This is a genomic window from Haemophilus sp. HMSC068C11, from assembly GCF_001815355.1.
Taxonomy (GTDB): Bacteria; Pseudomonadota; Gammaproteobacteria; order Enterobacterales; family Pasteurellaceae; genus Haemophilus_D.
Window position 1 is genome coordinate 1 of the sequence record NZ_KV820351.1, and the last position, 50,461, is coordinate 50,461.

Sequence of the window (50,461 nt, forward strand, 5' to 3'; positions counted from 1 at the left end):
CCTAATAAGATGTGCTCACGAGTTTGTGGCATAGGACCATCTGTCGCTGCTACTACTAAGATTGCACCATCCATTTGTGCCGCACCGGTGATCATGTTTTTAACATAGTCCGCGTGTCCTGGGCAGTCAACGTGTGCATAGTGACGAGTTGGAGTATCGTATTCAACGTGTGAGGTGTTGATGGTGATACCACGCGCTTTTTCTTCTGGCGCGTTATCGATTTGGTCGAATGCACGAGCTGCACCACCGTAGTGTTTTGCTAATACGGTTGTGATTGCTGCTGTTAAAGTTGTTTTACCGTGGTCAACGTGGCCGATTGTACCCACGTTTACGTGCGGTTTTGTACGTTCAAATTTTTCTTTAGACATTTAAAGAGTCCCTCTAAATAGACACGGTTATCGATGGGTAAATTAAACCACATTAACCAATAAAATCATTACTATTTAATAAGGAGAGAGGAATTTGGAAGGCTGGTGCTGATAGGCGGATTTGAACCGCCGACCTCACCCTTACCAAGGGTGCGCTCTACCAACTGAGCTATATCAGCGTTTGGAGCGGGCAGCGGGAATCGAACCCGCATCATTAGCTTGGAAGGCTAAGGTAATAGCCATTATACGATGCCCGCAGTCCTAAATTCATCTGTCCCATCAGAATTCATTTAGAAAATGGTGGAGGGAGAAGGATTCGAACCTTCGAAGGCTGAGCCAACAGATTTACAGTCTGCCCCCTTTGGCCGCTCGGGAACCCCTCCACGCTAAATGAATACTTGTTTACTAAAGGATGGTGCCGACTACCGGAATCGAACTGGTGACCTACTGATTACAAGTCAGTTGCTCTACCTACTGAGCTAAGTCGGCGTGTTGTAAGCAAGTGAGGCGTATTATATGGAAAATTTTATGCCTGACAAGTTTTTTTTATGAAAAATGCGTTTTTTTTAACTATTCGTCTAATTTACAAGCAAAAAGCCACATTCTTGCTTTAAAACTCATCACTTTTAATAAAAAACGATGATCACAACTCATTTATAGGGTATATTTTGTCCAATTTTTTCACTCTAGATATAAAGCACCGTGGAAATTACCGAACAACTAACACCCTTTCTGAACTTTAGTCGTCAACAATGGGCTGAATTAAGAAAATCTGTTCCGCTAAAATTAACGGAGCAAGATCTCAAACCGCTTTTAGGTTTCAATGAAGAGCTTTCTCTTGATGAAGTGAGCACTATTTACCTGCCACTTGCACGTCTCATCAACTACTATATTGATGAAAACCTTCGTCGCCAAACCGTTTTAAATCGTTTTCTTGGTGGACAAAGCCCTAAAGTCCCTTACATCATTAGTATCGCGGGTAGTGTTGCTGTTGGGAAAAGTACATCGGCACGTATTTTGCAATCTTTGCTAACCCACTGGCCTACCGAACGAAAAGTTGATCTGATTACTACTGATGGTTTTCTTTATCCATTAGAGAAACTTAAAAAAGATGATTTGCTACAAAAAAAAGGCTTCCCTATTTCTTATGATACGGCCAAATTAATTCGTTTTTTAGCTGATATCAAATCAGGCAAGCCATCTGTAAAATCGCCTATTTACTCTCATCTGACTTACGATATTGTTCCTGATAAATTTGATATTGTTGACCAACCGGATATTTTAATTTTAGAAGGACTAAATGTTCTCCAAACAGGTTCAAATAAAGCCAATCAAACCTTCGTGTCTGATTTTGTGGATTTCTCCATTTACGTTGATGCTGACGAGAACTTACTCAAAGAATGGTACATCAAGCGATTCTTAAAATTCCGTCAAAGTGCTTTCACCAATCCGGATTCCTATTTTAAACATTATGCGAACCTCTCGGAGCAAGAAGCCATTGAAACGGCCAGCAACATTTGGGATAACATTAACGGATTGAATTTAAAACAAAACATTCTGCCGACTCGTGAGCGCGCCAATCTGATTCTTAGAAAAGGTGAAAATCATGAAGTCGAGTTAGTGAAATTAAGAAAATAAAAAAGAGCGGTCAATTTGACCGCTCTTTTTCTCACTACCTTACGACATTCTTCCATTCTCAATGCCAATCACCTGATCGCAAATAGCCATGGTAGACTGGCGGTGACTCACGAGAATAATCAATTTTTCTGCCTTCACGTTCAACAATGATTTCAAAATCATCGCTTCGTTTAAGCTATCCAAATTACTGGTTGGTTCATCAAGCAAAATAATTGGTGCATTGTGTAGGAATGCACGAGCAATACCGATACGTTGTTTTTCACCATCAGAGAGGTTGCCGCCCAATTCCGTCATTTTCGTTTGATAACCTTCTGGCAAGCTTAAAATGAAATCATGAATTGACGCTTTCTTCGCGGCTTCCATAATTTCTTCTAATGTTGCATCACGGCGTGCAAGGCGAATATTTTCCTCGATGGTTTCGTTGAAAATGTAGGTTTGCTGGGTAATGTACGCCATATTGTCACGCAAACTACGGGTGTTGATATTCGGTAAGCTTTCGCCATTAATTTTAATGCTACCCGATTTAGGGTCGTAAAAACGCATCAGCAGTTTTAACAGGGTACTTTTACCGCTGCCGCTTCTGCCATGAATACCTAAAATTTCACCCTTTTTCACAGACAAGCTAACATCCGATAAAATTTGTTCTTCACCATAAGCAAAACTTACGTTCTCAACATCAATGCGAGAAACCTCTTTCAAATCGACCGCACTTTCTACGTCTTTTAATTCGGGCTCTTCTGCTAGCAAGCTCAATACTCGCTCACCAGAAGCCAAGGTTTGTAACAAGTTGCTTGAAAGGTTACTTAACGCAATAACTGGGCCATAGCTCGACATCAATAAAATCACGCCGATTAAAAAGGCAGAAAAATCAATCTTATCTAGACTAAACAAAATTAAGCCGGTGAATAACATAATGATGTTAAACGCTGATACTGCCACTTCAGTGTAAACGCGCACTTTCGCTTCTTGGTCTTTAATACGTTCAAAAGCTGTATCGATTTTTTGGCTGCGTTGTTGGATTTCTGCTAAACGTTGTTGTGCATAGCCGAAAAGTTGAATTTCTTTCATACCACGCACGCTGTCGAGGAAGAAGTCATTCATTTCGCCTACTAATTCACGATAGCGTCTGCCATCTTCACGCGCCAATTTGGTGGTAATAATGGGTAGAATCACGCCCACTGTTAAATAAGCGGCTAATGCCACAACCACAAACCAACCTGAAAGATGTGCAAAGACCAGCAATAAAATCGCAGAAGTAAAGAACGCGATCATAATTGGTGCAATGGTGTGCGCATAAAACACTTCGAGCAATTCGATATCGTTAGTTACTAAAGACACTAATTGTCCCGCTTGTTTATCTTGCAACTTCACAAAAGCCAAACGACGTAAAGAAGAAAACACTTTATCGCGCAATAATGCCAACAATTTAAAGGCGATATAATGCCCAGACATCTGCTCTAAATAACGCAACGCACCGCGAGCCACCGCTAACACGATAAGTGCGGTCAAAATTCCAGAGAAACTTAAATGGGTGTCAAAGTTAAGAAGATTCACTAACCCCATCGCCCCAAGCACCATAATAAAGATAGCGGCAAGAAAACCGAGCGTTCCCATGGTGATAGTAAACGCCATAATATGCGCCAGTGGGGTCACTAATTTCAACAAATGCCCCATCACAACAAAACCATTTTTACGCATTTGCCACCTCTCTAATTTGTTCTAAATCTTTTTGTTGTTGGAACATTTCAGCATACGCACCTTGTTTTTCCATGAGGTCTTTATGTGTGCCTTGCTCAATCAATTTGCCTTGTTCAAGCACATTAATGCAGTCGGCATTCACGGCATTGGCCAATCGGTGGGAAATCATCACAATGGTTTTTTGTTGTTTAAATTGCTGAATGAACTGCAAAATAATTTCTTCGCTTTCCACATCAATATTACTGGTCGCTTCATCAAAAATATAAAGTTCGGCATTGTGTAATAAAGCACGCGCTAAAGCTAAACGTTGAATTTGACCGCCAGATAAATTCGCGCCGCGGCTTAATAGCGGCATATCTAATCCACCATTATCTCGTACGAATTGCGCCAGATTGACTTGTTCTAAACACGCATAAATTTGTTCATCTGTAGCATCGATTTTCGCCATCTTCATGTTTTCACGCAGCGTACCTTTAAACACATAACTGCTATGGCTAACCAATGAGACTTTTTCATAAAACGAATGACGATCAATCTCTTGAATTTCTTGACCGTTGAATAGAATTTTGCCTTGTTGCGCTTGATTAAAGCCCATTAGCAATGAAACCAAGGTTGATTTACCACAACCACTTTTACCCACAAATACCGTAAGCTGATTTGGTAAGATGCTTAAATCCAAACCAACAATCGCAGGTTTTTCTTCACTATAAGAAAAATATAGCTCTTGGATATCCACCTGAATAGCATTTTTCGCCGCAAAATCGACCGCTTGCGTTTGGGTTTCAACTGGCGTATCTAACAACGTAAAGATCTTATCGGATGCCGCTTTACCATTCATCGCCACATGGAAGAAAGAACCCAATAAACGAAGTGGAATAAAGAATTCAGAAGAAAGCAAAATAAACAAAATCACACCTAATACGGTTAATTGATTAGCTTGGAATTGCAATAAAGCCGTTAAAATCCCGATTGCCGCACCACCGTAAGCAAGTAAATCCATCAGTGATACCGAGTTAAGCTGCATGGTAAGCACTTTCATGGTAATTTTGCGGAAATGTTCCGCTTCTTCATCCATTGCTTTCGCTTTATAAGCATCATCTTGATAGATTTTCAGCGTAATTAAACCCTGTAGGTTATCTAAGAAACTGCTTCCTAAACCCACATAAATGGACCAATATTTTGCTAAGAGTTTTTTCGCAATTTTATTCACTGCAATGATCGACATAGGAATCAGCGGCACGCAAATCAGCAAAATCACGGCTGTTTTAAAGCTGAAAAAGATCAGAAAAGCGAAGAGTGTGAGCGGGGCAAGCAAGCTATAAAAAAGCTGAGGCAAATAACGCCCAAAGTAGATTTCAAGTTGTTCCACACCTTCTGAAGCCACTTGAATAATGCTTGAAGTAGATTGTTGATTCACTTGGTTAAGCGGCATTGAAGCCAATTTGCGATAGATGAGGCTACGCAGCTCATGTTTGACTTTCGTACTGGCAAAATAAGAGGCCTGCACCGATTTTTTACCTGCAAAGGCGCGCAACGCCAAAGCAGCAATTAAAACGATCCCCAAAATGACCGCACTTATTGGCCCCAATTCATTAAAATAAGCCGCCTGTAAAATATAAGAGAACACGACGGCACTAATAATCCCACCAATTAACGCTACCCAATTCCATAACACCGTGATGCCAATCCATTTTTTACTGTCGGCTACCGTGTTAATTAGGCGTTTATCTATCATCATAATGATTGCTCCTAAAAACAAAAAAGAAGTACGCACATTACTATGCGTACTTTGCTACCAATCTAACAACCAAAAAACGAGTCTATTTCGTATTATTGTCTTTAAGCGATATAAGTCGTAAAAATTATAGTCAAGAATATAAACAAATAATAGATCTAATTGAAAATTATTTTTATTTATATTCCAGATAAAAAAATACCGCACTTGGTTTCCCTAAGTGCGGTTATTTTTAGTGATATTTTTGAGTGTTAGACTAAACGTCTAGATTTGCTCTCAACGCATTCATTTCAATGAATTCACGACGAGGCTCAACTTCATCACCCATCAATGTGGTGAAGAGTTGATCTGCAGCGACAGCATCTTTTATTGATACTTTTAACATACGGCGAGCATTTGGATCCATAGTGGTTTCCCAAAGTTGCTCAGCGTTCATTTCACCTAACCCTTTGTAACGCTGGATTTCTAAACCACGGCGAGATTCTTTCATCAACCATTCAACAGCTTGTTCAAATGACTGAACAGGTTGCGTTTTTTCACCACGAGTAACATAAGCGCCCTCTTCTAGTAAGCCATTCACTTGCTGACCGAAGGCGGTAATCTTCGCAAACTCATTGCCCGTTACAAAATCAAAGTTGATGAAGTAATCGGTATCAATACCGTGTTTACGAACGGTAATGACGGCTTCATATACTTGGCGTTCGCTGTTAAATTGCGTTCTTGCTGAATATAAATGTGCTTCTGTTTCTTTTTCAGTTAAGTAGGCAACAAAAGCATTCGCCCAATTTTCGACCGCACTTTCACTACGCATTAACTCAACGATTAATTGTGGTTGGTAAACCAAACCTTGCAATAATGGCTCTGGATAATAACGACTTAAGCGAGTAATTAATTTCTGAACATTGTTATATTCACTCACTAATTTCTCAAACACTAAATCATTCATTGCTGGCGCATTAGCACTGATGTGCAATGCTGCGCCATCAAGTGCAAGCATTAATTCATATTGCACCATTTCGTCGTTATCTTTGATGTAACGCTCTTGCTTACCTTTTTTCACTTTATAAAGTGGCGGCTGAGCAATATACACGTAACCACGCTCAATTAATTCCGGCATTTGACGATAGAAGAAGGTCAACAATAACGTACGAATGTGTGAACCATCCACGTCCGCATCGGTCATGATAATGATGTGGTGGTAACGTAATTTATCTGGATTATATTCATCGCGGCCAATACCACAGCCTAGCGCTGTAATTAATGTGCCCACTTCTTGAGAAGAAAGCATTTTGTCAAAACGTGCTTTTTCAACGTTAAGAATTTTACCTTTTAATGGCAGAATTGCTTGGGTTTTACGATCACGACCTGATTTTGCCGACCCCCCCGCAGAATCCCCCTCCACGAGGTAAAGTTCTGAAAGTGCTGGATCTTTTTCTTGGCAGTCCGCTAATTTACCCGGAAGGCCCGCAATATCTAATGCACCTTTACGACGGGTCATTTCGCGGGCTTTACGAGCCGCTTCACGCGCACGTGCAGCTGTAATAATTTGATTTACAATGATTTTTGCATCCGCTGGATTTTCTAATAAATATTCCTGCATACGCTCATTCATGGCAGATTCAACCGCACTTTTCACTTCAGAAGACACTAATTTGTCTTTTGTTTGTGAAGAGAATTTAGGATCGGGCACTTTCACTGAGATAATCGCTACCAAACCTTCACGCGCGTCGTCACCTGATGTGCTCACTTTCTCTTTTTTCAGTAACCCTTCGCTTTCCATATAGTTATTTAAGCTACGGGTTAATGCGCCACGGAAACCGGCTAAGTGAGTACCACCATCACGTTGTGGAATGTTATTAGTAAAGCAATAAACGTTTTCGTTTACGCCATCATTCCATTGCAATGCGACTTCCACACCAATACCGTCTTTTTCAGCTGAAAAATAGAATGGTTTTGGGTGAATTGGATTTTTATTTTTATTTAAATATTCAACGAACGCTTGAATACCACCTTCGTAATGGAAGTGATCTTCTGTGCCATCACGTTTATCGATTAAACGAATTGATACACCAGAGTTTAAGAATGAAAGCTCACGTAAGCGTTTTGCTAAAATTTTGTAATCGAAAGTTGTAATTGCAAAGATTTCTGGACTTGGCCAGAAACGCACCGTTGTACCCGTCGTTTGAGTTTCACCGATAATAGTTAAAGGCCCTTGAGGCTCACCCAAGTGATAGAATTGCTCGTACACATGACCTTGGCGACGAATAGTTAATTGCAATTTATCAGAAAGTGCATTTACTACCGAAACACCCACTCCGTGCAAGCCACCTGATACTTTATAAGAGTTATCATCGAATTTACCGCCCGCATGAAGCACGGTCATAATAACTTCTGCCGCAGAAACCCCTTCCTCTGGGTGGATATCTACTGGAATACCACGGCCGTCATCTTGCACGGAAACAGAATTGTCATCATGAATAGTAACGATAATATCGGAACAATAGCCAGCAAGTGCTTCATCGATCGCGTTATCCACTACCTCAAACACCATATGGTGTAGGCCTGTTCCATCATCGGTATCCCCAATATACATGCCCGGACGTTTCCGAACCGCATCAAGCCCTTTTAAGACTTTAATACTTGATGCACCATAAGCATTTTCTGTAACCGGTGTTTCTGACATAGTTTTTCTCTATTTTGTAATGAAAATTGTGCGGAATTATAGCAAAAAACTGACTATTTTGCGAAATAAAAGTGCGGTCAAAATTTTCGGTGTTAAAAAAATAAAATTACATAGCATATAAAACAAAAAGACGAGTTTATTATTTAAACTCGTCTTTTTTATTACATTAACACTTATTTCCAAATATGGTTATTTAACCCGAGTTCTTTCACCATATCTGTAAAGCCTTTGATACTCGAAATATAATCACGAATCGTATTGTCTTCTAACAATGACTTTTCAAAGGACGGTTCAAAACTATTCTTTCCTAAATTAAGTGCAATAATCACTTCTCGGTTACGAAGTACCATCGAAATAGGGCAATTAAATTTCTCTTTCAATCCACAAAAACGTTCCATTAACTTAGGCGATAAAGCATATCTGGCTAAGATTTGATCTTCAGTAAACACATCAAAGTAACGATTAAAAGACGGATTATCCATCAAGGCAATTTCACCTTCTTTTCTTAAACCTGCTTCTTTCTTATCACAAACATAAACCCAATGAGCCAGCTCTTTAGGAAAAGTGGCTTTAAATAAAATGCCTTGGAAATTCTGAGCACCTAATGCTTTAACGGATTTCTCTTTCAAAGACATGTTAAATGCTGAAAAATCACAGATTTCAACTTCAGTTTGATTAAACTCACCAAAGATTAAATCCTCACTACGGAATGTCGCGGGACCACTATTATAAACGGAGAGGAAATCACTAATATTCAGTCCTCTATCTGCGCTAAAGTGGAAACCAAATTCCTGGACAATCGTATTAATCACGCGCGTTTTAAATTCTGCGATAAAACGCTTATATTTAAAAAATAAATGACGAAAAGAATAAATGAGCACACCAAGGATTAAAGCTGTACTTAATATATACCCATTCCCTATCGTTCCAATGAGGAAAAATAACCCAACGCATAGCATAATAATCCATTTATTGATGAGGGATTTTATGGCTAAACGTTCCTCATCTAACTTTTCTAATCCCAGAAAACGAATCCCTTCAATCTCTTTTGGTGTATTCATGGTTTTTCCACTTATTGTTTAAATAAATTACCCACATTAGGGACTTCAGCTTCATTTTGAGGAATATCGAAAAATGTTCCTTTCTGGAAATTAAACAAATTTGCAATTAAATTTGACGGGAACATTTCCACTGCATTGTTATACTCTTCAACTGCTGAATTATAAGTACGTCTTGCTGCAGAGATTTGCTCTTCCACATCACTAAGTGTGGTCTGAATTTGCAAAAGATTTTGATTGGCTTTGAGATCCGGATAATTTTCTAGACGAACCTGTAAATTACGTAATAAACCCGAAATCTCATTATTGAGTTGGAATTTCTCACTTGTAGAATGGGCTGATTTAGCACTTTCACGTAACGTCACAATACGCTCAAGCAGGCTATGCTCATGCGACATATATTCCTTTGCGGTGGCGACAAGGTTTGGCAACAAATCATAACGACGCTTTAACTGAACATCCACACTGGCTTCAACACTACTCACCTGATTACGTTTTCTAATCAGTTTGTTATACATTGAAATAGTGAAAGCTAAACCGAGAAGGACAATACCCACAACTATATTCATCATTGTTTCTCCATAGAAAATTTTCCCTACTCAGTATAGGGAAAAGCACAATAAAATCTATTCACTTAGACAATATTTTGTTGATAAAAATCAATAAAACCAAGAATTTAGTTTTATCCATCTTCCCCATTCACATCAGCCAGAAGTGCGGTCAATATTCACGAAATTTTTCTGAGCCCAAATCCTTACTTTATTATTATGATTTAGTGTACAAAAAATGGACTCCAAGTGAATGTGGCGCAAATAAATAACAATCATTCTCAATAACCAAGTAAAAACAATCACTTACCCACTTATTTTGTAAGGAAAATAAGGGTATTTTTGATTACGATCAAATAAATTTCCCGCATCAAGGCATATCATAGTTAGATTAACCATACAAGTAACGTGCCAATTGGAGTGATTATATGCAACGAAGTGATGGATTATTTTCTGCTTTAGCAGAAGTTTCCCGTCGGGATTTTATGAAGTTATGTACCGCGCTTGCGGCGACTATGGGGTTAAGTTCAAAAGCGGGTGCAGAAATGACCGCTGCTTTAACCGAACCTAAACGTCCACCAGTATTATGGATTGGTGCGCAAGAATGTACGGGTTGTACTGAATCCTTGCTACGCGCCACCCACCCAACAGTAGAAAACTTGGTATTGGAAATGATTTCCTTAGAATACCACGAAACCCTTTCTGCAGCCTTCGGGGAACAAGCTGAAGATAACAAACACAATGCAATTAAACAGTATTATGGAAAATATGTTTTAGTCGTAGATGGATCTATTCCGGTGAAAGACGGCGGCGTCTATTGTATGGTAGCAGGTAAACCGATTGTAGAACACATCCAAGAGGCCGCTAAAGGGGCGGCCGCGATTATTGCGATCGGTTCTTGTGCGGCATGGGGGGGCGTACCTTCTAGCGGTGGTAACCCAACTGGCGCAAGCAGCTTATCTGAAGTCTTACCAAAAGGCACGCCAGTAATCAATATTCCTGGCTGTCCACCAAATCCACACAACTTCCTTGCAACTGTCGCTTATATTCTTACTTATAAGAAACTACCTGCAATGGACAAATTAAATCGTCCATTATTCGCTTACGATCGCTTAATTCACGAAAACTGCTATCGTCGTCCGCACTTCGATGCAGGTCGCTTCGCTAAAGAATACGGTGATTACGGTCACCGCAACGGTTGGTGTTTATATCATCTTGGTTGTAAAGGGCCAGAAACTTACGGCAACTGCTCTACCTTAGAATTCTGCGATGTCGGCGGTAATAACTGGCCGGTCGGTATCGGGCACCCTTGCTATGGTTGTAACGAAAAAGGTGTCGGCTTTACCAAAGGTATTTTCCAATTAGCAGGCGTAGAAAATCCAACACCACGCGTTGAAAAACCAGACGTCAACAACACCGAGGGTTCAGGTGCAACCATGACAGCTATTGGTTTATTAGGTGGTGCAGCTGCAATCCTAGCAGGCGTGAGTGTTGTGACCTTACGCGAATTAAGCGCTCAACATAAAGCTCGTTCTGAAGCTGCTAAAGCTGCAGAGAAAGAAGAACATACAGGTAAATAATAATGGATAGACGAAAATTTCTAAAAGCGGGTATGCTTGGCGGAATCGCATCTACTTTGCCTGTATCAAATGTGCAGGCATCGGAAGCGGTTGAGCCTATTCCCGGTGCACTAGGAATGCTTTATGACTCTACCCTTTGTGTAGGTTGTCAGGCATGCGTGGCTGAATGTCAAAACGTGAACCACACACCCGTGAATCCAAAAGGTGATCAAACTTGGTCAAATAACGACAAACTCACACCATTTACTCGTAACGTGATTCAAGTATGGAGTGATGGTGACGGCACAAATAAAGACAAAACAGAAAACGGCTATGCTTACGTGAAAAAACAATGTATGCATTGCGTTGACCCAAACTGTGTTGCGGTTTGCCCGGTTCAAGCGCTTACCAAAGATCCAAAAACGGGTATTGTAAAATATGATCCCGATATTTGTACTGGTTGCCGTTATTGCATGGTGGGTTGTCCTTTTGATGTACCAAAATACGACTATGACAATCCATTCGGTGAAATCAGCAAATGTGAACTCTGTAACCAAAAAGGCGTTGAACGCTTAGACAAAGGTGAATTACCTGGTTGCTGTCATGTTTGTCCGACTGGTGCCATTATTTTTGGTACACGTGAAGAATTATTGGCAGAAGCGAAACGTCGTCTAAGCTTATTACGTGGTACCGAATATGATTACCCACGTCAACACGTTAATAGTACAGATAAATACCGTGCTACCGTGCCGGCATATCAATATCACATCTACGGTGAAAAAGAAGGTGGTGGTACACAGGTACTCGCCTTAAGTGGTGTGCCTTTTGCTAACCTTGGTTTACCGGACTTAGATGAAGTCGCAACAGGTTCTCGTGCGGCGCATTTACAACACTTCTTGTATCGCGGTTTAGCATTGCCATTAGTTGCACTTGCCGGTTTAACCTTTATGACTTACAAAAATATGCATGGCGATAAAATCGCTGAGCGTATCGCAGCACAAAAAGAAGCCATGCGTCAGGCACGCAAGGAAATCGAAGAAGCGGAGGATGAGCATCATGAGTAATCCACGTCCGGTAGGCGGTCGCCTTGTTTCTGCCGCAATTCTCTTTTTTGCACCACTTGCCGTGCTTTGCGTTTTATTAATTTTAAAACGTTTAGTTTTTGGTATTGGTTCCGTGACCGCACTTAATGGCGGTTATCCTTGGGGTTTATGGATTGCCTTTGACTTACTTGTCGGTACAGGATTTGCCTGTGGCGGTTGGGCACTCGCTTGGACCGTGTATATTTTCAATAAAGGGAAATATCACGCTCTTGTTCGCCCAGCATTGCTTGCAAGTTTATTCGGCTATTCCCTTGGTGGTTTATCTATCACCATTGATATGGGGCGTTATTGGCATTTGCCGTATTTCTACATTCCAGGCCAGTTCAACACGAACTCTGTTCTATTTGAAACAGCATTTTGTATGACGGTGTATATCATCGTAGTGACCCTAGAATTTGCCCCTGTATGGCTTGGTTTCTTCGGCTTGAAAAAATGGTTTAATAAACTGAATAAAATCATGTTTTTCATTATTGCCTTGGGTGCCTTGTTACCAATGATGCACCAATCTTCAATGGGTTCCTTGATGATTGTAGCTGGTCACAAAGTCCATCCGGTATGGCAAAGCTATGAAGCGCTACCAATTCTCTCCTTGCTGACAGCTTTCATTATGGGCTTCTCTATTGTGATTTTTGAGGGTTCTTTAGTTAAAGCAGGTCTTGCAGGAAAAACACCAGATGAACGTCATTTATTTACTCAATTGGCACGCGTTACCGCAGGATTAATTTTCTGTTTCTTAGCTGTGCGTTTTGGTGAGTTGATTTATCACGACAAACTGCAAATGGTTGTGGGCTTCGATAAATTAACTAAATTTGAAGCATGGATGTTCTGGATGGAAGTCTGGTTGATGGTATTACCGTTACTTACCCTCTTCCTCGGGGAGAAAAAATCAGATTCCCGTTGGTTATTTATTTCGGCATTAAGCATGTTACTCGGTGCAGCATTATGGCGTATGAACTACTCGCTTATCATGTATAATCCGGGCAACGGCTATCAATATTTCCCATCTGCGGAAGAATTGCTTATTTCAATTGGTTTCGTTTCCATTGAAGTATGTGCCTATATTTTAATCATTCGTTTATTCCCTGTATTACCGGTATTTAAAGAAAAACATACCGAAGACTCAGAAAAAATTATTGCCGAAAAAGCGGCATTCAGCAAAAAAGTTAGCGGAGCAGAATAATGTCAGAAAAAAAACGTATCTCAATTGACCCAATTACCCGTATTGAGGGTCATTTACGTATTGATTGCGAAATTGAAAACGGTGTTGTCACCAATGCTTGGTCTTCTGGTACCATGTGGCGCGGTATGGAAAATATCGTAAAAGGTGCCGATCCACGTGATGCATGGATGATTATGCAACGTATTTGTGGCGTATGTACCACTGTACACGCAATTATCAGCGTACGTGCTGTAGAAGATGCTATCGGCGCTAAAGTCCCCGTCAATGCACAGTATATTCGTAACATGATTCTTGCTGCCCACAGCATTCACGACCATATCGTGCATTTCTATCAACTCTCCGCAATGGACTGGGTGGATATCACCGCTGCACTAAAAGCTGATCCTGAAAAAGCGGCAGATATGCTAAAAGGTGTCTCTACATGGTCATTAAACAGTGCTAACGAATTCCGCAACGTACAGAAAAAAATCCAAGCATTAGTGGATAGCGGACAACTTGGTATTTTCGCTAACGGTTACTTCGGTCATGCAGCAATGAAACTTCCACCAGAAGTAAACCTCATTGCCGTCGCGCACTATTTGCAAGCCCTTGAATGTCAACGTGATGCTAACCGCGTGGTGGCATTACTTGGTAGTAAAACACCACATATTCAAAACTTGGCGATTGGTGGCGTAGCAAACCCAATTAACTTAGATTCCCAAGCAGTACTAAACCAAGAACGTCTCATGTTCGTGAAAGCTTGTATCGACCGCTTAACTGACTTCATCAACCAAGTGTATAAAGTAGATGCGGCAGTATTTGCGGCTTACTATCCTGAATGGTTAAGTCTTGGTAAAACATCAGGCAACTACTTATCTGTACCTGAATACCCAATTGATGCAGATAACTCTAAATTCATGTTAAAAGGTGGTTATATCGAAAACGGCGATTTATCGACTTTCCGTGCAATCGACCAACAAAAAGATGAGTTCGTTGTAAAAGGCATTAAAGAGAGTGGTAAACACGCTTGGTACGAAGATGATGAGCCATTAGAACCTTGGGCTGGCTTAACTCGTCCGAAATATACCGGCTGGCAAGATGATGGTAAATACTCTTGGGTAAAAGCACCAACCTTCTACGGTAAAGTTGTCGAAGTGGGTCCTCTCGCCTATTTAATGTGTGGTTTGGCTGCGAATGACACGCCAACTGTCAACCACTTCAATGAATTAAAAGGCATTTATGAAAAATTGACTGGTAACACGTTAACTACCGATCAATTACATTCTACCCTTGGACGTATTATCGGTCGTACCGTGCATTGCTGTGCGATCAACGACATTTTAAGCGCTCAATGGCAAATGCTCATTGATAATATCGCTAAAGGTGATATGACGGCGTATATCAAAACAGATATTCCAGCAAGCGGTGAATTCCGTGGTGTTGGTTTCGGTGAGGTACCACGTGGTATGCTTTCTCACTGGGTTGTCATCAAAGACGGTCGCATTGAAAACTACCAAGCCGTTGTACCATCTACATGGAATGCGGGTCCGCGTAATGAACAAGACCAAATGGGTCCTTATGAGCTTTCCATTATTGGTACACCGGTGGCTGACCCAACTAAACCGTTAGAAGTGGTCAGAACCATTCACTCTTTTGACCCTTGTATGTCCTGTGCTGTGCACGTAGTTAATACCGAAAACGGCGAAGTGACTGAAGTGAAGGTGTTGTAATGAAGCCGTTAATTCTTGGCGTCGGCAATATTTTGTTAAGTGATGAAGGTGTCGGTGTGCGTGTTGTGCAGGAGCTTGAAAAACGCCCTGAAATTCAACCGCACTTTGACATCATCGATGGTGGTACTTGTGGCATGGAATTACTGGATGCGATGGCAAATCGCGAGCATTTGATTATTGTCGATGCCGTGCTTGCTAACAAACAACCAGGTGAGATTATCGTGTTGCATGACGAGCAAGTGCCAACCTTTTTCTCTCGCAAAATTTCGCCACACCAACTCGGCATTTGTGATGTACTTTCTGCAATGAAATTAACGGACGAATTTCCAAAACACCTTTGCCTCATCGGTATCCAACCAGAATCGCTAGAATCTGGCATTGGTTTGACGGAAACAATACAAAACGTGTTGCCAAAGGTTTTTGAAACGTTAAATCAAGTCATTAAGGAATACGGCTTAAATCTAGATTCCCCTCTTTAGAAAAGAGGGGCTGGGGGAGATTTGACTTAATTAATCGAGACAAGTGTTAAATCTCCCCTAACCCCTCTTTACAAAAGAGGGGAATTTTCTTTAAGGTTTCGCCAGAATTCTTTAATCTTATTAATATTGAAAAATAAACCATGTATAAACACGAAAAAACACCTGAAAACTCTACCGCACTTTTAACCTCTGTTACTGGCTTTGAAGAAAACCCAACGGAGATTTTCCTTTCCGAAATGCAAAACATTGTACCTGAAATGCAAGATCTCCCTTTTTATCACAAAGGCGTCGAATGTTTCTGCCCTAAATTTGTTTTATTCGAAGACCAATGGATTGGCACAGTATTAACCCCGTGGATGATGAGTGTGGTGATTCTACCTGGCCCTCAACAACAATGGGAACCACGTGAATTAGGTGATAAACTCACTGTACAACTACCGTACAAAGCACTCACTTTCACCGTTAGTAGTGTTGAAAATGTACCGCAATATTTAAGTTGCTCTTTACATTCACCACTCGACCCGAATCTGACTAACGAACAAGCGGTTCAACTTACACAAGATTGTTTGCGTATGGTTTTATCCATCCCAACCGCACAGCCGACATTTAATTCTGATCGCCGTAATCTATTTAAGGCCATGATCAAATAAATGTTATCTGCAAACAGTTAATAAAAATGGGCAAAGTAAAATAACTTACTTTGCCCATTTTGCTTTCCATCCCACACAAAGTGCGGTCAATTTTTGCTTAATTTTTCAAATTAATACAACACACGCGCTTTGATTGTGCCTTCAATCTCACGAAGTTTCGCCAATAATGGTGATGCATCATCTGTTTCAACATCCACAACCACATAACCAATTTTCGGATCAGTTTGTAAATATTGTGCTGCAATATTGAGATTAGCTTCAACGAAAATTTGGTTCAATTTGTTTAATACACCAGGACGGTTTTCGTGAATATGAAGTAAACGTTTTGTACCAACGTGTTCTGGCAAGGATACTTCAGGGAAATTCACAGAAGAAAGGGTTGAACCGTTATCTGAATATTTCACAAATTTACCCGCTACTTCAAAACCAATGTTTTCTTGCGCTTCCGCGGTTGAACCACCGATATGCGGGGTTAAGATCACATTATCAAATTTACGTAGTGGTGAAACAAACTCTTCATTGATTGATGCAGGCTCAACAGGGAATACGTCAACCGCTGCACCACGAACTTTACCTTGTTCAAGCGCAGCTGCTAAAGCATCAATATCCACTACCGTACCACGTGCTGCATTGATCAAAATAGAATCTTGTTTTAATTGCGCAATACGTTCAGCACTCATTAAATTACGAGTTGAAGGTAAATCTGGTACATGAAGCGAAATCACATCACAAGAACCCAATAACTCTTCAAGTGTGTGTAATTGTTTTGCATTACCCAATGGCAATTTATTTTCAATATCGTAGAAATATACTTCCATCCCTAGAGACTCTGCAATAATACTTAATTGCGAACCGATATGGCCGTAACCCACGATACCTAATTTTTTGCCGCGCACTTCATGAGAACCCACTGCTGATTTATTCCATAAACCACGATGCACATCGGCATTCGCTTGAGGAATATTGCGCATTAAGAGCAAAATCTCACCCAACACTAATTCAGCCACAGAACGTGTATTAGAGAACGGTGCGTTAAATACTGGAATCCCACGCATTTTTGCTGCATTAAGATCCACTTGGTTGGTACCGATACAGAAACAACCAATAGCAATTAGCTTAGGTGCGGCTTCAATCATTTCAGCGGTTAATTGGGTACGCGAACGTAAGCCAATAAAATGCGCATCTTTAATGGCTTCTTTTAGCTCATCACCATCTAAAGCTTTTTTGTAAAAGTCGATGTTGGTGTAGCCCGCCGCATGTAAGGTATCTAATGCACTTTGGTGCACGCCCTCTAATAGCACAAATTTAATTTTTGATTTGTCGAGTGAGACTTTGTTTGTCATGTTTGCTTCCTTATTTTTATTAATCAATAATTTTTGCGCCGTCTGGTGTACCAACAATCACAATATCTGCCCCACGTAAGGCAAAAATACCATTTGTTACTACACCCGCGACATTATTCAATTCTTTTTCCATTTCCACTGGATTTAAAATCGCAAAATTATGTACATCTAAAATCACATTGCCGTTATCAGTCACCACGCCTTCACGATATTCAGGTGCGCCACCAAGAGAGACTAATTTACGACCGACTTGTGAACGTGCCATTGGAATTACTTCTACTGGTAATGGGAACGTGCTACCTAACACATCCACTTGTTTACTAGAATCCACGATACAAATAAATTTTTTTGCTAAAGCAGACACAATTTTTTCACGAGTCAGTGCCGCACCGCCGCCTTTGATCATCATTTTTTGTGGATTGATTTCATCTGCGCCATCCACATAAATATCTAAACTAGATACATCATTAGCACTAAACACTTCAATGCCCTGTTTACGTAATAATTCTTCTGAGGCTTTAGATGCTGCTACCGCGCCTTGAATTTGATCTTTTAATTCACCTAAGGCTTCAATAAAACAATTCACTGTTGAACCACTTCCCACGCCAACAATGGTATCGGGCTTAACATATTTTAACGCCGCACGTGCCGCTAATTTTTTCATTTCTAATTGGTCCATTTTTCTCTCCCTTTTAAATCGTGGATAACAACGTAAACGTTTGCTTTACTTTAATACGACACTATTAAATAAACAAGTGTAAAAATTTATTCGTGATGATGAAAAAATTTTATTCATCTAAAAAAAGTGCTAACAGCTCGTTTAAAAACAATTTTCCGTGTTCGGTCACTTGCCAAGAATCCAGTGTTTCGACGATATAATTCTGTTGAATGGCCAAATCAATTTGATTTTTGACCGCACTTTGCGAAAGCCCCGTGTAATGCTCAAACTCTTGTTTTGGCACCACTTCCAATAAGCGGAAGCGATTCATGAAGAATTCAAAAGCGCGGTCATTTTTTTCCACGTTTTTTTCTTCATAAAGGTGCTCACCTCGCAAATACCCTTTTGGATGCTTCGTTTTAGAAAAACGTAAAATATCGCCATCAGGGAAAGTGAGTTTTCCATGTGCGCCACAGCCTATCGCCAAATAATCCCCAAATCGCCAATAATTCAAATTATGCTGACACTGAAAGCCCGGTTTCGCATAAGCGGATGTTTCATATTGCTGATAACCGGCTTCGGTTAAAAGTTGGTGACCTTGCTCAAAAATATCCCAAAGCGCATCATCATCCGGCAATGTAGGCGGACGATAAGCAAACATGGTATTGGGTTCAATGGTGAGTTGATACCAAGAAAGGTGTGGCGGAGCAAGCTCAATAGCTTGTCGTAAATCATCTAAGGCTTCCTCAAGTGTTTGATTTGGCAAGCCGTGCATTAAATCTAGATTGAAACTTTTTAACCCAGAAACTTTCGCCAAACTGACCGCACTTTTAGCCTCCGCCGCATTATGAATACGCCCTAAACGTTGTAATTTATCGTCATTAAAACTTTGGATGCCCATGGAAATACGCGTTACACTAGCGTCCACATAACCTTTAAAACGCTCCGCTTCGACAGTGCCTGGATTAGCTTCCATAGTAATTTCAATATTCTCTGAAAAAGGAATGCAACGTTGAATTTCTGCCAATAACAACTTGATACTTTCCGCTGAAAATAAACTCGGCGTGCCACCACCAATAAAAATTGAATGAAGTGGACGATTTTGAATACTAGCCTGATATTTCTCTAAGTCTGTCTCAAGATCGGCGATCAGATGTTGCACATATTCTTGTTCAGGAATTGTGCCTTTCTGTGCATGCGAATTGAAATCACAATAAGGGCATTTCTGCACACACCAAGGAATGTGAACATAAAGGGAAAGAGGAGGAAATTTTTGCATAATTAAAAGTCAAAAGGGCTTGTTTTCACAAGCCCTAAAAAAATAAGTCATTAATTGACCGCTCTTGCTGTTTTAGTCGCAGCTTTACGGCGTGGCGCTTTCGCTTTCGTTTCCACTTTCACGAATTCAATGCCTTCCGGTGGATTCTCTAACGCTAAGCCTAACACTTCATCAATGGTTTCTACCGCATGAATCGCAAGATTTTCTTTCACGTTATCTGGAATTTCTTCCAAATCTTTCACATTATCTTTTGGAATCAATACAGTTTTAATGCCACCACGATGTGCCGCAAGTAATTTTTCTTTTAATCCGCCGATTGGTAATACTTTACCGCGTAGGCTGATTTCACCTGTCATTGCGACATCGGCACGCACTGGGTTACCCGTTAAGCAAGAAACCAATGCGGTACACATTGCGATACCTGCACTTGGACCATCTTTTGGTGTGGCACCATCTGGCACGTGAATATGAATATCACGTTTTTCATGGAACTCAGAATTGATACCCAATTTTTCAGCACGTGCACGGACTACAGTCATCGCTGCTTGGATAGATTCTTTCATCACATCGCCCAATGAACCGGTGAAGGTTAATTTACCTTTACCCACTACTGAAGCGGTTTCAATGGTCAGTAAGTCACCGCCCACTTCTGTCCACGCAAGGCCTGTTACTTCGCCTACACGGTTTTGCGTATCCGCTTTACCGAATTCAAAACGTTTCACACCAAGATAGTCATGCAAGTTATCTGAATTAACGATAATGGATTTCACTTTTGGATTGACCAATAAATTCTTCACCGCTTTACGACAGATTTTAGAGATTTCACGCTCTAATCCACGCACACCAGCTTCACGGGTGTAATAACGGATAATATCTAAAATGGCGTTTTCTTCAATGGTTAATTCGCCTTTTTTCAATCCATTACGTTCAATTTGTTTTTGCAACAAATGACGCATCGCAATATTGAGTTTTTCATCTTCGGTATAACCAGAAAGACGAATAACTTCCATACGGTCTAGCAATGGACCAGGAATATTCATGGAGTTTGAGGTTGCCACAAACATCACATCAGACAAATCGTAGTCAACTTCAAGATAATGATCATTGAAGGTAGTATTTTGTTCTGGATCAAGCACCTCTAACAAGGCTGACGCAGGATCACCTCGCATATCCGAAGACATTTTATCAATCTCATCAAGCAAGAAGAGGGGGTTTTTCACGCCAACTTTTGCCATTTTTTGAATCAATTTACCCGGCAATGCACCAATATAAGTTTTACGGTGACCACGAATTTCTGCTTCATCGCGTACCCCGCCTAATGCCATACGCACATATTTACGACCTGTGGCATTCGCAATAGATTGACCTAGTGAGGTTTTACCTACCCCTGGTGGCCCGACTAAGCAAAGGATTGGGCCTTTGATTTTGTTTAAGCGAGCTTGTACCGCAAGGTATTCTAAAATGCGTTCTTTCACACGTTCTAAACCGTAGTGATCCGCATCTAAAACCTGTTGTGCTTTTGCGATATCTTTCTTCACTTTAGTGCGTTTATGCCATGGTACTTGAAGCATCCACTCAACATAGCTACGCACCACTGTTGCTTCCGCAGACATCGCTGACATCATTTTAAGTTTTTGTAACTCACTCTCTACTTTTTCGCGCACATCTGCCGGCATACCTGCAGCTTCAACCTTTTGACGAAGTTGTTCAACTTCATCAATGGTATCTTCACTTTCACCTTCGTCCATTTCTTTGCGAATCGCTTTGATTTGTTCGCTAAGATAATAGTTACGCTGGCTTTTCTCCATTTGTTTTTTAACACGGCCACGGATGCGTTTTTCAACTTGAAGAATATCCGCTTCAGATTCCATCATACCGAGCAAGTATTCTAAACGCTCTTGCACATCTGCCAGTTCTAACACACTTTGTTTATGACGAACAGTTACTGGAATATGCGCAGCCATGGTATCCGCTAAACGATCGGCATCATCAATGCGTTGAAGTGCCCCTAAAACGTCTGCAGGAATTTTTTTATTGAGTTGAAGATAGCTTTCAAATTCATTTAAAACAGCTGCCTTCACCACATCTAATTCTTTTTCATCACCAAATGTGGTTTCAATTGGTGTGACTTCCGCAGAAAAATGGTCTTCACCATCATTTAATTGATTGATTTTCGCGCGTTGTTGCCCTTCCACCAACACTTTTACTGTGCCGTCTGGCAATTTTAATAGTTGAATAATATTCGCAATCGTCCCGACATCGAATACATCATCAACGGTAGGTTCTTCTAAATCTGCTTGCTTTTGTGACACCAATAATAATTGTTTGCCCTCATTCATGGCTTCATCAAGGGCGCTAATGGATTTTGCACGCCCAACAAAAAGTGGCATCACCATATAAGGGAAAACGACAACATCCCGTAATGGCAATACAGGAAGTGTACGTTGTTGAGTTCTTTTGGCGTTCATAATTATCTCTCTTACATCAATTCTATAATTTCATTGAATATGGGGATGAGTTGCATAAATTCAAGGTAGGATTTGGCATATTAAGGAGAAATCGAAAAATAGGCAAGTAAAGAACCACCTTTAGTGATGGTTAATTGGAAAAACTATGGAATACAGGTACAATAAGTGCGGTCAAAAATCAGCATGATTTTACCCAATAAAAACGTTTGAAAAAATAACCGCACTTTATCCACTATGACAGCAAAACAAACTATTACTTTCGCGACCTTTCAAGAATTACTACCCGATTCTTGTAATCATCCATTAAAAAAACAATTAAGGGATAAAGCCCGTTATTACGGACGCAAATTTTTATTTAAAAAACAATGTGATGCATTGGTTGATTTCTTAAATACTCATCAAACTTGGATTCCACTTTTTCAACAAAATCCATATCGTTTTAATGCATTGCTCGCGACCTATTGTGACAAACGTTTTTCTGCAACCGATCGATTCAATGCCATTACCAATAATCTGCTAATGCTTGAAGAAAAAATGGGCGTAGAATTTTGTAAAAAACTACTCCAAGAAAAATCCCTTTTGTTAGCACAATTAACGGATCAACTTGGTATCTATTTCAACATCAACCAGATTGACCCTTTCGAAGGTTATTTTTCCATTAACTTAAAAGACAATAATGGGCGTAGCATTTATGATGCTTCTTTCACCTTCTTAAAGCCAAATAAATTACTTATTGCCTCAATTCAAGGTCCTTCTTATGAAGAGGCGCAAGAAGCTGTGAAACAAGCCACAAAAGAATTACACGGTGTTCGCCCAATGTTTATGTTGATGAATGTTTTCCGCTTGTTAGCTGAAAAATGGCAATGTGAGTTAATCGGTATCCCTCACACGTCACAAGGTAAATACCGTTTATCTGCGCGCAGTAAAATCCTATTCAACTACGATGAATTTTGGCAGGAAAATCAAGGGCAATTAAAAGGTCAATATTGGCAATTACCGCTTGAAAGCGTCCGCAAACCATTGGAAGAAATTGCCAGCAAAAAACGTTCTATGTACCGAAAACGTTATGAAATGTTGGATGATTTGAGTGAAAAAATTACTCAATTTGCCTAAATAAAATAGACTTAAGCCAGGTTTAATTACGATAAACCCTGGCTTAGGTAAACGTTTGCTAACCCTGCTATCATTGTATTCTTTCAAAATCATCCTTTGCTTTTTTGTTCTTTTTGTGTAGAATACGCGCTCGGCTTATTGATTAATCCGAACACAAGGAGTTCTCCATAATGGAAGCATCAAAGAAAAAGATGAAATTCCCTTCCGCATTTAGCATTCTCTTTATTATTCTTCTTATTGCTATTGGCCTTACTTGGCTTATTCCCTCAGGGTCCTACTCTAAACTTTCCTATGACAGCACCGAAAATCATTTTATTGTCAAAACCCACGGAATTCCCGATCAAAGCTATCCAGCAACAGAACAAACCCTTAATCAACTCAATATCAAAATTCAACTTTCTAATTTCACCAACGGCATTATCAAAAAGCCGATTGCTATCCCCGATACCTATCAACGCATTGAACAACACGAAAAAGGCATTACTGATATGATTCACGCCATGGTGGATGGCACCATTGAAGTAGCTGATATTATGATTTTTATCTTCATACTCGGTGGGATGATTGGTGTGATAAACAAAACAGGAGCATTCAATGCCGGATTAATGTCTCTCACCAAGAAAACGAAAGGAAATGAATTCTCTGTTGTCTTTGCTGTCTGCGTGTTGATGCTGTTAGGCGGTACGGCTTGTGGTATTGAAGAAGAAGCAGTAGCCTTCTACCCAATTCTTGTTCCTGTCTTTTTAGCCTTAGGTTATGATTCGATTGTCTGTGTTGGTGCCATATTCCTTGCTGCATCAATGGGCACTGCCTTTTCAACAATCAATCCATTCTCTGTTGTTATTGCTTCAAACGCTGCAGGGATTCCATTCACTGAAGGGATGGGATTTCGCACACTGGGACTTATTCTTGGTGGAACCTGTGTAATAGCCTATATGTATTGGTACTGTAAAAAACTGCGTGCCAATCCTGAATTTTCTTATACCTATGACAATCGCCAAGCTTTCTATGATCTCTATATGAAAGATATTGATCCGAATGCAACCGTTGAATTTACCTTTAGAAGAAAACTGATTCTGATTCTATTTAGTGGCGCCTTTCCTCTCATGGTATGGGGTGTGATGTTTGGTGGTTGGTGGTTCCCTCAAATGGCGGCTTCCTTCCTAGCCATTACCATCATTATTATGTTTATCAGTGGATTGCCTGAAAGAGATGTTGTAAATGGATTTACTCATGGTGCTTCTGAATTAGTCGGCGTCGCATTGATTATCGGACTCGCTCGAGCAGTTAATATCATTCTAGAGCAAGGAATGATTTCTGACACTATTCTCGATTATATGACTCATCTTGTTGGTGGAATGAATGGTGGTGTCTTTATTATTGGTCAGCTCATTGTCTTCATTTTCTTAGGATTGGTTGTACCTTCCTCTTCAGGCCTTGCCGTACTCGCTATGCCAATTATGGCACCGCTGGCTGATACTGTTGGCATTCCAAGAGATATCGTGGTATCGGCTTACAACTGGGGACAATATATTATGTTATTCCTTGCGCCAACAGGATTGGTCCTTGTCACGCTACAAATGCTTGGTATTCCATTCAATAAATGGCTGAAATTTGTCATGCCAATCGTGGGATGTCAATTTGTTATCTCATCGATACTTCTTCTCGTTCAAGTATTTATGTATGCACACTAAGCAATAAAATAAAAAGCCACGCAATCTAGCGTGGCTTCTTTTATTATCATCTAATGTTATTTGACAAACTCATCAAACTCTAACTCATAATCATCACCATCTCTGGTGTATTTGATATAACGTGGAAATTGTTCACCTGAGAATTTCTTCACCATAATATCCTTATTACCTGTTTTAAATGAATAAGTGATTTCAGTGACCGTTTGCTTGTTGTATTGGATCTGTTTTTCCACTTTCTTCACATTCACATTTTCCATTGGGTAAAGTTTTTTACCGTTTGTAATTTGGAAACTGGTTGGCAATTTATCGTAATAGCTCAACTGAAATGCCATGGTGAATAAGTCAAAAGTCGGTAATGTTAACGGTTCAGTTTCTAACCCATTTTTCACTTTACCGTATTCAATTGTTGTTGGCGAAATTTTAGAAATAGCATAAGGCTTACCATTACGCACATCTTGATAATTCACCATTTTAAATTGGCTCGCAGTTTGCGAACCACGAGAAGTAAACACAATGTTGTACAACGGAATATTAATTTTCGCATTGACTGAATACTGTGAACCATCAGCTTTAAAATGTACATACGCCGGCATTAAATAATTGGAACTGTATTTAATATTATAATCCACCGCAGACCATGCTGTTGGCACATAAGCAATTAATGCAGCAAAAAGGATTTTAAATAACTTCATTGGTTGTCCTTATATATAAAAATAGGTTGCCCTTTAGAGTATCACAGCGAGAAGAAGTTCCCCATTAAAAAACCATCTTATCCGCAGACAAGATGGTTTTCATTTATATTAGCTTAATGGGAGATTATAAAACTGCACCCGCCATTAAGAAACCGAATAATACAGATAAACTGATTGCAATCACACCCGGCACTAAGAATGGGTGGTTGAATACATATTTACCGATACGAGTTGAACCAGTGTCATCCATTTCTACTGCCGCAATTAAGGTTGGGTAAGTAGGAAGGATAAATAATGCTGATACTGCGGCAAATGCTGCAATCGCGGCTTCCGGAGAAACACCTAATAAAATTGCAGTTGGATATAATGCTTTTGCAGTTGCAGCTTGTGAGTAAAGTAAGGTACTCGCAAAGAACAAGATTACCGCTAAACTCCAAGGATATTGTTGTAAAAACTCAGCTGATACCGCTTTGATTTGATCGATATGACCTTCAACGAAAGTATTACCTAACCATGCTACGCCAAGCACACAAATTACTGCTGACATACCTGATTTAAAGGTTGCTGCATTGGTAATTTTTGCGGTATCCACTTTACATGCCATAGTGATAATAGCTGCAGTTGAAAGCATAAAAGAGATAATGGCGTTATCACGAGAAAGAATTGGGTTTTGAATTAAACCAACTGTTTTACTGATTGCAGTTGCATAAAGCATGACCACTAAAATCGCGATAAGGAAAATTGCAACAGAACGTTTTGCATAAGGTTTGATCTCAATTTGCATTTCACCACGCATAGTAATTAAACCTTTTGCTAGACGATCTTGGTAAACTTCATCATCTTTCAAATCTTTACCAAGGAAGTTACAAATCACCGCAGTAATCATACATGCTGCGTAAGTAGTTGGGATCCAAATACCTAATAATTGTAAGTAACTTAAACCGAAGTTTTTCTCTAATTCAGCAGAAAGGAATACCACCGCAGCAGAAATTGGAGACGCTGTAATCGCAATTTGTGAAGCGATAACCGCAATAGAAAGTGGACGTGAAGGACGGATACCTTGTTCTTTTGCTACTTCAGCAATCACTGGAAGTGTTGAGAATGCTGTGTGACCAGTACCGGCAAGTACAGTCATAAAGTAAGTCACAGTTGGCGCAAGGAAGGTAATGTATTTTGGATTTTTACGTAGAATTTTTTCAGCTACTTTTACTAAGAAATCCATACCGCCCGCAACTTGCATTGCCGCAATTGCCATGATTACAGACATGATAACTGAAATTACATCAAACGGAATGGCACCCGGTTTTAAGCCAAGCAGTGAAAGTGCCACAACACCCATACCCCCCATGAAACCGATACCAATACCGCCTAATCTAGCCCCTAGGTAAATAAAGAGTAGGACGACTAAAAGTTGAGCCCAAATCATAATATTTTCTCCATATTAATTTTAAAAATAATTCCGGAACATATATTAACAACAAACTAGTGCATTATCTATATTTATTACTTGAATTAGTCTATTTTATCCGAAAGTGCGGTTGAAATTTGATTCAAATTCTGACCGCACTTTCAATGACTTTCCTAGAAATCCTCAAAGTATTGTTGAATCACTTTTGGATCTTTTGTTTGTGTTAAGGCTAATTGCAATAACACACGTGCTTTTTGCGGATTCAATGTACCTGAAGCCACAAAACCATATTTAGAATCATCTACTTCAGCATCACGTGTGGTGTAACCGGTTGGCACGCGAGATGAACGTACTACTACCACACCATCTTTCGCTGCTTTTTCTAAACGTTCTAAGTGTGCAGCATTCACGTTACCGTTACCTACACCCGCTGAAACAATACCTTGATAGCCCGCATCCAATAATGAATTTAACGGCTCAATTGGTGCATTAGAATAAGCATAAACAATGCCTACTTTTGGCAAGCTGTCTAATTTATCTACGTTAAATGGTGTGTTCACGGTATGTTTGCTTTCAGGCGAACGTTCGTAATCCACTTTACTATTATGGATATAACCTAATGTGCCATAGTTTGGTGAGTGGAATGTTTGTACTGCAGTGGTGCTCATTTTGGTCACATCACGCGCACCTAGTACTTCCCCATTCATTGCCACTAACACACCACGACCCGATGATTTTTTATCGGTTGCCACCACGACTGCGTTATAAAGATTTAACGGACCATCCGCACTTTTTTCTGTCGCTGGACGCATTGCACCCACTAATACAATTGGTTTTTCACATTTTGCTGTAAGATCTAAGAAATAAGCGGTTTCTTCCATGGTATCGGTTCCATGAGTAATCACGAAACCATCAGTATCTTTACATTGTGCATTAATCGCTTTCGCTAATTTTAACCACACATCATCGCTCATGTCCTGTGAACCAATTTTCACAATTTGCTCACCTTTTACATTTGCCAGTTGCTTAATTTCAGGCACTGCATCAATTAATGCGTCAACATTGAGTTGCCCAGCTTTATAAGCAGAAGAAACTGCGGTTTCACCGCTTCCGGCAATCGTGCCGCCCGTTGCTAAAATTGTAATATTCGGTAGTTCCGCAGCTTGTGCGACCGAAAAACCGAATCCGAGCATCATAAGTGCCGTTAATTTTTTTAATTTCATGCGCGTCTCCTTTCACGTTTAATCATCTAAGTTTGGCTATTCTCTACTTAATTAGGCGTAGAATAAACACAAAGATAGTATATTTATGATCCCGATCACATTTTTATCGATCCGATTGTATAAGCTTTCGCCAACATTGCGTTTCCTTGATAATTTTTTTGAAAGATAACTAAAGTGCGGTTATACTTAAAGCCTTATTTCATCTGAAGATAATCTCTTATTCATTATCAAAATTAAGTTGAGAACAACATGCAAGAATTTATGCCTCAAGCAATTGAATTTGCTCAAAAACACACTTTTTTAACGATCGCATGGTTTGCTGTCCTTTTTATGACACTTTTCACCTTTTTTAAAAGTGCGACACAAAAATATCGCGTGATCACCAACCCTGAAGCGGTTCGCTTAATGAACGACGAAGAAGCAGTGGTGATTGATTTACGCCCTATTGATGAATTCCAACGCGGCCATATCATTGGTAGCGTAAACTTGCTTCCAACTGAAATTAAAAATCAAAATGTAGGCAAAATTGAACATCACAAAGAAAAACCGCTTATCATTGTGGATGTTAACGGTGTTTCTTCTGCTACGTCCGCAGAACTTTTAACCAAACAAGGCTTTGAAAAAGTTTATGTGTTAAAAGACGGTTTAGCGGCTTGGGCGGGTGCAAATTTACCATTAGTAAAAAAACATAAGTAAGGATCCTCTATGTCTGAACAAAATCAACAACCTGAAGTAGCAGCTGAAGAGCAACAAGAAGCGGTACTTCAAATTCAACGTATTTATGTAAAAGATGTTTCTTTTGAAGCACCAAATCTTCCTCATATTTTCCACCAAGAATGGAAACCAAAACTCGGCTTCGACTTAAGCACTGAAGCGGTTCAAGTAGGTGAAGATTTATACGAAGTCACTTTAAACATCAACGTAGAAACCACCATGGAAGATTCTGGTGATGTGGCATTTATTTGTGAAGTGAAACAAGCTGGCGTATTTACAATCAGCGGTTTAGAAGATGTTCAAATGGCACACTGCTTAACATCTCAATGCCCCAATATGCTTTTCCCTTATGCACGTGAATTGATTTCTAACTTAGTGAATCGTGGTACATTCCCGGCATTAAACCTTTCTCCGGTAAACTTCGATGCGTTGTTCATTGATTACATGAACAAGCAGCAAGCAGCAGCTGAAGCGGAAGAAAATCAGGAAACCCAACATTAATTGTGATGAGGGCAGGCGATACCGTCTGCCCTTTTATTTTAAAGGTGATTGAAATGACCCCATCCCAATCTCCAATTACCATTCTTGGTTGCGGTTCTTATGGAACAGCACTCGCTATCTCATTTTCTCGCAATGGCTCTCCAACCTATCTTTGGGGGCACAATCCCGATCACATTAATCAAATGCAACAAGAACGTCAAAATCGCCGTTTTCTACCTGATATTGAATTTCCAGAAAGTTTGCATTTAGAATTAGATTTGAAAACTGCGCTTGATCAAGCTAAAGACATTTTAATTGTGGTGCCAAGCCATGCTTTTGGTGAAATTCTATTAAAAATTCGACCGCACTTAAAACCTGATCATCGTTTAATTTGGGCAACCAAAGGATTAGAACGTAACACCGGCCGATTATTGCAAGAAGTGGTAGAAGAAACCTTAGGTAAAGCAATCCCAACGGCGGTGCTTTCAGGTCCTACTTTTGCGAAAGAATTGGCTCAAGGTTTGCCAACGGCGATTACCCTTGCCTCTCGTAATGAAAAGTTTGCCTTAGAATTTCAAGCTCGCATTCATTGCAGTCAGCATTTCCGAGTATATGTAAACCAAGATATGATTGGCGTTCAATTAGGTGGTGCCATTAAAAACGTGATAGCGATTGGTGCGGGTATTTCGGATGGTATGGGATTTGGTGCCAATGCGAGAACCGCATTGATTACCCGTGGGATTGCGGAAATTACTCGCTTAGGCGTAGCCATGGGCGCCAATACGCAAACCTTTATGGGCATGTCTGGTTTAGGTGATTTAGTGCTCACTTGTACCGATAACCAATCCCGTAACCGCCGATTTGGTTTAATGCTTGGTAAAGGCACTGATAGCCAACAAGCCATGAATGAAATTGGTCAAGTGGTGGAAGGGTTTTATAACACCAAAGAAACTTATTTATTAGCACAACGACAAGGCGTGGAAATGCCGATTACAGAACAAATTTACCAAATGCTCTTTTGTGGTAAAAGTGCACAAGAAGTGGCACTGAGCTTATTGGGTCGTGAACGAAAAGGCGAATAAGGAGAAAAAATGACGTTAGAAGTATGGCAACACATTCGCCAAGAAGCAAAAGAATTAGCAGAATGCGAACCAATGCTCGCAAGCTTTTTCCATTCCACTATTTTAAAACATCAAAATCTTGGCAGTGCCTTGAGTTATTTGCTTGCGAATAAACTGGCTAACCCTATCATGCCCGCAATTTCGCTGCGTGAAATTATTGAAGAAGCCTATCAAGCTGAGCCTAATATCATTGATTGTGCCGCTTGTGATATTAAAGCCGTGCGCCACCGCGATCCTGCTGTGGAATTGTGGTCTACACCATTGCTTTATTTAAAAGGTTTTCACGCCATTCAAAGCTATCGTATTACCCATTATTTGTGGAACCAAAACCGAAAAGCACTCGCACTTTATTTACAAAATCAAATTTCAGTGGCTTTCGATGTGGATATTCACCCTGCCGCCCAAATTGGGCACGGCATTATGTTTGACCATGCTACTGGTATTGTCGTGGGTGAAACCTCAGTAATTGAAAATGATGTGTCTATCTTGCAAGGCGTCACCCTTGGTGGTACAGGTAAAGAATCCGGCGATCGTCATCCAAAAGTACGAGAAGGTGTGATGATTGGGGCTGGCGCAAAAATTCTCGGCAATATCGAAGTGGGCAAATATGCCAAAATCGGTGCCAACTCTGTTGTACTTCAACCGGTGCCTGAATACGCTACTGCAGCAGGTGTACCTGCTCGTATTGTCGGCAAAGACAAAGCGGCAAAACCCGCTTTTGAAATGAACCAATATTTTATCGATGATGATATAAATCTAAATATTTAAGGAATCGATATGATTAACAAAGACACCCAACTTTGCATGTCCCTTTCTGGCAGACCCGGCAATTTTGGCACGACATTCCATAACTATCTGTATCAAAAACTCGGGCTTAATTTTATCTATAAAGCCTTTACTACTACGGATATTGAAAGCGCTGTCAAGGGCATTCGTGCACTTGGTATTCGAGGTTGTGCTGTTTCGATGCCATTTAAAGAAAGCTGTATGCCATTTTTAGATGAAATCTCGCCTTCTGCGCAAGCCATTCAGTCTGTGAATACCATTGTGAATGATCAAGGTTTTCTTCGTGCTTACAACACCGACTATATTGCCATTGTTAAACTTATCAAAGAATATCAATTAGATAAAAAGAGTCGCGTGATTGTACAAGGCAGTGGTGGTATGGCTAAAGCGGTCGTCGCCGCCTTTAAAAATAGCGGATTTGAGCATCTTAAAGTTTTTGCTCGAAATGAAAAAACAGGTAAAAATTTAGCCGCACTTTATGGCTATGAATATATATCATCTTTAGACAATCAATCGGCAGACATTTTAGTCAACGTTACACCAATTGGGATGAAAGGTGGAAAAGAAGAATTTGATCTCGCCTTTCCTGAAAATCTTATTCAACAAGCTCAAACCGCTTTTGATGTGGTGGCGATTCCTGCTGAAACACCGTTTATCCAAATTGCTCAACAGCAAGGTAAACAAACCATTTCTGGTGCAGAAGTAATTGTGCTACAAGCCGTTGAACAATTTGAGCTCTACACAGGCATTCGACCTGATGACCAATTAATCGCCGAAGCTGCAGATTTTGCTCGAAAAAACAGTTAAAAAATAAACCGCACTTTTAAAAAGTGCGGTTCTTTTTATCGGCGTTTTACGCTAACAATTTTCTTGCTGCTTCCACTACCACTGATACTGCTTTATCTTCTGTATCTTTCATGGTGGCTTCATTTGGAATTTCTTGTTGCGTACGGTTCACAATCACACCTGCCACCATACCTGCTCGTAAGCCAAGGGCGTTACACATGGTGAATAACGTCGCGGATTCCATCTCATAGTTCATCACATTGAGATCTTGCCATTGTTTTAACAAGCCTTGGTAATCACGATATACTTTACCACTGTAGGTATCGTAACGTTCTTGACCTGGATAGAAGGTATCTGAAGACGCTGTAATTCCTACAAATGGCTCAATGCCTTTTTCTTTAGCTGCATTGAAAAGTGCCGTAGTACATTCAAAATTTGCCACTGCTGGATATTCAATTGGCGCAAAATGACGGCTTGCACCATCAAGACGAACCGCACCCGTTGTAATAAGAATATCGCCCACATTAATATGTGGTTGAATCGCACCCGTTGTGCCAATACGTAAGAATGTACGCACGCCAAGTTGGGCTAGCTCCTCCACACAAATAGACGTAGAAGGGCCGCCAATACCGGTTGAACACACTACCACCGGTTGACCATTTAAATAGCCTAACCAAGAAGTGAACTCACGTGTACTTGCAAGAAACTCCGGGTTATCAAGTTTTTTAGCAATACGTTCGCTACGTGCAGGATCCCCTGGTACGATAGCGAGTGTAGCACCTTTCAGTTGTGCTTTAGTCAGGTTTAAGTGAAATACATCAGACATAACAATCTCCTTTTTATCATTCTTGCCGCAAAGTGCGGTCAAATTTTCGTTATTTTTTCAATGCGCCTAAAATACCACGCATGATTTGTTTGGTCACTTCATTACGAATATTGCGACCGACTGATTTTGCCACGCTATTCACAATTTGTTCTGTTGGCGAAAGTTTATCTCCGCGTTTTTGTGTTCCAAAAATCATACGGCTTAAGCTACCAAATAAACCGCTTTCTTCCTCTTGCTGCGCTTGTTCAGCTTGTTTTTGTTGTACTGCCGCTAAATCCGCTTGCGCATTTAATACTTCGAAAGCTGACTCATTATCCACGTAATCTTTATAGAATGCATAAAGATCATCGTCTTTCACCCAAGCTGCTCGCTCTTCTTCAGTAATCGGGGCAAGTTGGCTTTTCGGCGGATAAACATAAGCCACTTCAACGGGCGCTGGCATGCCTTTTTCATCTAAGAATGAAATCAATGCTTGGCCTACACCTAAAGTTGAAATGGTTTCCACCACATTGACAGCAGGATTTGAACGGAACGTTTCCGCTGCAGATTTCACTGCTTTTTGATCGCGTGGAGTGAAAGCTCGCAACGCGTGTTGTACACGGTTACCTAATTGGCCTAACACGGTATCCGGTAAATCTAATGGGTTTTGGGTTACAAAATAAATCCCCACCCCTTTAGAACGAATCAAGCGAACCACTTGTTCCACTTTGTCCACCAACACACTCGGTGCACCATCAAAGAGTAAGTGTGCTTCATCGAAGAACATCACAAATTTTGGTTTATCTGGATCGCCCACTTCCGGCAATTGCTCAAATAATTCAGACATCAACCAAAGCAAGAATGCGCTATACATTCTTGGGGAATTAATTAATTTTTCAGAATTTAACACATTGATCACACCACGACCATCACGGGTTTGTAACCAATCTTCAAGATTTAATGCCGGCTCACCAAAAAGATTGGTCGCCCCTTCATTTTCAAGGGTCAATAAAGCACGTTGAATCGCCCCTACACTCGCGGCTGAAACATTACCGTATTCTACTTGGAAGGTTTTTGCATTCTCTGCCACAAATTTAAGCATTGCACGTAAATCTTTTAAGTCGATGAGTAGCAAGCCTTTATCATCTGCCACACGGAATACAAGGTTTAATAAGCCTTCTTGGGTCGCATTTAAATTTAATAAACGAGAAAGTAATAATGGTCCCATTTCAGAAATCGTGGTACGAAGCGGAATACCGGTTTCACCGAATACATCCCAAAATGACACAGGATAGCCATTTAAATAACTCTCGCCACCTAAATCAAATTGCTCAATGCGTTCCGCTACTTTGCCACTGAATGTGCCCGCTTTGACTAAACCGGACAAATCGCCTTTTACATCCACTAAAAAGACCGGCACGCCATCATCACTGAATGCTTCTGCCATTTTACGTAGTGTGACAGTTTTACCCGTCCCTGTCGCCCCGGCGATCAGACCGTGACGGTTTGCCATTTTTGCGGTAATACCAAGGGTTTGACCTTGTTCGGTACGCGCGAGAGAATATTGCATAAAGATTCCTTTGTTTTGTTGGTTTTATTTAAACGAATAATAAGGAAAAAACGAAGTGCGGTCAAAATTTAAGTGATTTTACGGTATAATTTCTCAAAACTAACTCAAAGCAGGAAAAATAGATGTCAAACGCAAAAATTCTTATTATTAAAACAGGATTGATCGAAACCTTAACATTCCCTGATGGCAGCTCATATGAAAGTGCCATCCGTAAAAAACCGGTACCCATGGTAAAAGTGCACACGCTAGGTGCAGAAGGTAACGATGTAGGCTTAAAAGCCCATCACGGTGGTGTTGATAAAGCCTTGTTTTTTATGTCTGATGTGTCTTTCCCTGCTTTAAACGCACTACTTGGTGAAAAGTTTGATTTTCACGGTAGCGCGATTTATGGTGAAAACTTTGTGGTATCCGGCTTACATGAAGATAATGTCTGCATAGGCGATCGTTACAAAATTGGCACCACGCTTTTAGAAGTGTCTCAACCACGTAAACCTTGCGAGCGTTTATCTCATAATACCAAGAATGAGAATACAAGAGAGGTAATTCGTCAGTCAGGCTGGACAGGTTGGTATGTTCGCGTGATCGAAGAAGGTGAAATTCATCAAGGCGATGAACTCATCTTGCAACACCGTCCTTATCCTGAATGGACTATTCGTCGTTTAAACACGCTACTTTCTGCTCCTTCAAGTATCGCAGAATTAGAAGAAGCCTTAGTCATTGAAGAATTAGCACCAGCGTTTAAACGTTCTGTTAACTCACAATTACGTAATTTACAGCAGGCGGGCTAAAATGTCGGCTAAAACGACCGCACTTTGTCCGTGCCAATCTTCGCTTTCTTACGAAGATTGTTGCGGACGTTTTCATTCAGGTAATCTGTTTCCAGAAACAGCGGAACAACTTATGCGTTCCCGCTATTCCGCGTTTGTGCTCAAAAATATTCCTTATATTGTGCAAACCACTGTGCCAAGCCAACAAACCTTATTAGATGAAAAAGCCCTGCAAGATTGGGCTAATGAAACGCAATGGCTCGGTTTAGAGATTGTCAAAGCAGAAACCTTAACCAAAACACAAAGTGCGGTTGAATTTAAAGCACATTTTCAAGGCGGAGAACAGCCGCAAGTGCATCACGAATATTCTCTTTTTGTAAAAATTGATGGCCATTGGTATTTTGTTGATCCCACTGTACCGCTCCCAAGCAATAAACAGCCTTGTGTTTGTGGCTCTGGGAAGAAATTTAAACATTGTTGCGGAGGCTTGCTCTAATGACCTTAACGTCTTTTCTCGCATTATTCTGGCAGCGTTCTCAAGAAAATAAATTAACGCAAGCCGCCGGTTCACTCACTTACAGCACCATGCTCGCTATCGTGCCATTAATTATGGTGGTGTTTTCAATTTTCTCCGCCTTTCCCGTTTTTAACGAAGTCACCGGTGCATTGAAAGAATTCATCTTCACCAATTTCGCTCCTTCCGCGAGTGATGTTGTAGGACAATATATTGATGAATTCGTCCATAATTCAAAGAAAATGAGCGCCGTGGGGATTGTGAGTTTGATTTTAGTGGCATTAATGCTGATTAACTCCATTGACCGTACACTCAATGGCATTTGGAAAGACACCAGTAATCGCCCAATTTTTACGTCATTTGCTATTTATTGGCTCATTTTAACGCTCGGTCCGCTTTTAATCGGTACTAGCATTGCGGCGAGTTCCTACGTCAAAGCTATGTTCGAGCAATCGGAAACGCTCTCTTTTGGCTTAAAACTCCTCAGTTTTGTGCCATTTCTTTCTACTTGGTTTATCTTCACGCTCATTTATATGGTCGTGCCAAATAAGAAAGTGAGCATCAAACACTCTGCAGCAGGCGCATTAATTGCGGCAATTTTCTTTACCTTAGGAAAACAAGCCTTTACTTGGTACATCGCCACCTTCCCATCTTATCAATTAATTTATGGTGCCATGGCGACGCTGCCAATCATGTTATTGTGGATTCAAATCAGCTGGACAGTAGTGTTATTGGGTGCGCAATTAGCCGCAGTGCTTGCAGAAGTGCGGTCAACGAATCAAACAAATTTAGAGGAAGTAAAATGATTGCGTTAATTCAGCGTGTGACACAAGCAAAAGTAGAAGTTGAAGGCCAAATTGTGGGGCAAATCGGCAAGGGATTATTGGTTTTATTAGGCGTAGAAAAAGAAGATGACCTATCCAAGGCGGATAAACTTGCCGAGAAAGTCTTAAATTACCGTATTTTCAGCGATGAAAATGACAAAATGAATTTAAATGTGCAACAAATCGGTGGTGAAGTGCTTGTAGTATCACAATTCACCCTAGCCGCAGACACGCAAAAAGGCTTACGACCAAGTTTCTCAAAAGGTGCCGCACCAGCATTGGCTAACGAATTGTATGAGTATTTTTCACAAAAATGTGCAGAAAAAGTCACTGTTGCCAACGGAAAATTTGCAGCAGATATGCAAGTAACGCTGACCAATGATGGCCCGGTTACATTTTGGTTAAATGTCTGAATAAAGAGAACAATCGCTATTTTTTTCAAAGCAAAGGAAACTCTTTCTTTGATCGCATTGTCGTATTAACGCTCAAACGCATATAACAATTTCAAATCCCATCCATAATTGCATTGGTAATCCCCTTATTTTATAGGTAAACTAAGGCGGTTTGATGTGGATCTTCTTAAAGTTTAGCTTGTAATAAAATGAAAAAAATTTCGTTAAAAACAACCGCTCTTTTGCTTGGATGGATGAGTTTTTCAGCCCTTGCAGAACAAACCGTGGATATTGAGATCCGTGGGATCAAGGGTGAACGTGCCATTCGCAATACTGATATGAATGTCAAACTCATTGATAAAAGTGAGATGGACGGTTCAGATCGGTATAAACAATTGGTTTCAGATGCTGTTGATAAAGGCCTTCGAGTATTCGGTTATTATGGCTCTTCTGTGACCTTTGAATTGAAAAAACGCAAAGGTCAGCGAGATTTACTTATTGCGAATGTCACCCCAGGTGAGCCAAGTAAAATTGCGGGAACAGACGTTGAAATTACAGGCGAAGCCGCAGAAGACGAAAACTTCACGGCACTCCGTAAAAACTTACCAAAACAAGGTGAGTTAGTTGAGCATCAAAAATACGATGATTATAAAAGTAGTATTTCAAACCTTGCTCTAGCTCGTGGTTATCTTGATGGAAAATTCCAAATTTCTCGCTTAGAAATCAGCCCAGAAACTCATGAAGCATGGTGGCGCATGCTGTTTGATAGTGGTGTGCGTTATCATTATGGCAATATCACCTTCAACCATTCCCAAATTCGCGAAGATTATTTGCAAAACATGCTCAACATCAAATCGGGCGATCCTTATTTAGTCAGCGATTTATCTGAATTAACTAACGATTTTTCTTCTACCAACTGGTTTAGCTCAGTGCTTTTACAGCCTCATGTCCGTGAAGAAGATAAATTAGTCGATATCGAACTTTTACTTTATCCACGTAAGAAAAACTCAATGGAACTTGGGGTAGGTTTTGCAACCGATACGGGCCCTCATGTCCAAATTGGTTGGACAAAACCTTGGATCAATAGCCGAGGCCATAGTTTCCGTACAAATCTTTACGTCTCTGCACCAAAACAAAACTTTGAAGCCACCTATAAAATGCCATTGTTGAAAAATCCATTAAATTATTATTATGAATTTTCAACCGGTTATGAAAAAGAAAATAAAAACGATACGGATACCAAAGCCCTCACTTTCGCTGCATTACGCTATTGGAATAATAGCGAGGGTTGGCAATATTTTGCGGGTCTTCGTGTCCGTTATGACAGCTACACACAAGCTGATTTCACCGATAAAACTTTCCTAGTTTATCCAACTGGAGGCTTTAGCCGGACTCGTTTAAAAGGTGGACAATTCCCAACATGGGGAGATACCCAAAAAATCACGGTTGATTTAGGGAATAAGCTTTGGATGTCCGATGCTAATTTCTTTAAAGTTCAAGCCTCTACCGCCTGGATTCGTACGTACGCAGAAAATCACCGTTTTATTACCCGTGCAGAAATTGGTTATTTAAATACGCCCGATATTCGAAAAATTCCACCGGCATTACGTTTCTTTGCAGGTGGCGATCGCAGCGTGCGAGGTTATGGCTATAAGAAAATTTCACCGAAAAATAAAAATGGAAAATTAGTCGGCGGCTCTCGCTTAGTAACAGGTAGCCTTGAATATCAATATCAAGTTTACCCAAATTGGTGGGGAGCAGTATTTGCGGATACAGGCTTAGCCGCAGATGCTTACAAAGCAAATGAGTTACGCTACGGCGCAGGTTTCGGTGTACGTTGGGCATCGCCAGTTGGCGCCATCAAATTTGATATTGCAACGCCAATTCGAGATAAAGATAACAGCAAAAACATTCAATTTTACATTGGCTTAGGGGCTGAAATTTAGGGTATGACTATGTCTGAACAAGAAAAACAACCAGATAACCAAACCACACAACCCGTTAAAAAGAAAAAGACCTGCCGTAAAATTTTATGTGTCGGAAGTGCGGTCATTTTTATTCCTGTTTTAGGCGTAGTCACAGCACTTTCTTTTGATAGTGGACAACGTGCACTTATTCAACTTGCGGATAAAATGCTCGATAGCTTATCTATTGAGCAAGTCAGCGGTGGCTTACAAGATGGTTTAGTCTTAGAAAATTTACGTTTTCAAACCACCGGTGTCGATGTAGCCCTTCCTAAAACGCGCTTACAGCTGAATTTAGCGCGTTTACTTTCGGGTGATATTATTGTTGATGATCTCAGCTTAACGCAGCCGAAAATTGCCATTGATACCAGTGTCATGCCACCTTCTGAAGAGAAACAAACGGAAAGTGGTCCAATGGAAAAAATCCATTTACCGGTTTCTGTGCTAGTGAAAAATGTGGCGATTACTGACTTTGATATGAAACTCGATCAAAGCAATATTACGTTTTCGTCTTTTCAAAGTGCGATCAGTTTAAACAATGAATCTGGCCTTACCCTTGAGCCCACCACGCTTTCAGACGTGCTTTTCTCAACGGTCTCCCAAACTCAACCGAATCCCCCTCAGCCCGAGCAAAAAGAACCCGCTAAACCCGTTGATTGGGCGCAAATTGAGCAAACACTCACACCGGCTTTTTTAGGTAATTTAAATGCGGTGAACTTGCCTTTTGATATGCACATTCCAAGTTTTTTGGGTACAAACTGGCAATATCAATCGCTCAATGAAAAAGGCGAAGAAATCCAAAAAATCACTGTGCCTAAAGTGGAATTGCAAGCAGATGCCACCGATCATTTAGTGAAATTACAAAAACTCGACATTGACAGCTCTCTTGGTACACTTTCTAGCCAAGGGCAACTCCAGCTCAATGACGATTTTCCAGTTGATCTCACATTAAAATCTGATCTCCAGGCATTTAAATCAAAAGACAAAACCATTCTTCCTGCCAGCAAAGTTGATCTCAATGTATCGGGCTCCTTGAAAAAAACGACCGCATTTTCGTTAACCACACAGGGGGTGCTTGATGCCACCTTAACAGGTGATGTGAAACTGGCTGAAGATAAAATGCCATTAAATCTGCAATTAAAAGCGAAAAAAGGTCAATATGCTTTTACAGACAGCCTAGCGCCGCTCAAAATTAACGATGTCGATATCAAACTCACGGGCGATTTATTGAATTATCACGCAGAAGTTGTTGGTGGCGTTGAGGGTATGGATCATATCCCTCATACTCACGTTGATTTAAATGCAGACGGTAAACTCTACGAAGTCACCATCAACGAATTAAAACTTGCTGCCCTAGATGGTACGGCACGTTTAACGGGTTCATCAAACTGGAAAGATGGCGCGCAATGGGATGTGACCGCTGATTTAAACAAAATGAACATTCGCCCTTATGTGCCAGCCATGCCAGCCGTATTATCAGGCAAAGTGAGCTCACAAGGTTCCGCTGATTCCAATCATTGGAAAGTGGATGTGCCTACCGTGGATTTAACCGGTAGTCTTTCCTCTCGCACATTAAGCTTAAAAGGTAGTGTCTTTTTAAGTAATGAAACCTTATTAAACATTCCTGATCTATTGCTGAACTATGGCGATAACCGCATTGCAGCAAAAGGTACATTAGGTGATAAATCAAACCTAGATTTAGATATCAACGCACCAAGCTTACGTGGTCTGTGGCAAGATTTAGCGGGCTCAGTCGTTGGTAAAGCACAGATTTTAGGGAAGCTTACTGCGCCAAGCATTAATACCGATTTAACGGCACAAGGCTTGCACTTCCAAGGATTAGACTTATCCAAAGCCTTAATTAAAGGTAATGTTGTGAGTGAACCGCAAGTGAAAGGTGAACTTACCGTCAAAGCGGAAAACTTCCGCTATGGCGATAGCATCAAATTGCATAATATTGATTTGAATGCATCGGGTGATGAAAAACATCATACGCTCACCTTAAAATCAAAAGGTGAACCCGTTGCAGCTGATTTGCAAATCGCGGGGAATTTTGACCGCACTTCTCAGCAATGGAAAGGTAATTTAAGCCAAGTAAGCCTTAACTCACCTATCGGCGATTTTAAAGTGAATCAAACTATTCCGGTGACTTATGACAATAAAAAAATCCAAGCCACCATTGGTTCACACTGCTGGGTTAACCAAGATTTAGATTTGTGTTTTCCACAACAATTTACGGCAGGGAAAAACGGCGAAGTCCCTTTTGAGCTTAAACGCATTAATTTAGATTTAGTGAATAGATTGATGGGTCAAAACACGCTCAAAGGCCAATTACAAAGCCGAGGAAAAGTGGCATGGTTCAGTGATAAACCGTTACAACTAAATGTAGCAGTAGAAGGTAATAACATTGGTGTGGCACAAAAATTAGACTACCGCACCTTTAAGCTAGATATTCCTAAATTAAGCGTGAATGCCGATATTCAAAATAACAATTTAACCCTGAAATCAGACATTAACATTCAGAATCAAGGCCGAATCGGCACAGACTTAAAAATTAATGATTTAAGTAAAGGCCGACAATTAGGCGGTACCTTCACCATTGAAGGTTTACGCTTATCCTTAGCGAATCAACTTTTCTCTAGCGGGGAAAGCATGGATGGCGAAGTGGTTTCTCGCTTAAGTTTCGGTGGCAATTTAGAAAAACCATTATTAAACGGTAATTTCGATATTCGCAATGTAAAAACAAAACTGAAAAGTCTGCCTTTTGACGTAACTGATGGTCAAGTGGCAATCCGCTTTAATGGTACCTCTTCAACCTTAAATGGTCATGTTCAAACACCAGATAGTAAGCTGAATATTAACGGGCAAGCTAACTGGGCTAACATAGATAACTGGACGGCAGAAGTCAGAGCGCAAGCGGATAACTTCAAAGTCGATATTCCGTCTATGGCGAAATTAAAAGTCAGCCCGAATGTGGTTGTCAAAGCGTCACCAAAACGCTTAGATTTAAGCGGAAACGTGGATATTCCATGGGCAAGAATTGCTATTGAAAGCTTACCGGACAATGCAGAACCGGTGAGTGAAGACGAAGTGATTTTAAATGGCCCGAGAAAAAGTAAAGAAGAACTCATTAATCGCCAATTTGCAGCCGAAACTAAATCGGGCATGCAAATTCAATCTGATTTAAAAATTAAAATCGGTGATGATGTACATTTAAATGCTTATGGTCTAAAAACGAATTTGGATGGTTTACTTTCTGTGAAACAGGATAAAGGTAAGCTAGGATTATTCGGTCAAATTAACCTGAAAAATGGTCGTTATGCTTCTTTTGGACAGGATTTATTAATTCGTAAAGGGCAAATCAGCTTCGCCGGTTTACCTTCACAACCGATGTTAAATATTGAGGCGATTCGTAACCCAGAAGCCATGGAAGACAGTAAAGTGACCGCAGGGGTAAAAGTGATTGGTATGGCATCTAGCCCACAAGTCACTATTTTCTCTGATCCAGCCAAATCTCAAGACCAGGCACTTTCTTATTTATTAACCGGTCGCTCATTAGAAAACAGCGGTGAAGCAGGTTCTAGTGGTTCTGTGGGCGCCGCATTACTTGGCTTAGGTTTAGCGAAAAGTGGTAAAGTCGTCGGCGGTATTGGCGAAGCCTTTGGTATTCAAGACTTAAACTTAGGCACTGCCGGTGTTGGGGATAGCTCCAAAGTACAAGTTAGTGGTAATATTGGTAAACGCTTACAAGTGAAATACGGTGTGGGATTATTTGATGGCTTAGCCGAAGTGACCTTGCGTTACCGCTTAATGCCACAACTTTATTTCCAATCGGTTTCCAGCACAAACCAAGTTTTTGATTTATTGTATCAATTTGAATTTTAGGAAAGGACATGCATAACGACAAGCAACTGGCTCAACTCGCAGAACCTCATCACCGAGGTGAGGCCCGGGAGATTGCCGCCATTGATTTAGGCTCAAACAGCTTCCACATGATTGTGGCACGCATTATCAATGGCTCGATTCAGGTGCTTTCTCGTTTAAAACAAAAAGTGAGACTTGCCGATGGCTTAGACGAGCACAATGTATTAAGCCAAGAAGCCATTGAGCGCGGTGTAAATTGCCTTGCACTTTTTGCTGAACGCTTACAAGGCTTTGCGCCAGAAGATGTGAATGTCGTCGGCACTTATACCTTACGAAGAGCGGTCAATAATGACGAATTTTTACGTCAGGCTGCCACTGTCTTTCCCTATCCTATTAATATCATCAGCGGTCAAACTGAAGCTAAAACTATTTATGCGGGTGTTTGCCACACTCAACCCGAAAGCGGACGTAAACTGGTCATCGATATTGGTGGTGGCTCGACAGAAATGATCATTGGTGATGATTTCACCCCCTTAGTGGCGGAAAGTCGTCATATGGGCTGCGTCAGCTTTGCCAAAAAATTCTTCCCGAATGGACAAATTTCAAAAGAAAACTTCGAGCAAGCTCGCCAAAGTGCGGTCAATAAAATTGAAGATTTAAGCTGGGAATATCGCAAACTCGGCTGGCAATCAGTGTTAGGTTCATCAGGCACCATTAAAACCGTCTATCAAGTGATTACTGCAACTCTTGACCCGAACGGCATCATCACGGCTGAACGCTTACAAAATTTAATTGACCGAACCTTACAAGCTTCCCATTTTGAAGAACTCAATATCGCGGGATTAAATCCTGATCGCGTGGATGTCTTCGTGCCAGGCTTAGCCATTTTAAGTGCCGTTTTTGACGTATTTGGTTTAGAAAATATGCGCTACTCTGACGGTGCCTTGCGTGAAGGGGTAATTTATAGCTTAGAAAAAAACTTCCAAGTTTCAGATATCCGTACACGTACCGCATTAGGACTTGCCGAACAATTTAACTTAGATTTAGCGCAAGCCGATCGCGTGGCAAATAGTGCGAAAACCTTAATTGATCAATACACCCATTGGCAAAAACCGTATCTTGCTGATGAAATGAAAAACCTGCTGATTTGGGCGGCACGTTTATTGGAAGTGGGCATCGTAATCAATCATCGAAATGTGCAAAAACATTCGGCTTATATTCTGCAAAATATGGAATTGCCGGGTTTTGATCGCGAGCAACAACGCTTGTTGGTGAATTTAGTTCGTTATCACACGGGTGCATTTAAAAAGAATGATTTACCGATTTTTGCTCGTTATGCGGATGAAGATGTCCTTGTTTTACTGCTTCTTTTACGCATTTCGGTGATTTTAAATAAATCTCGCCAAGCAACAGATAGCACGGATAAAATTAATCTCAGAATTGACCGCTCTTTGCAGACTTGGGAACTGACCTTTGAAAAACATTATTTGGATAATAATCCATTAGTGTGGAATGAATTGCGCTTAGAAAGCAATTTACTCAAAGATTTAGAACTCAGTTTGATTTTTAACTGATAGAATAAGGGCTTTCATGCCCTTATTTTTTATCTTGCTCCAACAGCAAACTATAAATATTGGCGAGATAATAGCTCTGTTCGGCTTCTGGAATATCTTGCGGAATAAAAGAAAGCAAATCGCGGTGAATTTCCAAAACATCAGGGAAAATGACCGCACTTTGCATTTCATCATAAAAGGATTGATGAAGCGGGGAAACGCAACCGCCTCGTTTTAAGCGGGCAAGGCTGTTGGCAATATGCAATAAGAGTGTGATGACAGTCGGAATAGACACATCAATGCGCCAATGATGCTCTAGGCGACTTTGCAAAGTCAGAATAATATCAATAACTTCCTGATCAATCTGACCGCGAATTTTCCAACGGGTTAATTGTTTGAGTAACGACATAACATTCCTTTTTGAGATAGGATAACTTTACCGCTATTTCATAAAATTACCAGTGCACAGATCACAAAATTGAAACAAAGTGAAAAAATTTACGAACTAGGAAAGCAATAAATGATAGATAACAGACTTTTTGAAAAATATGATGGCTTGATTTTTGATATGGATGGCACCTTAATCGACACCATGCCAGTGCATGCACGCGCATGGAACCTAGTAGGGGAACAATTCGGTTATCGTTTTAATAGCCAAATTATGTATGATTTAGGTGGCGCAACCGTGAGCACTATTGCCTCAGCCATTATGCAAGATGCCGGTATGCCACAAGAACGTTTAAATGAAGTCATACAAGCGAAACGCAAACTTTCCTATGAATTGATTCCAACCGAATCAAAATTACTCCCGACCTTTGACGTGGTGCGTCATTACTATCAACAAAAGCCAATTGCGCTCGGTTCAGGTTCGAACCGCCGAATCATTGATATGTTGATGCAAAAATTAGATATCAAACATTACTTTAGCGCCATTGTCAGCGCTGATGATGTGAAAGAACATAAACCGCATCCAGAAACCTTTTTACGCTGTGCAGAACTGGCAAAAGCTGAACCGTCACGTTGTATCGTCTTTGAAGATGCCGATCTCGGCGTAAAAGCAGGATTAAGTGCGGGGATGGATGTGTTTGATGTCAGAACGAGAGAGATTATTAAAGCCTAATGTGGGACATTTTCTCTTTCAGCTTTTTGGCTGATTTTTGGCAAACCCATGGTTTGTGGTTGATGTTTTTCAGCGCTTTCTTAAGCGCCACCATTTTGCCAGGTAATTCAGAAATTGTGTTTGTCTCCCTTGCTGTGCCAAAAGTATTGGTCGGTTCATTATTAAGTGCGGATATTTTTTGGCTTGTTTTTCTGGCAACCGCAGGCAATACACTTGGCAGCCTCACCACTTATTGGATTGGTCGATGGTTTCCGAAAATTGACAGCAAAAATGACCGCACTTTATGGGTGATAAACAAAATACAACGCTATGGTGCCATCACTTTATTATTAAGCTGGTTGCCTATTGTCGGGGATGTGTTTTGTGCAGTAGCCGGTTGGCTTCGATTGAATTGGCTAAGTTGTTTGATTTTTATGACGATTGGAAAAGGACTGCGTTATATTGCCCTGCTCTTTTTCAGTTTACCTTTCGTGTCATAGCCGAGAATAGCCTTTGTGCATAACCTGGTTGTGGGCTAGAATAAAGACGAATTAATATTCAACAGATAAAAAAACGCCCCTTATCAAGTAAGGGGCAAATAACCTAAGGAACCAATTTTATTAAAACAACTGCAAGTTGCTTGTTCTATAAGACCGACGCTAAAAAGAAAAGTTCAAAGAAATTGTAAAAAAATGTAAAAAAATTTACAAAAACTTGCAATTAATTTACAAATCACTGATTTTCAAGGAAATAAATATGCCATTACTCGACAGTTTTAAAGTGGATCACACCCGTATGAACGCACCTGCCGTGCGTGTAGCCAAAACGATGCGTACTCCAAAGGGCGATGACATCACCGTTTTTGATCTTCGTTTTTGCATTCCAAACAAAGAAATTCTCCCACCAAAAGGGATTCACACCCTTGAGCATTTATTTGCAGGCTTCATGCGTGACCATTTAAACAATGACAGCGTAGAAATCATCGATATTTCCCCAATGGGCTGTCGCACAGGTTTTTACATGTCATTAATCGGCACACCAAACGAGCAACAAGTGGCTGATGCATGGTTAGCTTCCATGAAAGATATTTTAACCGTGCAAGATCAAAACAAAATTCCTGAATTAAACGAATACCAATGTGGGACTTACACCGAACATTCTTTAGAAGAAGCACATGATATTGCTAAAAATGTAATTGCTCGCGGTGTGGGGATTAATAAAAATGACGATTTAGCACTTGATGAATCTTTCTTAAAATAAGGACACAACATGACAACCCTAGGTACAGCATTAACCCCGAATGCTATCAAAGTGATGATGCTTGGCTCTGGTGAACTGGGCAAAGAGGTGGTGATTGAATTACAACGTTTAGGCGTGGAAGTGATTGCCGTCGATCGTTATGAAAACGCCCCAGCACAACAAGTGGCCCATCGTGCTTATACGATTTCCATGCTAGATGGGGCAGCCCTCAAAGCCTTAGTGAAAAAAGAGTGCCCAGATTACATCGTGCCGGAAGTGGAAGCCATCGCGACTGATACGCTGATTGAATTAGAAAAAGCAGGTTTTAATGTTGTGCCTACCGCCAAAGCCACCAAGCTGACGATGAATCGCGAAGGCATTCGCCGTTTGGCTGCCGAAGAGCTTGGCTTACCAACCTCACCTTATCAATTTGTCGATAACTTTGCGGACTTCCAAAGTGCGGTTGAAAAAATCGGTATTCCTTGCGTGGTAAAACCAATTATGTCTTCTTCTGGCCACGGTCAAAGTATTTTAAAATCCAAAGACGACTTACAAAAAGCCTGGGATTACGCTCAACAAGGTGGTCGCGCAGGCGCAGGACGCGTGATTGTAGAAGGGTTTGTTAAATTCGATTATGAAATCACCTTACTCACCGTTCGCCACATTAATGGCACCAGCTTCTTAGCGCCAATCGGCCATCGTCAAGAAGATGGCGACTATCGTGAATCGTGGCAACCACAAGCTATGTCTGATGCAGCCTTGAAAAAAGCACAAGAGGTCGCAGAAAAAATCACCACTTCATTAGGTGGTCGCGGTATTTTCGGCGTGGAAATGTTTGTGTGTGGTGATGAGGTTATCTTCAATGAAGTTTCCCCTCGACCACATGATACTGGTATGGTCACGCTAATTTCTCAAGAATTATCTGAATTTGCCTTACACGCCCGTGCAATTTTAGGCTTACCTATCCCAGAAATCACCTTAATTAGCCCATCCGCTTCCAAAGCCATTGTGGTAGAAGGTCAATCGAAAAACGTGCAATTTGGCAATATCACCGAAGTATTGGCTGAACCGCACACCAATATTCGCATTTTCGGCAAAGTCGAAGTCAATGGCCATCGCCGTTTAGGTGTCTTACTTGCTCGTGATGTTTCCGTAGAAAAAGCATTAGAAAAAGTAGAGCGCGCTTACGCGAAGTTGGATGTGAAATTATAAAGTTTGCTCAACTTAAATATCGTTGAAAATAAAAAGTGCAGTCAATTTTTAAGAGGTTTTAAAACCCTTTGGAAATTGACCGCACTTTATATCTAGATATTTTAAATTATATACCTTTTAGGTAGCTAAAAATTTAAAAGCCAATAAAAACCTAACGTCAGAAAACTTAATCTTTTGGATATATTACTGAAATACCTATCCATTAAAATTCAATGATCTATTTTTTCCCTACCTAAGATTCCTAATATAACAATAAAAAGTATATATAAATAAAATTTTTTTATAAAAGAGAAGAAATCCTGTACTCCTCCATATTCTATATATTCAAATAAATAAAAAATTGATGTAGCTAAAAAAGAAACTATAGCTACTTTTATTAGTGTAATAATAAATTTCATTATTCTCCTTTAGAAGGCTTATCTCTATTTATGCTTTCTTTATTATAATCAACAGCATTATTAACTGATGAAGATATAAATTTAGTCATTGTATCACTCAAACCAAATTTTTTACCTAACCCCTCAATGCTCATTGATATGCTATTAGATTTACCAGAATCATAAAAAGCATCGTTAGCACCTTTACCATCTTTAGCAATCCCTTTCAATGTATCAAGTCCTAAAGATTGCAATGGGTTTGCCGTATAAAAAGCGGAATCATAAGCTGCATTTACACCAACATTATATACAGAGCCCAAAACATCTGCTGGATTAGATAAACTTTTCGAGCCATCCATATAATAAAACGATTCACCTGCGACCCCTGCACCAGTACTGACACCAAGTGCTGTCTTATATGGTTTAGGCATTGAAGCTATAGCTTTCCCAGTATCAACAACCAACTCAGCTGGTCGATAAGAATAATAAATCCCTTGACTCACTAATTCCCGAGTTCCTTCAATACCTTCTCGTGCCGCTATTTTAGCTGTATTAACTCCTTTCGCAATAGCATCCGCATACGCAAGCTGTCCGTTGATATAGGCATTTGCTGCTTTTGTTAAAGTGGTATTGTAGGCTTTAATTCCCTTATCAACTAAATTAACATATCTTATCTGACCATCAATGTAAGCTTTTGTTGCCGCATCTTTGCCAAGACGTAACACTTGCCCCCCTTTATTAGCTAGAGTAATAGCCTCACCTCCAACTGTTGCGGCGGCTTTCTCCATGAGGGCAACACTTCTTACAACAGCAGTTCCACTACCTAAAGCAAACATAGAGCCTGCCTCCAACCCATCCTTAACTGAATAAGCTATTTTCCCATTCGCTGAATTTTTATAATTCTCAGAAGCATCAAGTTCGTTCTTGACAGTATAATACATATCTTCATCACGAGAATGTTTTTCAGAACGCCATCCTAGCCAGTTCTTACTCTCTTCTGGCAAAGTATTCACTGCTTGCGATCTTTGCGCATCCGTACCAGCAAAAGGGAAATGACCATAATCTCGTTTTGGTACAGGATCGTTTATTAAATATTCTGATTCAAAACGATTTTGAGCATTAACCAGTGATGTTGGTGATGCCAATTTATAACCAGATGCGGTATTCCCCGTAACAGTTTCTATATAATAACGATCTACATAGCTTAAAAATGCCTCTCTTTCCTTGCTATTTAAGGAATTTGGATCTTTTCTAAATTTATCCAAGAGAATGTCACTACGCTGATCTGATTCAATTAAATCTCTAAACTCCAATTTTTCTTTGTTTGTTAATTTTTCTCCACGATGATATTTTGTTTTTAAGGCATTTAATCTCGCTCTTGATGCATCACTCAAGAAATTATTCTCCACGGCATTCTTAGCTGTAGTTAGTCCTACACCAATTCCTTGGCTACTATTTGCTGCCGCTCCACCCACTAAAGCACCGGCGGCTTGACTAACAGAAGATACGACCTCTTTCTCCCCTCGATTAAGTTGGTTCGGCTTTTTACCATAAAGCTCTTTTGCAATTACATCAGCCATCACCTCACCCGCTAAAGCACCACCAGCTCCCGCTGCTGCATTTTGATTTGCGGAGTAAGCTTCCACCGCGCCCCAAACTGCATGGGCAACCTTATTAGCCATAGGGCTACCCTCAGTGGCTAGCTTAATTTGATGATTTATTTCTGGCGAAATTGCGGAGGTAGCAATACCCGCTGCTGGCAAACCACCCAATGCTGCAGAAATAGCATTCATGGCACCATCAATTTTTCGCTTATATTCTCCTCCAGTTTGCCACTTGTCCGCTTCATTATTAGCCGTTATCAGATTTTGGTTAGCCGTATTTAGTGCGGCTTCATTTTCTTTGCTTGGGTTAGCTTTATACGCACGGTCAGCCGCTTCTTGAGCAGCTTGTGCTTCACGTTGTTTGGCTACAGCTTCTTCACCTAATTTATTTGCAATTGCATTCCCAGCAGCACTCGCAGTTTGAACAAATCCTTTTGTTGCATCCACCTGTATATTAAGTTCTTTTTGTAAAGCATTCTTATCAAAACGATTTTCTAATTTACC

The 50,461-nt window shown here is 40.4% G+C and carries 42 protein-coding genes and 4 tRNA genes; 25 read left to right on the top strand and 21 right to left on the bottom strand.

Annotation, left to right across the window (positions count from 1 at the left end):
- The 5 genes from HMPREF3020_RS00005 to HMPREF3020_RS00025 all read right to left on the bottom strand — a co-directional run.
- Positions 1 to 368: GTP-binding protein (locus tag HMPREF3020_RS00005; protein ID WP_180363106.1), on the bottom strand; the 368-nt coding region annotated here is incomplete at its 3' end.
- Positions 369 to 471: 103 nt separating this feature from the next.
- Positions 472 to 547: transfer RNA gene (locus HMPREF3020_RS00010), tRNA-Thr, on the bottom strand.
- 3 nt (positions 548 to 550) lie between these two features.
- A tRNA-Gly gene (locus HMPREF3020_RS00015) sits at positions 551 to 625 on the bottom strand.
- Between the two features lie 41 nt (positions 626 to 666).
- Positions 667 to 751 (bottom strand) — tRNA-Tyr (locus HMPREF3020_RS00020).
- Positions 752 to 781: 30 nt separating this feature from the next.
- Positions 782 to 857: transfer RNA gene (locus HMPREF3020_RS00025), tRNA-Thr, on the bottom strand.
- Between the two features lie 213 nt (positions 858 to 1,070).
- On the opposite strand from HMPREF3020_RS00025, the gene coaA reads away from it, so the two are divergent.
- A complete protein-coding gene (gene coaA, locus HMPREF3020_RS00030) occupies positions 1,071 to 2,006 on the top strand; it encodes a type I pantothenate kinase (RefSeq protein WP_005695046.1) in 936 nt (311 codons plus the stop codon).
- Positions 2,007 to 2,045: 39 nt separating this feature from the next.
- On the opposite strand, the gene cydC is transcribed toward coaA, so the two are convergent.
- From cydC to HMPREF3020_RS00055, 5 genes are all read right to left on the bottom strand, one after another.
- The gene (gene cydC, locus HMPREF3020_RS00035) at positions 2,046 to 3,704 is read right to left on the bottom strand and encodes a thiol reductant ABC exporter subunit CydC (RefSeq protein WP_070775111.1); all 1,659 of its coding nucleotides are present in this window, start codon (positions 3,702 to 3,704) and stop codon (positions 2,046 to 2,048) included.
- A complete protein-coding gene (locus HMPREF3020_RS00040) occupies positions 3,697 to 5,442 on the bottom strand; it encodes an ABC transporter ATP-binding protein/permease (protein WP_070775112.1) in 1,746 nt (581 codons plus the stop codon). Before HMPREF3020_RS00040 ends, cydC begins: the two co-directional genes overlap by 8 nt.
- Positions 5,443 to 5,695: 253 nt before the next feature.
- Positions 5,696 to 8,122 carry a DNA topoisomerase (ATP-hydrolyzing) subunit B gene (gene gyrB, locus HMPREF3020_RS00045; RefSeq protein WP_070775113.1) on the bottom strand — a complete coding sequence of 809 codons (2,427 nt, stop codon included), beginning with the start codon at positions 8,120 to 8,122 and terminating at the stop codon, positions 5,696 to 5,698.
- A 173-nt stretch (positions 8,123 to 8,295) separates the two neighbouring features.
- A complete protein-coding gene (locus HMPREF3020_RS00050) occupies positions 8,296 to 9,183 on the bottom strand; it encodes a DUF3137 domain-containing protein (protein WP_049381968.1) in 888 nt (295 codons plus the stop codon).
- A gap of 11 nt (positions 9,184 to 9,194) precedes the next feature.
- Positions 9,195 to 9,752 carry a LemA family protein gene (locus tag HMPREF3020_RS00055; RefSeq protein ID WP_239657530.1) on the bottom strand — a complete coding sequence of 186 codons (558 nt, stop codon included), beginning with the start codon at positions 9,750 to 9,752 and terminating at the stop codon, positions 9,195 to 9,197.
- A gap of 404 nt (positions 9,753 to 10,156) precedes the next feature.
- On the opposite strand from HMPREF3020_RS00055, the gene hybO reads away from it, so the two are divergent.
- The 6 genes from hybO (at position 10,157) to hybE (ending at position 16,408) form a co-directional block, all read left to right on the top strand.
- On the top strand, positions 10,157 to 11,308 hold the full coding sequence (hybO, locus tag HMPREF3020_RS00060) for a hydrogenase 2 small subunit (protein ID WP_070775114.1): 1,152 nt from the start codon (positions 10,157 to 10,159) through the stop codon (positions 11,306 to 11,308).
- Positions 11,309 to 11,310: 2 nt separating this feature from the next.
- Positions 11,311 to 12,351 (top strand): hydrogenase 2 operon protein HybA, encoded by a 1,041-nt coding sequence (hybA, locus tag HMPREF3020_RS00065; protein WP_049383968.1) that lies wholly within the window; start codon positions 11,311 to 11,313, stop codon positions 12,349 to 12,351.
- A complete protein-coding gene (hybB, locus tag HMPREF3020_RS00070) occupies positions 12,344 to 13,570 on the top strand; it encodes a Ni/Fe-hydrogenase cytochrome b subunit (protein ID WP_005695037.1) in 1,227 nt (408 codons plus the stop codon). Before hybA ends, hybB begins: the two co-directional genes overlap by 8 nt.
- On the top strand, positions 13,570 to 15,279 hold the full coding sequence (gene hybC / locus HMPREF3020_RS00075; protein WP_049365051.1) for a hydrogenase 2 large subunit: 1,710 nt from the start codon (positions 13,570 to 13,572) through the stop codon (positions 15,277 to 15,279). The genes hybB and hybC overlap by 1 nt, the downstream gene beginning before the upstream one ends.
- Positions 15,279 to 15,758, top strand: coding sequence for a HyaD/HybD family hydrogenase maturation endopeptidase (locus tag HMPREF3020_RS00080; protein WP_070775115.1), 480 nt, complete (start codon positions 15,279 to 15,281; stop codon positions 15,756 to 15,758). Before hybC ends, HMPREF3020_RS00080 begins: the two co-directional genes overlap by 1 nt.
- Positions 15,759 to 15,898: 140 nt before the next feature.
- Entirely contained in the window at positions 15,899 to 16,408 is a 510-nt protein-coding gene (gene hybE / locus HMPREF3020_RS00085; RefSeq protein ID WP_070775116.1) for a hydrogenase-2 assembly chaperone, read from the top strand.
- A 110-nt stretch (positions 16,409 to 16,518) separates the two neighbouring features.
- Here hybE and serA read toward each other — a convergent pair whose 3' ends face one another.
- The 4 genes from serA to lon form a co-directional block, all read right to left on the bottom strand.
- Entirely contained in the window at positions 16,519 to 17,751 is a 1,233-nt protein-coding gene (gene serA, locus HMPREF3020_RS00090) for a phosphoglycerate dehydrogenase (RefSeq protein ID WP_049372987.1), read from the bottom strand.
- Between the two features lie 19 nt (positions 17,752 to 17,770).
- Entirely contained in the window at positions 17,771 to 18,430 is a 660-nt protein-coding gene (gene rpiA, locus HMPREF3020_RS00095) for a ribose-5-phosphate isomerase RpiA (protein WP_070775117.1), read from the bottom strand.
- 109 nt (positions 18,431 to 18,539) lie between these two features.
- On the bottom strand, positions 18,540 to 19,688 hold the full coding sequence (gene hemW, locus HMPREF3020_RS00100) for a radical SAM family heme chaperone HemW (RefSeq protein ID WP_070775118.1): 1,149 nt from the start codon (positions 19,686 to 19,688) through the stop codon (positions 18,540 to 18,542).
- 50 nt (positions 19,689 to 19,738) lie between these two features.
- Positions 19,739 to 22,156, bottom strand: coding sequence for an endopeptidase La (gene lon, locus HMPREF3020_RS00105; protein ID WP_070775119.1), 2,418 nt, complete (start codon positions 22,154 to 22,156; stop codon positions 19,739 to 19,741).
- Positions 22,157 to 22,390: 234 nt separating this feature from the next.
- Between lon and HMPREF3020_RS00110 the strand changes: the two genes are divergently transcribed.
- Both HMPREF3020_RS00110 and HMPREF3020_RS00115 read left to right on the top strand, forming a co-directional pair.
- The gene (locus HMPREF3020_RS00110; protein ID WP_070775120.1) at positions 22,391 to 23,269 is read left to right on the top strand and encodes a VirK/YbjX family protein; all 879 of its coding nucleotides are present in this window, start codon (positions 22,391 to 22,393) and stop codon (positions 23,267 to 23,269) included.
- Positions 23,270 to 23,439: 170 nt separating this feature from the next.
- The gene (locus HMPREF3020_RS00115; protein ID WP_070775121.1) at positions 23,440 to 24,963 is read left to right on the top strand and encodes a YfcC family protein; all 1,524 of its coding nucleotides are present in this window, start codon (positions 23,440 to 23,442) and stop codon (positions 24,961 to 24,963) included.
- 56 nt (positions 24,964 to 25,019) lie between these two features.
- On the opposite strand, the gene HMPREF3020_RS00120 is transcribed toward HMPREF3020_RS00115, so the two are convergent.
- From HMPREF3020_RS00120 to ansB, 3 genes are all read right to left on the bottom strand, one after another.
- A complete protein-coding gene (locus HMPREF3020_RS00120; protein ID WP_049369711.1) occupies positions 25,020 to 25,655 on the bottom strand; it encodes a hypothetical protein in 636 nt (211 codons plus the stop codon).
- Positions 25,656 to 25,779: 124 nt separating this feature from the next.
- Complete coding sequence (locus HMPREF3020_RS00125; RefSeq protein ID WP_070775122.1) at positions 25,780 to 27,081, bottom strand: anaerobic C4-dicarboxylate transporter; 1,302 nt, start codon at positions 27,079 to 27,081, stop codon at positions 25,780 to 25,782.
- A 155-nt stretch (positions 27,082 to 27,236) separates the two neighbouring features.
- Complete coding sequence (gene ansB / locus HMPREF3020_RS00130; protein WP_005695016.1) at positions 27,237 to 28,286, bottom strand: L-asparaginase 2; 1,050 nt, start codon at positions 28,284 to 28,286, stop codon at positions 27,237 to 27,239.
- A gap of 249 nt (positions 28,287 to 28,535) precedes the next feature.
- Between ansB and HMPREF3020_RS00135 the strand changes: the two genes are divergently transcribed.
- The 5 genes from HMPREF3020_RS00135 to HMPREF3020_RS00155 are packed head-to-tail and all read left to right on the top strand — an operon-like array spanning position 28,536 to position 32,194.
- Positions 28,536 to 28,982 (top strand): rhodanese-like domain-containing protein, encoded by a 447-nt coding sequence (locus HMPREF3020_RS00135; protein WP_014064512.1) that lies wholly within the window; start codon positions 28,536 to 28,538, stop codon positions 28,980 to 28,982.
- Positions 28,983 to 28,991: 9 nt separating this feature from the next.
- On the top strand, positions 28,992 to 29,501 hold the full coding sequence (gene secB, locus HMPREF3020_RS00140; protein ID WP_005695013.1) for a protein-export chaperone SecB: 510 nt from the start codon (positions 28,992 to 28,994) through the stop codon (positions 29,499 to 29,501).
- A 53-nt stretch (positions 29,502 to 29,554) separates the two neighbouring features.
- On the top strand, positions 29,555 to 30,562 hold the full coding sequence (gpsA, locus tag HMPREF3020_RS00145) for an NAD(P)H-dependent glycerol-3-phosphate dehydrogenase (RefSeq protein WP_070775123.1): 1,008 nt from the start codon (positions 29,555 to 29,557) through the stop codon (positions 30,560 to 30,562).
- 9 nt (positions 30,563 to 30,571) lie between these two features.
- On the top strand, positions 30,572 to 31,369 hold the full coding sequence (gene cysE / locus HMPREF3020_RS00150) for a serine O-acetyltransferase (RefSeq protein ID WP_070775124.1): 798 nt from the start codon (positions 30,572 to 30,574) through the stop codon (positions 31,367 to 31,369).
- A gap of 9 nt (positions 31,370 to 31,378) precedes the next feature.
- The gene (locus tag HMPREF3020_RS00155; RefSeq protein WP_070775125.1) at positions 31,379 to 32,194 is read left to right on the top strand and encodes a shikimate 5-dehydrogenase; all 816 of its coding nucleotides are present in this window, start codon (positions 31,379 to 31,381) and stop codon (positions 32,192 to 32,194) included.
- Positions 32,195 to 32,240: 46 nt separating this feature from the next.
- Here the strand turns inward: HMPREF3020_RS00155 and udp are convergent, their stop codons facing one another.
- A complete protein-coding gene (gene udp, locus HMPREF3020_RS00160; RefSeq protein ID WP_070775126.1) occupies positions 32,241 to 32,999 on the bottom strand; it encodes a uridine phosphorylase in 759 nt (252 codons plus the stop codon).
- A gap of 49 nt (positions 33,000 to 33,048) precedes the next feature.
- On the bottom strand, positions 33,049 to 34,548 hold the full coding sequence (locus HMPREF3020_RS00165) for a helicase HerA-like C-terminal domain-containing protein (RefSeq protein WP_049365069.1): 1,500 nt from the start codon (positions 34,546 to 34,548) through the stop codon (positions 33,049 to 33,051).
- A gap of 122 nt (positions 34,549 to 34,670) precedes the next feature.
- Between HMPREF3020_RS00165 and HMPREF3020_RS00170 the strand changes: the two genes are divergently transcribed.
- From HMPREF3020_RS00170 to ppx, 7 genes are all read left to right on the top strand, one after another.
- Complete coding sequence (locus tag HMPREF3020_RS00170; RefSeq protein ID WP_070775127.1) at positions 34,671 to 35,336, top strand: MOSC domain-containing protein; 666 nt, start codon at positions 34,671 to 34,673, stop codon at positions 35,334 to 35,336.
- A 1-nt stretch (position 35,337) separates the two neighbouring features.
- Positions 35,338 to 35,811 carry a YchJ family protein gene (locus HMPREF3020_RS00175; protein WP_070775128.1) on the top strand — a complete coding sequence of 158 codons (474 nt, stop codon included), beginning with the start codon at positions 35,338 to 35,340 and terminating at the stop codon, positions 35,809 to 35,811.
- Entirely contained in the window at positions 35,811 to 36,635 is an 825-nt protein-coding gene (locus HMPREF3020_RS00180; protein WP_070589924.1) for a virulence factor BrkB family protein, read from the top strand. The genes HMPREF3020_RS00175 and HMPREF3020_RS00180 overlap by 1 nt, the downstream gene beginning before the upstream one ends.
- Positions 36,632 to 37,066, top strand: coding sequence for a D-aminoacyl-tRNA deacylase (dtd, locus tag HMPREF3020_RS00185; RefSeq protein WP_070775129.1), 435 nt, complete (start codon positions 36,632 to 36,634; stop codon positions 37,064 to 37,066). Before HMPREF3020_RS00180 ends, dtd begins: the two co-directional genes overlap by 4 nt.
- 188 nt (positions 37,067 to 37,254) lie before the next feature.
- Complete coding sequence (locus tag HMPREF3020_RS00190; RefSeq protein WP_070775130.1) at positions 37,255 to 38,991, top strand: autotransporter assembly complex protein TamA; 1,737 nt, start codon at positions 37,255 to 37,257, stop codon at positions 38,989 to 38,991.
- 3 nt (positions 38,992 to 38,994) lie between these two features.
- The gene (locus HMPREF3020_RS00195) at positions 38,995 to 42,894 is read left to right on the top strand and encodes an autotransporter assembly complex protein TamB (protein ID WP_373897078.1); all 3,900 of its coding nucleotides are present in this window, start codon (positions 38,995 to 38,997) and stop codon (positions 42,892 to 42,894) included.
- 8 nt (positions 42,895 to 42,902) lie between these two features.
- Complete coding sequence (gene ppx, locus HMPREF3020_RS00200) at positions 42,903 to 44,447, top strand: exopolyphosphatase (protein ID WP_070775132.1); 1,545 nt, start codon at positions 42,903 to 42,905, stop codon at positions 44,445 to 44,447.
- 22 nt (positions 44,448 to 44,469) lie between these two features.
- On the opposite strand, the gene HMPREF3020_RS00205 is transcribed toward ppx, so the two are convergent.
- Positions 44,470 to 44,835 (bottom strand): hypothetical protein, encoded by a 366-nt coding sequence (locus tag HMPREF3020_RS00205; protein ID WP_070775133.1) that lies wholly within the window; start codon positions 44,833 to 44,835, stop codon positions 44,470 to 44,472.
- A gap of 111 nt (positions 44,836 to 44,946) precedes the next feature.
- Between HMPREF3020_RS00205 and HMPREF3020_RS00210 the strand changes: the two genes are divergently transcribed.
- From HMPREF3020_RS00210 to purT, 4 genes are all read left to right on the top strand, one after another.
- Positions 44,947 to 45,546, top strand: coding sequence for a beta-phosphoglucomutase family hydrolase (locus HMPREF3020_RS00210; RefSeq protein ID WP_070775134.1), 600 nt, complete (start codon positions 44,947 to 44,949; stop codon positions 45,544 to 45,546).
- Positions 45,546 to 46,025 carry a YqaA family protein gene (locus HMPREF3020_RS00215; RefSeq protein ID WP_070775135.1) on the top strand — a complete coding sequence of 160 codons (480 nt, stop codon included), beginning with the start codon at positions 45,546 to 45,548 and terminating at the stop codon, positions 46,023 to 46,025. The genes HMPREF3020_RS00210 and HMPREF3020_RS00215 overlap by 1 nt, the downstream gene beginning before the upstream one ends.
- A 256-nt stretch (positions 46,026 to 46,281) precedes the next feature.
- Positions 46,282 to 46,785 (top strand): S-ribosylhomocysteine lyase, encoded by a 504-nt coding sequence (gene luxS, locus HMPREF3020_RS00220; protein ID WP_070775136.1) that lies wholly within the window; start codon positions 46,282 to 46,284, stop codon positions 46,783 to 46,785.
- 9 nt (positions 46,786 to 46,794) lie between these two features.
- Positions 46,795 to 47,976, top strand: coding sequence for a formate-dependent phosphoribosylglycinamide formyltransferase (gene purT / locus HMPREF3020_RS00225; RefSeq protein WP_070775137.1), 1,182 nt, complete (start codon positions 46,795 to 46,797; stop codon positions 47,974 to 47,976).
- Between the two features lie 397 nt (positions 47,977 to 48,373).
- Here purT and HMPREF3020_RS09450 read toward each other — a convergent pair.
- Positions 48,374 to 50,461 (bottom strand): VENN motif pre-toxin domain-containing protein (locus HMPREF3020_RS09450; protein WP_180363107.1); only part of this gene is annotated, 2,088 nt, incomplete at its 5' end.

Excerpts from the sequence above, each read along its gene's own strand:
- cydC (WP_070775111.1), bottom strand. The coding sequence starts at position 3,704 with ATGCGTAAAAATGGTTTTGTTGTGATGGGGCATTTGTTGAAATTAGTG.
- hybA (WP_049383968.1), top strand. The coding sequence starts at position 11,311 with ATGGATAGACGAAAATTTCTAAAAGCGGGTATGCTTGGCGGAATCGCA.
- HMPREF3020_RS00165 (WP_049365069.1), bottom strand. The coding sequence starts at position 34,548 with ATGCAATATTCTCTCGCGCGTACCGAACAAGGTCAAACCCTTGGTATT.
- luxS (WP_070775136.1), top strand. The coding sequence starts at position 46,282 with ATGCCATTACTCGACAGTTTTAAAGTGGATCACACCCGTATGAACGCA.
- secB (WP_005695013.1), top strand. The coding sequence starts at position 28,992 with ATGTCTGAACAAAATCAACAACCTGAAGTAGCAGCTGAAGAGCAACAA.
- rpiA (WP_070775117.1), bottom strand. The coding sequence starts at position 18,430 with ATGGACCAATTAGAAATGAAAAAATTAGCGGCACGTGCGGCGTTAAAA.
- HMPREF3020_RS00050 (WP_049381968.1), bottom strand. The coding sequence starts at position 9,183 with ATGAATACACCAAAAGAGATTGAAGGGATTCGTTTTCTGGGATTAGAA.
- hybC (WP_049365051.1), top strand. The coding sequence starts at position 13,570 with ATGTCAGAAAAAAAACGTATCTCAATTGACCCAATTACCCGTATTGAG.
- udp (WP_070775126.1), bottom strand. The coding sequence starts at position 32,999 with ATGTCTGATGTATTTCACTTAAACCTGACTAAAGCACAACTGAAAGGT.
- HMPREF3020_RS00080 (WP_070775115.1), top strand. The coding sequence starts at position 15,279 with ATGAAGCCGTTAATTCTTGGCGTCGGCAATATTTTGTTAAGTGATGAA.
- purT (WP_070775137.1), top strand. The coding sequence starts at position 46,795 with ATGACAACCCTAGGTACAGCATTAACCCCGAATGCTATCAAAGTGATG.
- HMPREF3020_RS00125 (WP_070775122.1), bottom strand. The coding sequence starts at position 27,081 with ATGATTTGGGCTCAACTTTTAGTCGTCCTACTCTTTATTTACCTAGGG.
- hybO (WP_070775114.1), top strand. The coding sequence starts at position 10,157 with ATGCAACGAAGTGATGGATTATTTTCTGCTTTAGCAGAAGTTTCCCGT.
- HMPREF3020_RS00135 (WP_014064512.1), top strand. The coding sequence starts at position 28,536 with ATGCAAGAATTTATGCCTCAAGCAATTGAATTTGCTCAAAAACACACT.
- ppx (WP_070775132.1), top strand. The coding sequence starts at position 42,903 with ATGCATAACGACAAGCAACTGGCTCAACTCGCAGAACCTCATCACCGA.
- lon (WP_070775119.1), bottom strand. The coding sequence starts at position 22,156 with ATGAACGCCAAAAGAACTCAACAACGTACACTTCCTGTATTGCCATTA.
- HMPREF3020_RS00180 (WP_070589924.1), top strand. The coding sequence starts at position 35,811 with ATGACCTTAACGTCTTTTCTCGCATTATTCTGGCAGCGTTCTCAAGAA.
- HMPREF3020_RS00120 (WP_049369711.1), bottom strand. The coding sequence starts at position 25,655 with ATGAAGTTATTTAAAATCCTTTTTGCTGCATTAATTGCTTATGTGCCA.
- HMPREF3020_RS00190 (WP_070775130.1), top strand. The coding sequence starts at position 37,255 with ATGAAAAAAATTTCGTTAAAAACAACCGCTCTTTTGCTTGGATGGATG.
- hemW (WP_070775118.1), bottom strand. The coding sequence starts at position 19,688 with ATGCAAAAATTTCCTCCTCTTTCCCTTTATGTTCACATTCCTTGGTGT.
- cysE (WP_070775124.1), top strand. The coding sequence starts at position 30,572 with ATGACGTTAGAAGTATGGCAACACATTCGCCAAGAAGCAAAAGAATTA.
- HMPREF3020_RS00170 (WP_070775127.1), top strand. The coding sequence starts at position 34,671 with ATGTCAAACGCAAAAATTCTTATTATTAAAACAGGATTGATCGAAACC.
- HMPREF3020_RS00210 (WP_070775134.1), top strand. The coding sequence starts at position 44,947 with ATGATAGATAACAGACTTTTTGAAAAATATGATGGCTTGATTTTTGAT.
- HMPREF3020_RS00205 (WP_070775133.1), bottom strand. The coding sequence starts at position 44,835 with ATGTCGTTACTCAAACAATTAACCCGTTGGAAAATTCGCGGTCAGATT.
- hybE (WP_070775116.1), top strand. The coding sequence starts at position 15,899 with ATGTATAAACACGAAAAAACACCTGAAAACTCTACCGCACTTTTAACC.
- HMPREF3020_RS00175 (WP_070775128.1), top strand. The coding sequence starts at position 35,338 with ATGTCGGCTAAAACGACCGCACTTTGTCCGTGCCAATCTTCGCTTTCT.
- dtd (WP_070775129.1), top strand. The coding sequence starts at position 36,632 with ATGATTGCGTTAATTCAGCGTGTGACACAAGCAAAAGTAGAAGTTGAA.
- hybB (WP_005695037.1), top strand. The coding sequence starts at position 12,344 with ATGAGTAATCCACGTCCGGTAGGCGGTCGCCTTGTTTCTGCCGCAATT.
- gpsA (WP_070775123.1), top strand. The coding sequence starts at position 29,555 with ATGACCCCATCCCAATCTCCAATTACCATTCTTGGTTGCGGTTCTTAT.
- HMPREF3020_RS00055 (WP_239657530.1), bottom strand. The coding sequence starts at position 9,752 with ATGATGAATATAGTTGTGGGTATTGTCCTTCTCGGTTTAGCTTTCACT.
- HMPREF3020_RS00115 (WP_070775121.1), top strand. The coding sequence starts at position 23,440 with ATGGAAGCATCAAAGAAAAAGATGAAATTCCCTTCCGCATTTAGCATT.
- gyrB (WP_070775113.1), bottom strand. The coding sequence starts at position 8,122 with ATGTCAGAAACACCGGTTACAGAAAATGCTTATGGTGCATCAAGTATT.
- serA (WP_049372987.1), bottom strand. The coding sequence starts at position 17,751 with ATGACAAACAAAGTCTCACTCGACAAATCAAAAATTAAATTTGTGCTA.
- HMPREF3020_RS00110 (WP_070775120.1), top strand. The coding sequence starts at position 22,391 with ATGACAGCAAAACAAACTATTACTTTCGCGACCTTTCAAGAATTACTA.
- HMPREF3020_RS00195 (WP_373897078.1), top strand. The coding sequence starts at position 38,995 with ATGACTATGTCTGAACAAGAAAAACAACCAGATAACCAAACCACACAA.
- ansB (WP_005695016.1), bottom strand. The coding sequence starts at position 28,286 with ATGAAATTAAAAAAATTAACGGCACTTATGATGCTCGGATTCGGTTTT.
- HMPREF3020_RS00155 (WP_070775125.1), top strand. The coding sequence starts at position 31,379 with ATGATTAACAAAGACACCCAACTTTGCATGTCCCTTTCTGGCAGACCC.
- HMPREF3020_RS00215 (WP_070775135.1), top strand. The coding sequence starts at position 45,546 with ATGTGGGACATTTTCTCTTTCAGCTTTTTGGCTGATTTTTGGCAAACC.
- HMPREF3020_RS00040 (WP_070775112.1), bottom strand. The coding sequence starts at position 5,442 with ATGATGATAGATAAACGCCTAATTAACACGGTAGCCGACAGTAAAAAA.